Source organism: Bradyrhizobium sp. MV1.5 (assembly GCF_055807615.1).
Genome location: NZ_JBVVPL010000017.1, coordinates 1 through 55,849, shown reverse-complemented (window position 1 = coordinate 55,849; position 55,849 = coordinate 1). Strand labels below are relative to the sequence as shown.

Here is a 55,849-nt window from a genome sequence, read left to right as displayed (position 1 = left end):
TGCCGGTGGGACAGCGCACGACGCGGATGGCTGCGCCCATAGGCAGCTTCTCGACCTCTAGCCAAACCGACGCGGCCGTAGTCCGGCATGAAACCACGTAATCATGGAATAGATATCGTAGACGGGCAATCCGACCTCGGCCTGAAGCGCCGCTGCATAAGGCGGCATGTTGGTGCATTCTAGCACGATCGCGCCGACATCCGGGTTCCTGGCGACCAACTCCTTGCCGGCCTCGACCACGTCACGTTCGGCCTGCGCGATGTCCATGTCCTCCTTCTCGGCCTTGATCAGGACGCGGAAGAATTCCTTGCCGTGCTCGGTGCCGACCAGCGGCGTATCGAGCGGCACGCCGGCACCTTCGAGATGGGCCGGCGTCAAGGTCGAACCGGACACCGTGACGAGGCCGACGCGCTTGCCGGGCGGCAAGGTCGCCTGCACCCACGGCACCTGCATCAGTGACGAGGTCGCGACGGGAACGCCGATGGCGGCTGCGATCTCTTTCTGGAACAGCGAGAGGAAGCCACAATTGGTGGTGATGGCTTCGGCCCCGAGCCGCACCAGATCCTTCGCCGCATCGATGAAATCAGGCAGCAGACCGGCCGCCCCCTTCAGCACCACCTTCTCCGGCGAAGCCCCGCTCACAACGCGATAGAGCACGGGGAAAGGCCAGGTGGTGCCGTTGCCCATGTCGCCGGGAATGCGGGGGAAGCGTGCCTCCAGCATCAGGATGCCGAGCGGCGCTCCATAGATGGCCTTGCCGCCGCGGGCGATTCGGGATGACGATTTGGCTGGAGCGGTCATGATGCGATCTCAGAGAAAACGATCGGGCGAAAACGGTGCGAGCGGAATTTCCGGCGGCTTGCCGCTCAGCAGCTGGGCGACAAGACGACCGGTGCGGGCCGAGCCGACCAGGCCGACATGGCCGTGGCCGAACGCATAGACGATGTCGCGCGAGGCCCGCGCGTAACCGATGCAGGGACGTCCATCCGGCATGCTCGGCCGATGGCCGAACCAGGTCTTGATACGCGACGCCGGAATGTCCGTCGGCAGTTTTGGGAACATGCTGAAGAGGTTGTTGCGCAAAATCTCGGCGCGCTTCCAGTTCGGCTCGGCCTCGAGGCCTGCGATCTCGACCGTGCCGGCGGCGCGCAAACCCTTATCGGTCCAGTTCACCACCATCTTCGCATCCGAGGCCATCATCGAGCTGCGCGGGCCCGTTTCCGGATTCTCGATCATGACGTGATAGCCGCGCTCGGTCTCCAGCGGCAGCGGATCGCCGATGGACGCCGTGAGCCGCTTTGAATGCGCACCGGCGGCAATCACGGCGGCATCGCACGCAATCTCGCCGGTCTCGGTGAGGACAGCCACGAGCTTGTTGCCGGATAGATTCAGCCCAATCGCCTTGGCGCGCACAAGCGTGGCGCCGCTTGCCAGCGCATGTTGCGCGAGCGCGGCGACATAGGCTCCGGGGTCGCGGCAGCGCCCGGCTTCCTCCACCACCACGCCGAACGTGTAGCGTGGATGCAAATCGGGCTCGCGCTGACGCATCTCGTCGGCCGAAAGCTCCAACCAGTCGACGCCGACGCGCTTGCGCACGCGCCAGCCGAGATCATTGTCGAAATTGCCGCGTGACGGGAAGACATGCATCACGCCGTTACGCTCGATCAATTCAGGGACGCCCGCCTCTTCCGCAAGCTTCCTGTGCAGCAGCGGCGCGTCCTTCAGGAGATCGCGCAGCGCAACGGCCGTCGTCTCGACCCGCGCCTCGGTCCAGCCCGAGAGCAGATATTTGATCAACCAGGGCAGCGCCTTCGGCAGATAAGACCAGCGGATCGCGAGCGGTCCGAGCGGATCCATGAGATAACCGGGCACCTTCTTCCAGACGCCGGGCTCGGCCGGCGGGATCACCGAATGCGAGGAGAGCCAGCCGGCATTGCCGTAGCTCGCCGCCTGTTCGCCACCGGGCTCGCCCGGATCGATCAGCGTGACGCGATGGCCCTCGCGTAGCGCCTCGATCGCGCTGATCACGCCGACCGCGCCGGCTCCGATGATGGCGACGTGGCGGCTTTGCGGCATCGGCTATGCTTTCACCGCAGGGGCAAAGTCCTTGCCGACCGACATCGCCCGCGGATCGATGATGCAGTGGAGGATCGACGGCTTGCCCGAGGCGAGCGCACGCTCGAAGGCCGGCGCGAACTCTTCGGTGCGCTCGACGCGCTCGCCATGGCCCCCGAACGCTTTTGCGTACATCGCGAAATCCGGGTTCTTGAGCTGGGTGCCGACCACGCGACCGGGATAGTCGCGCTCCTGGTGCATGCGGATGGTACCGTATTGCGCATTGTCGACGACGACGACGACGAGGGCTGCGTCGTACTGCACGGCAGTCGCGAATTCCTGCCCGTTCATCAGGAAGCAGCCGTCGCCGGCGAAGGCTATGACGGTACGGTCCGGATACTGTCGCTTCGCAAGCACCGCGGCCGGCACGCCGTAGCCCATCGAGCCCGACGTCGGTGCAAGCTGTGAAGCAAAGCTGTGGAAGCGGTGATGACGATGGATCCAGCCGGCATAGTTGCCGGCGCCGTTGCAGACGATCGCGTCCTTGGGCAGGCGATCGCGCAGCCAGGTCATGACCTGGCCGTACTGGAACGTGCCCGGCAGCTCGCGCGCTTTGTCGGTCCAGGCGAGATAGTCGGCATGCGCCTTGGCGGCCTCGCCCTTCCAGGCGACTGCGCCGGCGGGCTTCAGCGTCTCGACCGCGGCCGCGAACGCGGCGGGCGTGGCCTGGATCGCAAGCTCCGGCTGGTAGATGCGGCCGAGCTCTTCGGAGCCGGGATGAACGTGGATCAGCTTCTGCCGCGGCGTCGGAATGTCGAGCAGCGTGTAGGATGAGGACGGCATCTCCGACATGCGGCCGCCGATGAGAAGAATGACATCGGCGCCGTCGATGCGCGCTTTCAGACCCGGGCTCGGGCCGATGCCGAGATCGCCGGCATAATGCGAGTGATCGGCGTCGATCAGCGACGCGCGGCGGAACGAGGTCGCGACCGGCAGGTCGAACCGCTCGGCAAAGCGCGCGATGCTCCGGGTCGCTTCATCGGTCCAGCGCGAGCCGCCGAGAATGATGAGCGGTGCTTTGGCGCTCGCAAGCATGGCGCCAACGCGCTCGATATCTGCGGGCGCCGGCCAGCTCACCGCCGGCTCGATCCGCATGGCGTCCGCAACGGCAGCAGTTTCAGTCAGCATGTTCTCGGGCAGCGAGATCACCACGGGGCCGGGACGGCCCTGCATGGCGACGCGGAAGGCGCGCGCGACCAGCTCCGGAATCCGGTCGGGACGATCGATCTCGACCGCCCATTTCGCCATGGTGCCGAACACCGCCTTGTAGTCGAGCTCCTGAAACGCCTCGCGCTCGCGCATGCCGGTGTCGACCTGACCGACGAACAGGATCATCGGGGTGGAATCCTGCATCGCGATGTGGACGCCGTGGCTGGCATTGGTGGCGCCGGGGCCGCGGGTGACGAAGCAGATGCCGGGACGGCCAGTGAGCTTGCCATAGGCCTCCGCCATCATCGCAGCACCGCCCTCGGCGCGGCAGATCATGACGTCGATCGGGCTGTCGTGCAGCGCATCGAGCGCCGCAAGGTAGCTCTCGCCCGGCACGCAGGTGACGCGCTCGACGCCTTGCGCGACGAGCTGATCGATCAGGATCTGGCCCCCGGTGCGGGTGTTGCGAATGGTCATGACGGCTCCCTCAAGGCTTTGGCGATGCGTTTCGCAGCTTCGCGAAACTATTGCTCGGGGCTGGCGTAGGACAGGCCGAGAGGGCGCGCAAGATCGAAAGGCTTCTCGCACCCTGCGCAGGCGTCATGCCCGCCCCTGCTGGTTGCACTGCAGCCCATTCGCGGTGATGCGAAGCGCCGCGCCGCGATCGACCGGCTCTATCCGAAGCTCGGCGCGATGGCCGCGTGCTATTGATGCTCGATCGCGCGGATCGCGCCACGGAGCTCGGCCAGGCCGCGGAGGCGACCGATCGCGGTGTAACCCGGATTGGTGCGCTTGGTGGCGGCGAGATCGTCCAGCATGCGGTGGCCGTGATCGGGCCGGAACACGATCTGCCGGTCGGGCGAACGCCGCGCGTTCTCTTTCAGCAGCGCCTTCAGCACCGCGACCATGTCGACGTCACCGTCGAGATGATCTGACTCGTAGAAGGACAGGCCATCCGCTTCGCGCTTGGTCGCCCGCAGATGCGCAAAGGCAATGCGCGGACCGAAGCGTTCGGCCATCGCGGGCAGGTTGTTCTCGGCGCGCACGCCCAGCGACCCCGTGCACAGGCAGATACCATTCGCCTTTGACGGCACGGCATCGAACAACGCCTGATAGTCATCGGCGCTGGACGCGACGCGCGGCAGGCCGAACAGCGGGCGCGGCGGGTCGTCCGGATGCAGTGTCAATGAGACCCCAAGCTGCTCGGCGACGGGTGTGACGCGGCCCAAGAACTCGGCGAGATGCTGCCGCAGGATTTTTGGCGTGACGTCGCGATACGTTGCGAGCCGGTCGCGGAATTGCGGGATCGTCATCGGCTCGGTGGTCGAGCCCGGCAGTGCGCTGGCGATCACCATGACGAGGTAATCGATATCGGCTTGGCTCATCCGGTCGAACAGCTTTTTCGCGCGGGCCTGCTGCTCGGGTGAGTATTCCTGGATAGCGGCAGGGCGCTTCAGGATGTGCAGCTCGAAGGCCGCGAAACGGTCTTGGTCGAAGCGCATGGCACGGGCGCCGTTCGGCAGCTCCCATTCGAGATCGGTGCGGCACCAATCCACGACGGGCATGAAGTTGTAGCAGATGATCTTGATGCCGGAAGCGGCAACCGCCTCCAGGCTGGCGATCCACGTCTCGATCGAGCGCGTCGCTTTAGCCCCGAGACGCTTGACATCGTCGGGGATCGGAATCGATTCCACCACCGACCAGGTCAGCTGCGAACGGCCGGGCTGGCCGCGCTCGATGAAGTTCTTGCGCTCCTCGACCGCCTTTCGTGTCCAGGGTTCGCCGATCGGCACCTGATGCAGCGCCGAGACGATATCGCTCGCGCCGGCCTGCCTGACATCATCCAGCGACACAGGGTCATCGGGCCCGTACCAGCGCCATCCCTCGAGCATCATAAGAATTCTCCCGGATCAGTTCGCGGTCAGCACGACCTTGACGCTCTGCGAGCGGTCGAGCGCCAGCCGCAGCGCGTCCGGCGCGGTGGACAGCGGCCGCTCGGCGGTGACCAGTGACAGCACGTCGACGCTGCCGTCCGCAATCAGCTCCACCGCCGTCATGAACTCGAGCCCGAAGCGGAATGAGCCGCGCAGGTCGATCTCCTTGGCCATCACCGCATTGGCCGGTACCGGAATCTGGCCACCCGGCAGATTGCCGATCTGCACCACCACGCCGCCGCGCCTGACGATGCCGATCGCACTGGCAAGTCCTGCAGCCGTGCCCGAGACTTCGAAAGCGACATCGTAGGGGCGCGACGCGGCCTGTGTCTTCAGGCCTTCCTCGCCGGCTGCGACATTTTCGACGTGAGAGGCGCCTAGCCGGGTCGCAAAAGCCAGCGGCGCTGGCGCGATGTCGGCCACCGTGATGTCGGTCATGCCGGCGCGGCGCGCGGCGAGCATGGTCAGAAGCCCGATCGGACCGGCGCCGAAGATGATGCCGCGCTTGCCTTCGATGTTGCCGGCACGCGCCACCGCGTGCAGGCAGACCGCGAGCGGCTCGGCGAGCGCCGCCGCCTGATAGGACACGTGATCGGGAATCTTCACGCACTGCGCGGGAATCGCGTCGAAATAGTTGGCAAAGCCGCCCTGCATGTGCGGCGTCTTCGAGGCCGAGCCCATGAAGTAGATATTTTCGCAGAGGTTTTGCCGGCCTTGGCGGCAAGCGCCGCAATGGCCGCACCACCGCGACGGGTTGACGGCGACACGGTCGCCGAGCTTCAGGTTCGCCGCGGAGCCCGCGATCTCCACGACCTCGCCTGAAATTTCGTGACCGAGCACCAGCGGCGATTTCACCACGAAATCGCCGGTCCGGGCATGACGGAAATAATGCATGTCCGAGCCGCAGATGCCGCCGGCGCCGAAGCGGATGCGCACCATGCCTTCAGCGAGCTTGTCGAGTGGATGCTCGACCATGCGCAGATCTTCGGGGCCAAACAGGGTTGCGGCGAGAGCTGTGGTTGTCATTTGGAAAGTCCCATGTATTTCGGCAGCCAGAGGGTCAATTCGGGGATGTAGGTGATCGCGATCAGTGCGAGCATCAGTGGCACCAGCCAGGGTAGGATCGCCACCGTCGTGCGCTCGACCGACAGCTTTGCGACGCGCGCGAGCACGAACAAGACCATGCCGAGCGGCGGATGCAACAGGCCGATCATCAAGTTCAGCGTCATGATCAGACCGAAATGGATCGGGTCGATGCCGAGCTTGAGCACGATCGGCAACAGGATCGGCACCAGGATGGTGATCGCCGCCGTGGTGTCGATGAAGCAGCCGACGAACAGGATCAGGACGTTGGCGAGCGCCAGGAACACCCATTTGTTGTGGGTGATGCTTAGCATCCAGTCCGACAGCAGTTGGGCTGCCTGCGACACCGTCAGCAGCCAGGCGAAGATCGAGGCTGCCGTGACGATGAACAGCACCGAAGCCGTGGTCTCGATGGTGTCGAAAGTCGCCTTCGCGACCGTTTTCATCGTCATGGTGCGGTAGCGCACCAGGCCGAGGAACAGCGACCAGATCACGGCGGCGACGGCGGCTTCCGTCGGGGTGAACCAGCCGAGCGTCATGCCTCCGATCAGGATCACCGGCGCCATCAGCGCCATCACCGCAGAGAAGTCGAAGTACCAGTCCATCGCGAGCAGCACGACCAGGCCAAGCCCAACTGCCCAATTGGTTGAGAGACCGGCGACCGTCAGAAGCCAGACAGCCATCGGGAAGCTCAGTACGACGAGGATCTCGAGCCCCGCCGATCCCAATTGCGGCCAGGAGAACGGCGTATCGCTGCCCCATTTGTTCTTGTGCGCGAAGTAGGTGACGGTGGCCATCATCAGCAGCGTCAGCACGACGCCTGGAATGACGCCCCCCAGAAACAGCGCGCCGATCGAGACGTTGGCCATCATGCCGTAGATCACGAAAGGCAGCGAGGGCGGGATGATCGGCCCGAGCGTGGCGGACGCCGCGGTGACGCCCACGGAGAATTCCGTGGAGTAGCCGTGGTCCTTCATCGCCTTGATCTCGATGGTGCCGAGACCGGCGGCATCCGCGATCGCGGTGCCCGACATGCCGGAGAAGATCACCGAGCCGATGATGTTGACGTGGCCGAGGCCGCCGCGCATCCAGCCGACCAGCGCGACGGCGAATTTGTAGATGCGCCCGGTGACGCCCGCGATGTTCATGAGATTGCCGGCCAGGATGAAGAACGGCACGGCGAGCAGCGGAAAGCTCTCCACCCCGGCGATCATGCGCTGCGCCAGCGTGACGTCGGGAGTTACCCCGCTGACCAGGATGTAGAGCAGCGACGACGCGGCCATCGCGATCGCCACGGGAACGCCGAGCAGCATCAGGACGAGAAAGCCTCCAAGCAACAGCAGCATGAAATTACCCTTCAAAACCGTCGTAGGCGCCGGGACGTTCGAGGATCGAATAGCCCTGTCGCAAATGTTGCACCGCCACCTGCAGAGAGCGCACGAACATCAGCACGAAGCCGAGCAGCACCGAATAGTAGACGTAGTCCTTGGGAAGATTGATCGTGGTCATGGATTCGTCGCCGATGATCTGGATGTAGACCCAGACCAGCTTGATGGCGTAGCCGAAGAAGACGATCCGGATCAGGTCGATCACCGTCGACAACGCGCGGGCCACGAGGTGCGGCAGATAGCGATAGAGCAGGTCGACCTGGATGTGCCGGGACAGCCGCACGCACATCGAGGAGCCGATGAAGACCACGCCGATCAGGCAGTAGGTCGCGATCTCCTCGGTCCAGGCGTAGCTGTCGTTGAGCACGTAGCGGGTGAAGAACTGGAGGAAGACGGCGAGCGCCATCACCCAGAAGATCGCCAGCGCCACCCAGTCCTCGAAAGCGTAGATGCCGAGATCGACCTTGGGTGTCGCCTCCTCCTCAAAGGTGTGGGCGATCTCGTCCGCTGTGATCTGCCGGTGCGTTTCGGCGGTGGACATGGGTGTGCTCCCTCAAACTGATCACGTCGTTCCGGGATGGTGCGCTAGCACCAGACCCGAAACCTCGAGATTCTCAGGTGCGCAATGCACCGTAGTTCGGTCCTGCGGACCGCCCCGGGATGACGACTACGTCGTCACTTCACCGCCTGAATGCGTTCCCAATCGGCCTTGCGATAGCCAAACGTCTCGAACGCGACGTTCTTCAGCACGGTGTCGCGGAACTCGTTCTTGTCGACCTCGGTCACGGTCAGGCCCTTCTCCTTGAAGAAGGCGACCAGCTTGGATTCGTTCTGCTTGATCTCCGCAGTCGCCTTGGCAGCGGCTTCCTGCGCTACGTCGGTGAAGATCTTCTTGTCCTCGTCGCTGAGCTTCTTCCAGAGCGCACCCGCCACTACCGTGTTGAGGTGGTCGACGATATGGCCGGTCAGCACGATGTGCTTCTGCACCTCGTAGAACTTCTTGGCCTCGATCGTGGTCAGCGGGTTCTCCTGCGCCTCGACGGTGCCGTTCTGGAGCGCCAGATAGACTTCGGCGAACGCGATCGGCGCGGTATTGGCGCCGCAGGCGCGCGGCATCGCCAGATAGGCGGGAACGTCGGGCACGCGCATCTTCAGGCCCTTGAGGTCGGCACAGGTCTTGATCGGCTTGTTCGACGAAGTCTGGCGCACCCCGTAATAGGTCACCGCGACGATGTGGTGGCCGCTCTTGTCCTCATAACCCTTGGTGAGCTCCTTGAAGATGTCGCTCTTGGTGTAGGCGAGCAGATGATCGGCGTCGCGGAAGGTGTAGGGATAATAGGTCACGCCGATCGGCGGAAAGCTCTTGGCCGCGAAGCTCGAGCCGGAGATGATGATGTCGACCGAGCCGAGCGAAAGGCCCTGGTTGATGTCGGCCTCCTTGCCGAGCTGCGACGCCGGATAGACGTCGATCGCATAGCGCCCGTTGGTGCGCTTGCCGATCTCCTGCGCGGCCCAGACCGACGCGGTGTGGAAGGGCTCCGAGGTCTCGTAAACATGGGCCCATTTCAGCTTGGTCTGTGCCATGCCGGCGCCAGTCGTAGCAATCATCGCCGCGGCCGAGACCGCCAGCACCATTGTCATCTTTTTCAACACTGACTTTTCCTCCATTTTTCAAGTCTACTTCTTGTTCGCCCGCCTGAAGTGGACGCGGGCCGCCCAATCTCATCGCCGCCGCGCGCTGCCGCTTTTGGCGCGCTTCTTCAGCGCTCGCTCCGGTTTTGCCGGCGTTACCGGCGAGCCTGCCGATCGGCCGCGCGCCGAAGACGATCCTGCCGCGGTCTCGGCGCCAAAATTCTGCGCAAAGCGCTCCTGGGATCGTGCGAGATGATCGCGCATCGCATCGCGCGCGGCCTCGGGATCATGCGCCGCGATCGCGTCGCGCACCGCGCGATGCTCGTCGAGAGCAGTGCGCCACGTGCCCGGGCTCTCGAAATAATGCGCAAGCTGCGCGAAATAGGGGTTGAGGCGCTGGTCGAACAACTCGCCGACCACGCGCACCAGAACGGCATTGCCGAGGCTTCCGGCGATCGCGACGTGGAAGGCGCGGTCGTGGACCATCGAGGCTTCGCCGGGGTGTTCTACATTCTCCATCGCGACAAGGGACGCATCGATGCGGGCAACGTCGTCCTTCGTCGCCACGCGCGCGGCTTCTTCGGCGATGGCACTTTCCAGGAACTCGCGGGCGCGCAGCAGCTCGAACGGGCCCTCGATGACGGAAGCAGGCGCGGTCGCCGCAACCGCCGCGGGCTCGATCACATAGATGCCGGAACCGACGCGGATGCGAAGGCGGCCCTCGACTTCGAGCGCGATCAGGGCTTCGCGCACCGTCGGCCTGGAAATCTTGAGCTGCTCGGCGAGTTCGCGTTCGGTCGGCAAGCGGCTGCCGACCGCGTACTCGCCGCTGTCGATTAGGTTTCGTAATTGATCGGCGACCTGGCGATAAAGCCGTCTCGCCTCCACAGCTTCCAGCGGCACGCTGGTCCTCCCGAAAGGGTCATGCCGGAAGCTCTCGCTGCCCGCGGCCCGCCAATTTTAGAAAATTGGTCTTACCAATTGACCGTAGCATTGACCGAGGACAGGCGCCATGTCAAGCAGCGGCCAAACAAGGGGAGAGACGACCATGCGCCCTGGTTCGAAGCGTCTTGGCCGCGCCAATCTCGACCGGCTGCCACCCGGCATCCGCCGCCCGGCCTACGACCGTTCGCGCGTCACGTCCGGCATCGTGCATCTGGGCCTTGGCGCGTTTCATCGCGCCCACCAGGCCGTCGTCATCGACGATTGCCTTGCCGCCGGCGCCACGTCGTGGGGCATCGTCGGCGCCAGCTTGCGCAGCCCTGACACACGCGACGCCCTCGCCCCGCAGGATCATCTCTATACGGTTGCCGTCCGTGCGGCCGAAGGCACCGAGCACCGCATCATCGGTGCGCTGCTCGACAGCGTGGTCGCGCGCGAAAGCCCGGCACGATTGGTCGAGCGAATGGCCGATCCCGCCATTCGCATCGTCTCCCTCACCGTCACCGAGAAAGGCTATTGCCACACGCCGCAGACCGGCGATCTCGACGAACGGCATCCTGATGTCGTGCACGACCTCAACAATTTCGACGCGCCGCGCTCGGCTCCCGGCTTCATCGTTGCCGCGCTGGCGCGCCGACGGGCCCTGGGCGTCCCGCCCTTCACCGTGCTGAGCTGCGACAACCTCGCCGCCAACGGCCATACCGTGCAGAGGATCGTGACGCAATTCGCGGCGCTGCGCTCGAAGGATCTCGGCAAGTGGATCGCGGATACGGCGGCCTTCCCCTCGACCATGGTCGACCGCATCGTGCCGGAGACGACGGATGGAGACCGCGATGCGGTTTCATCGGCGCTCGGTTTGCGCGACGCATGGCCCGTCATGACCGAGCCGTTCACGCAATGGGTGGTCGAGGACCGTTTTTCAGCGGGCCGGCCCGATCTTGCCGCAGCGGGTGTCGAGATCGTCAGTGACGTCAAGCCGTTCGAGCTGATGAAGCTGCGGCTGCTCAACGCCAGCCATTCGGCGCTGGCCTATCTCGGCTATCTCGCCGGCTACGAGACCATCGCCGACACCATGCAGGATCCGCATTTCGCGCGCCTCGCCGCGCAAGTGATGGAAGAGGCGGCGGTGACGCTGACAATGCCCGCGGGCACCGATCTCGCCGGCTATCGCGCTTCGCTGCTCAAGCGCTTCGCCAATCCGGCACTGCATCACCGCACCTGGCAGATCGCGATGGACGGCTCACAAAAGCTGCCGCAGCGCCTGCTCGGCGCGATCCATGATCGTCTCGCCAGCAACCTTCCGATCGCGACGCATGCGCTCGCGGTGGCCGGCTGGATGCGCTACGTCACCGGCCTCGACGAGAAGGGCCGCACCATCGACGTGCGCGATCCGCTCGCCGCCGAGTTCGCTGGCTTGGCCCGCGAGGCAGGTCCCGTCGCCGAACGATTGGCGCCCGCACTGCTCGGCGTCGGAAAAGTGTTCGGGCCGCTAGGCGCGGAACCGCGCCTGCGCGAGGCCGTGACCGCGGCGCTCGGCCGACTCTACAAGGATGGCGCGCGGCGTTCGGTGGAGACTCTGGTCTCGGCGTGACCACAAAACGGGCAGCAATGCTGCATTGCGGTCCAGATCGAATAGAAAGTCGACGGAAGTCTTGCTTGATTTTTGCCTGTCATTGCCCCACCCGAGAGGCATGGCAAAGGACAGCAAGGTGATCGCCGCGAACGCAGCGTTCTACGCCGCCTTTTCGACTGGCGATTTCGACGAAATGGAGCGGATGTGGGCGGACGATGACGCCATTTCCTGCATTCATCCCGGCTGGCCGGCCATCGTCGGCCGCGCCACAGTGATCGGAAGCTGGCGCGACATCCTGCAGAGTCCGGAACGGCCGCAGATCGTCTGCGCGGAACCGCAGGCCATCGTCGATGGCGACAGCGCGCGCGTGCTCTGCATCGAGATCGTCGACGGCACGGCATTGGCCGCTGCCAACCATTTTCGGCGCGTCGGCGACGACTGGCGCCTGGTGCACCACCAGTCCAGCCCGATCGCGCAGATTGTCGAGCAAGCTGAGGACGATAGAGCGAGCCACCGCGTCCATTGAGGGCGCCCGGCCCGCAGGCACATTCTACTGTGCATGGGGTTGTTTTTCAGTTTTTTGTTTTGGCGCCTCACCCAAGCCCGGACAGATCATCCAGCACGACCCGCGCCTGGCTAAAATCATCGTCCCGGAAGAACATGCTTCTGGTGATGAGCACGGGAATGTTCGCCCGCGACGCTGCGATCAGGCCGTTGGCGGAATCCTCGATCGCGACGCAGTCGGACGCGTTGAGCTTCAGCCGCGCCAGGATCTCGACATAGACATCCGGCGCGGGCTTTTTATGCCGCACGTCATCCCCGGCGACGATCGCATCAAAATTCGCGGCCCAGCGCTTTCCCAGTGCCCGCGACAGCAGCGCATCGATGTTGCCGTGCGACGTGGTCGTCGCGATCGCGAGCCGCTGGCCGCGCGCCTTGGCAGCAGCGAGCAGATCCCTCACCCCGGGCCGTAAGGGGCAACAGCCGGTCTCGACCAGTTCGGCATAATGCGTAGTCTTGATGCGATGGAGCGCGGCAATGTCCTCGTCCGGCAGTGGCGCCGCGATCAGCAACCTTTTATGGTGGGCGCGGATCCGTTCCTTGCCGCCCGTGACCCGCAGCAGCTCCTTGTAGACCGCCCGGTCCCACTGCCAGTCGAGACCGTGGCGGGCGAAGGCATGGTTGAAGGCCTGCCGATGCAGCTCTTCGGTCTCGGCCAAGGTGCCGTCGACGTCGAAGATCAGCGCGGCGGCGCGGCAGACCAGCTCAGCGGCGTCAGATAGCATTATGGCTGGCGCTTCTGCCTGCATGATCGTTGCGTCCCTCCTGACGAGCGACCATCGCCTGCACCGCCGGGCGGGACAAATCGCAATATCTTTTGCTGGACCCAAAAATCTCTTATGAGCGGAGAACGCGCTGCGGCGCGAACGGGAACTCCGACCTGCAAGGAAGACGTATGCGGCTCTTTATCCTTGGTCTCGGCTACAGTGCCCGGCACTTCGTCCGCCTGTTCGGTGGCCGCTTCTCGCATATCGCCGGCACGGTGCGCGATCCCGCGCAGCGGGGCGACCTCGCCGGCATCGAGGTGCACGCCTTCTCCGACAGCAGTCCGGCACGCGAGACAGTCGAACGCATGAGAGATTCGGATGTCCTTCTCATATCGATCCCGCCCGGCGGCAGCGGCGATCCCGCAATCACGGCCTTCTCCGGCCTGCTGGCGGCGGGCGGAAACCGCAAGATCGTCTATTTGTCCACGATCGGCGTGTATGGTGACCACGCCGGTGGATGGGTCGACGAGAGCACGCCGCCGAAGGCGGACCTCGACCGCACGCGCATGCGGGTCGCGGCGGAACAGGCCTGGACCGACACGCCCGGTGGCAACGCCGCGATCCTGCGGCTTGCGGGTATCTATGGCCCCGGCCGTAACGCGCTGGTGACGCTCCGCGCTGGAACGGCCCGGCGCATCATCAAGCCGGGACAGGTGTTCAACCGCATCCACGTCGGCGACATCGCAAGCGCGATCATGGCCGCGGTGAATCAGCCGAGCGGCGGCATCTGGAACGTCTGCGACGACGAGCCGGCGCCGCCGCAGGACGTGATCGCTTACGCGGCAAAGCTGATGAATGTTGCGCCGCCGCCGGAAGAGCCGTTCGAGACCGCCGAGATGTCGGCGATGGCCCGCAGCTTCTATGCCAGCAGCGCTCGTGTTTCCAACGCGAAACTGAGGCGCGAGCTCGGCGTCACGCTTGCTTATCCGACCTACCGTCACGCCCTCGATGCGTTGTGGCAAGCGGGGGAAGGAGGATCATGATCAAGCGTCAGCTCAGCACGCCATACTTCTTGAACCAGGCCTGGGCCTGCTTCCAGGCATCTTCTGCGGCGTCCTTGCGGTAGCTGCCGCGGTAGTCGGCATGGAAGCCGTGCGGCGCTTCCGGATAGATCTTGAACTCGGCCGTCTTCTTGTTCTTCTCGAGCGCGGCTTTCATCTGCTCGACCTGAGTGACGGGAATGCCGGTATCGGCGCCGCCATAGACACCGAGCACCGGTGCCTTCATCTCGGGCGCGAGCTGCATCGGGCTCTTCGGCCACAGCGGATTGGCGGGATCGACCACTGTGCCGTAGAACGCAACACCAGCCTTGAGGCTGCCGCTATGAGCGGCATATTCCCAGACGGTGCGCCCGCCACGGCAGAAGCCGATGATGCCGAGCTTGCCGGTGTCGCCGCCTTGCGATCCCGCCCACGCCACGGTTGCGTCGAGGTCGGACAACAGTTCGGCGTCGGGTTTGGCATTGACGATCGGCAGCAGGTCCTTGATCTCGCTGACCTTGGTCAAATCGACGCCCTTGCGGAAATAATAGTCCGGCGCGACTGCGAAGGCGCCGAGCTTGGCGAGGCGCCGCGTTACGTCCTTGATGTATTCGTGCAGGCCGAAGATCTCCATCGCCACGATGATCACCGGCGCCTTGGTGTTGCCGGCAGGGCGGGCGAAATACGCTGGCATCTCCTCGGAACCGACCTTGATCTTGACGTCACCGGTCTGGAGACCATTGATGTCAGTCGTGATCGCCTCGGCGCGCACAGGCCCGGCCGCAAGCGTGTAGCCGGCAGCCACCGCCGCGGTGGCGCTCATGAATCCGCGGCGCGAGACCGGGGCGACCTTGGTCAGCCCGACTACGTCGGATGTCATGGTGGTTTCGATACTCATCGGTCGATCCTTCCTGATGCGTGCCCCTGATCCTTCGGGCGACGCATTCGCCGATAGTTGGCGGCCAAACGCAAATCACCAGCTTGCGAGCCGCCGCTTTCAGGCCTTGTTTTCAGATCTTGTTCCGACGCTGTTTCACCGGCGCGGTCTCGGGCATCAGGCTCATCGCGACAAGTCCGACGATCGCCGCAAGCAGCAGGTACCAGGCCGGCGCCAGCGGATTGCCGGTGACGTGGAGGAGCCAGGTGACCACGAGCTGCGCCGTCCCGCCGAAGCTGGCGATCGCGACCGCATAGACGGTCGCGAACACACCGCCGCGGATGTTCTGCGGCAGCGCCTCGGTGAAGGTCGCGTAGAACGCAGTGAACGGCAGCGAGCCGATGACGGACAGGACACCGAAACCAACCAGGAGCGACAACGCGCCGGGCGCATGGACGATCCACAGGAAGGTCGGGTAGGTCAGCAGCAGCGTGGCGAGCTGCGGCCAGATCATCACCGGCTTGCGACCGAGACGATCTGCCAGCCAGCCCCCGACCAGCGCGCCGACAAACTGAATGCCGTTGCTGACCAGCGACACGGTGAAAGCCAGTGTCGAGGACACATGCAGCGTGTTCTGCGCATAGGTCGTCATGTATTGGGTGACGTAAGTCGAGATCGTGCCGCTTGCCAGGATCATCAGCGCAAGTCCGATGATGCCAAGGTGTCGTCTCGCCTGCGAAAGATGACCGGTGTGCTCGACGGTGCGGGCACCGGCTTCGGCCTGCGGGATCGTCTCGGGCAGCGTCCGGCGCATCCAGAACCCGAACGGCAGGCAGACCGCTCCGATCAGAAACGCCACGCGCCAGCCATAGGCGTCGAGCATCTCCGGCGCCATCGTCTTGCTCAGGATGACGCCGACGAGAGCGCCCGCGGTCGCGGCGATCTCCTGGCTCGCCGGCTGCCAGGCCACCACCAGCGCGCGATGCTCGGGCGGGGCGATCTCAATCAGATAGGCGGTGGTCGGCCCAACCTCGCCGCCAAGGGCAAAGCCTTGCGCCATACGCGCCGCGATCACGATGACGGGCGCGGCAAGGCCGATCGATTGATAGGACGGCGTGAGCGCGATGGTCAGGATCGATAGCCCCATGAGCGCGAAGCTCAGCAGCATGGCAGGCCGCCGGCCGATCCGGTCGGAATAGATCCCGAGCACGATTCCGCCGATCGGCCGCGTCACGAAGCCGGCGCCGAAGGTCGCCAGCGACAGCATCAGGCTGCCGTACTCGCTTCCCATCGGGAAGAAGGTATGGCCGATCTGGATGGCGAAGAAGCTGTAAGTGATGAAGTCGTAGAACTCAAGCATGTTGCCGACGGTGGCGGCCAATGCTGCGCGCTTGACGCTGAACGGCCTCACTTGCTCGATCACGGACGACACTCTGGCATTCCCGGGCTCGATCCTATTTCGATTTAACCGTCTGGCCGCATTGCAACGCAACATCCATTAACTGAAAACGGCGGTTCCCTCGTCCCCAATTCCGCTGCCACGAGTTGCTGCCCATCCGCCTGCTCGCGCAATCCAAAGCGGATCGCGCAACAAATGGGCTCTGCGGTGGTCGCGATGACACATCATGTTGCACGCACATCCCGCGCTATCGGAATTTGCGCGTACACCGCGGTCATTTGACTGAAATTTTCAGAAGAGTTGAGCCGGGCGATTTACTCGAACTTTCTTCGTGACGCTCTAGTTCCACGACCGAGGGTTCCGCCTCGGGATCTCCATTATCAGCCGCCGGATTGCGCTACCAAAAGCTCAATTGAATCAAGATCTATCCGACGTGGAATTAAAATGAACTTGGCTCGCGAATCGATCGAACTGCTGGAACAGGTCGCCCGGATCCTGTGGTTCGAAGGCACCAAGCACGGCTTGCGTGACCGCGAGTGGATGGCGCTGCGTTTCCTTTCCCGCGCCAACCGGTTTTCCAGGACCCCGTCGGCGCTCGCAAGTTACGTCGGCACCACGCGTGGCACCGCCTCGTTCATCATCGGCGAGCTGGAGCGGCTCGGATATCTCGAGCGAAAGCGCTCGGTCCAGGACAAGCGGTCGGTGATGCTGAGCGTGACACAACAGGGCAAGAAGTTTCTGGTGCGCGACCCCGTCAACGTCCTCGTCGAGGCCATCGGCGTGCTCGAGGACGAGGCGAAGGTCAGCTTCCGCGACGCGCTCCGCCACGTGCTGGATCAGTCGGACGCAGCCGAACAGCGGCACCATACCGACGTCTGCAAGCGATGCATCTTCCTCCGCGAAGATCGCAGCACCACGGACAGCAGGACGACGGCCGAGTTCAGCTGCCGCCTGTTTCGCGCGCCGATCGCGGAGGCGGAGGTCGATCTGCTATGCACCAGCTTCGAGCATCACCGCAAATAGAAGGCGGCCCTCGATCAGGGCGTAGCCTTGCGTGACGAATAGATGACGCCCCCGCTGGACTCGACGACCAGGCGTCCGTTCTCGTTTTTGATCTCCTCGATGCGGCCAAGGCCCGGCACGTGCTGTCCCAGCACCGCCTCCACGACGCCGTGCGGGCCTTGCAGGATCGCAATCCCTTCATAGGCCTGGCGGACCGACCAGCCCTTGACCGTCTTGCGCGGCGCCGAGATGCGCTCGGACGGAGTTACCGATCCCGTGACCTCGGGCGTAGCGGCCGAGGCCATCATTGGCATTGGCTGTGAGGCGACGGGCGCCGGAGCCTGGGCCTGCACTTGAGCCTGCACTTGAGCCTGCACCTGGGCAAGCTTGTCGAGCTTCACCGTAGAGGACGAGCTCACCCGTTCGATGCGGTCCAGATTCTCGCCAAAACGGCCAAAACGGTCATTGGTCGCCTTGCTCGATTGGTCGACCGCGGTGCGCAGGCCGTCGAGATTGTCGGACACGCCCGACACCTGCCTGCGCAGTTGCGCCACCGTCTCGCGCAGATTCCTGATCTCAGTATTGGCCGCGACGTTGGTCTGGGCGGGCTGCATGGCGAAATAGGCGATCACGCCGGTACAGGCACAGACGACCAGGATCGCAGCGACGGCCAATGTCGCGAGCGGCGCGACCCATGTCGGACGCGGCGGCGGCGGTTTGGCCACGATCACGGCCGGCTTGATCACGATGGGCGTAGGCTTGGAGATTGCCATCTTGTCGAGGCGCGCCTTGGCGCGAATACGCTTCAGACCCTCGAGCGCCTCTTTCGCCAGAGTTTCATCACTCGCTGCTGCCGACGCAGGTTTGGTGTTCGTAGCGGGCTTGGTATTTGCAAAAGGCTTGGTATTTGTAGAAGGCTTGGCCGTCGGCGCCGCATTGTCTCTGGCATCGCGCGTCTCCGCAGCCGGTTTCGCCGCCGCGGAAACATCGGCGGTCGCGTTGGGACGAGCTTGTCCATCGGACAACATGCGAGAATGCTCCGTTCGGTTCGATCTGTCGAACGGTGACATTATTCGCCGAAGCTTGCCTGAAACGTGCGCATCGAAAACTTTTCATCACGCGCGAAGCGACGTCGCATGAGTCAAACGCGTCACGCACGTGGCGAGAGTGCGACTCGAAAGACACACCCTCGCCAAGATTTCGCCAAGCTGGAGTCGCCTCGCCATACATGAGTCGAATTGTCGCAGGTGGAAAGACGATGATGGGAGTCAATCCCGGGTTGAAGATCCCTCAATGTGCATGAAGCGCAGCACTACCCAAAATAGCAGTAATCATACGGGGATGCGGAACTTTAGAACCGCCACGGTGCAAAACTAGTTCGAATTCCAAATCAACTGATGCGATTGAATATACAAAGAAACAACTCGAAACAAACCAACAGCATCAAACCCGTGTAGCAAACGCTTAGTTGCGCACGCTTGATCGGAAATCGGCAATTGTTACGGTCCTACTCAAGTGATTCTCGCCAGTTGGCGAGGAGATCGACACAGTACGGTAGCGTTCGGACGCAATGAGCAACTTGGCGCAACTGTTCTAGGTCGCTTTCTCAATCCGCTCCGCGAGGTGATCCGTAAGACACCCGCCGAGCCTCACGCAGTAAGCGTTCAGTATCGAGTCGAAGTAGCAGGCCTGCGAGACGCAGGCACTGAATGCGTAGGGCTGCCCGCGAATATCGAAACCATAATAACGGTTCGCGGGAAGGAATATCGTCAAACAGCACAGTTGCCGAGCCGGGCATCACAACAACGAACCGGCCGTAACAAGTGCGAAACAGGGGCGAAAGACTGATGTATATTATCGTTGATGATCGCGAGAGCGTCACGAACAGCTATGTCGGAGGGCTCGTTCGCGAAGGTGTATCGTCGATCGGCTTCTCCTCCGGAGAATTCTGGGACTGGCTGCAATCTGCGAGTGAATCGGATCTGGCCGCGGTGGACGCCTTCCTCCTCGGGGATTGCGACACCCGCGGAAGCCTGCCGCGGGCGATGCGCAAGCGCTCCTCGGCGCCCATCATCGCCATGAGCGGCCAGAAGATGCTCAAGAACACGCTGGAGCTGTTCGAATCGGGCGTCGATGACGTCGTCCACGTGCCGATTCATCTCCGCGAGATCCTCGCCCGAACGGCCGCGATTGCGCGCCGCCGGGTCGGGGAACTGCCGAGGCCCTGTGAGACCAGGATCCAGGTCTTCTTCAACGGACGTGACCCCGAGATCGCTGGCCACGCTCTCACCCTGCCCCGCCGCGAACTGCGCATTCTCGAATATATGGTCAGCAACCACGGCAAGTGGGTCACCAAGACGCAGATCTTCAACGCGGTCTACGGCATCTTCGAAGCGACATTCGACGAGAGCGTGATCGAGAGCCACGTCAGCAAGCTGCGCAAGAAACTCCGCGACCGCCTCGGCTTCGATGCGATCGTGGCCCGGCGCTACGTCGGATACCGCCTCGACATCCCGGCCGGCGAAACCATCGACGTGCCAATGCAGGAGCTCGACGAGGTCGGCATCCTGCTGAACAGGGCGCATGCCGCTCCGGCAGCGTATCCGGCCGGAAACTGACCGGCAGGGCGCTGCCACGCAACGGACAACGGCCTCTGCGAACCACCTTCGCAGGGGCCGTTGTAGTTTCAGCGACATCAACGGCGAACAGAGGCGCGGCAGTACCGGCGCCGCGGCTGGCGTCCGATTCTAGAGGCTCGCTTCTGATTCAATCAGAACCGGTAATGCCCTAGGGCTTCTGCTGGAATTCTTCCTTCGACACGTAATTGAAGTCCTCGACAAGGACGTCCTGGACGACTTCGGCCTGCATTCGTTCGTTGACACGCTGCTTGATGGCCGTCGTGAGGATGGAGAGGTCGTAACGGGCGAGTTTTCTGAAATCGAGGCGGTCGTCGGCATAGATCCTGCGGAAGGCTTCATCGACGACGAACGGCTCGGGCGGAACGTTGAGCTGGTGCATGGTCCGCGCCTCCACGGTATAGACGAAGCGCGCGACGATGTAGCCCTGCACATTGCCACTCTCGACCATGGGCACGCTCAGCGCCCGCGTCTTCTGGTACTGCAGCCCCTCGAGATATTCGTCCTTTGCCGGCAGCAGGCTGCCATTTTCCTTCCAATAGGCTACGGCATAGCTCGTTCCCGCGGTGAGGATGCATACCCAGAGCCCGGCTAGCACGAGTCTGATCATTTTCCGTCCTGTGCGGCGCGACCGGTATAGGTGCCGTCCGACTCGGCGTCCTTGATGGCCTTGACGATAATGGCCGCGACCTCGCGCACCGCGTCGTAATGCATTTCGAGGATGGAACGGTTGCGCTCGAGCTTCTCGCGCAGCCGCTGGATCTCCTCGGTGATCTCGACCTCGCCGCCGAGATGCATTCGTGCCCGCATCAGGCGGACGAATTCCAGCATGCTCCGGCTCTTCCGGGCGCTGAACTCATCGAAGTCGATCTTCTTGCCCGTCGCGAGCGCGGCCGTCTCCTCCTCGACGATGCTTGCGAGCCGGCGGATCGCAGCCAACAGGCCGCGCACCTCGTCCGATCTCGCCGCGTCCGCGCCGTCGTTCGCCACCTCGCCGCCGACATTCGGCAGCAGCACGGGCAGCAGGGCATCCCCCGACACGGCCGCCGTCGTCATCGCCTCGGTGTCCACGGCTGGCTGTTCCATCACCAGGGCCGCCGCGCCTTCTTGTGCCTGCATAGGAAATTCACCCTTCAACTTCTGTCATCCATTGCCGGATCGTCATCCGACCTTGCCCGTAGCGTCCGGTCCCGCCGGATGCGCGGCAGCGAGCTGCTTGGCAATGCCAATGCCCTTGCCCTTTGCCAGCTGGGCACCAAGCTGCTCCGCCAGCATCGACTTCCAGACCCCGCCGGCCGTGCCTTTTCCAAAGACCTCCTCCGACTCCTTCGGCAGCATCGTCTCGACGAAGGTCTGGAGGATGAAGGCTTCGAACTTCCGGTACACCTCGCCGGAGGCCGACGCCTTGATCACCTGCACCGGCGCCCCGTTCACCGCACCCGACTGCGGTTCCGAAACCTTCGTCACGGATTGTTCGGCGGCGGCCGCAGCCTTGGCCTTGCCGACCTCCGCGTCCATCGTGGCGGCGAAATCCGCGTCCGATGATTTGAGCGCGTCGAGCTTCGCCGTGGCCGCGCGCTGCGTCACGGGATCGGCGGCGTCGAGTACGTCGAGAACGAGGTCGGGTGTCGCTGTCACGATCATGTCTTGTTCCGGTTAGCTGGCCGTGGCGTCCACTCGCGCACGGTGAGGCTTGTTCCTGTCATCTCCTCGAGCGATCGCTTCTCGGCGTCGCGAAGCTTGTCCGCGAGCGCCGCCTTCGCGACCTGCTCGAACTGCTTCACGCGGCGGCTCTCCGCGCGAACCTGGTCGAGCTGCTGCGAGGCCTGGACCTGAATCGCGCGAGCGCCGGCGCTGGTTCTGGTCAGGCGCCGCGCGATCGACTCGCTCGATGATCCCGCCGGCGGCTTGCCCTCGTTGAGAGTTCCGACCAGCCATTCCTGTTCGTCCTGCAAGCTGCGCTCCTGCTGCTGCAGATGCGCGAGTTGCCACTTTGACAGCCGGAGCTGGAGCTTCACGAGCGAGACCATCCGGCCGAGCTTGTCCGCGCGTGACGTCATGACCGATCACTCCGCCAGCCAGGACGAGACGCCGAGCATGAATTGCGTCAGGAGCTCGTCGCTCGTGAGGTAGAGCAGCAGGAAGCCGCCGAACAGCACGAAGGGCACCGAGATGAAATAGACCGGAATCGCCGGCGTCAGCTTGTTGATCAGGCCGACCGCCAGGTTGACGACGACCGAATAGACGATGAAAGGGCTAGCGATCCGCAGCGTCAGCACGAATGCCTCCGATAGCCTGCCGACGAGCTGGTCGAGCGGCATGCTGCCGCCGAGCCGGTCGCCCGGATGCCAGACATCGTAGGAGTTCATCAGCCCGCGCAGGACCTGCCAGTGCTGGTCGGTTATGAAGAACAGCGTGGTGACGGATGTCATGATCAGCGGCACCAGGGCCGGCGCCGGATCGGTGTCGCCGACCGGCGTCCCCGGAATGTTGCTCAGCCCGATCGCACTCGCCATCACGGTGGCCATGGTCTGGAGTGCGAGAAAGAACACGCGACCGCCGAGCCCAATGACGCTGCCGACCACGAGCTCGGAACAGATCAGCAGCACGAGCGTCAGCGGCGCCGCGTTGTCCGTGAGAGGTTTCAGGACGGCGATCAGGATCGGCGTCAGCGCAAACGTCGTGACGAGCGCGACGAACAATCGGACCTGGGCCGGAACGTTGACGCTGGAATAGCCGGGCACCAGCATCAGGCAGGCACCGATGCGGCAGAACACGATGAACGTCACCAGCACGCTGTCGGTGAGGCCGTTGATCACGATATGGCTCCGAGTGCCCTGATCTCGGTGCTGCGCGCGACTTCGACATGCGACAGGATCGGCAGTGTCGGAAAGACCCGCTCCAGGATCATCCGGACGTAGGGACGCGCTTCCGGGGTCACCGCCAGCACCACGCTGGTGCCGTTCTCGGTGAACTTGCGGATCGCGGCGCTGGCTTCGGTCGCAAACTGCTCGATCAGGCGCGGATCGGCGTCGAATTCGACGACGTCGCCCTTAGCGTCGCGCTTCAGGCTCTGGTGGAACGCCAAGTCCCAACGGTTGCCGAGACGGACGACGTTGAGCACGCCGTTGTCGGAGAGATCGCCGCATATCTGCTGGGCAAGACGCGTACGCACATGCTCGGCCACCTGCTCGGAGCGCCGCACATGGGGCGCGATCTCGGCGATGGCTTCGAGGATCAGATGCAGGTTGCGGATCGACACGCGCTCGGCCAGCAGGATCTTCAGGATCGCCAGCAGCCCCGAATACGATATCTGCGACGGGCAGAGATCCTCGACCAGGCGCTTGTATTCGGGATCGAGCCGGTCGAGCAGGCCGCGCATGTCCTTGTAGGACAGCAGCTGGGCGAGGTTGGCCCTGATCACTTCGCTCAGATGCGTGAGCAGCACCGACAGATTATCGACCGGCTTGCAGCCCTGACGCTTGACCTCGTCGGTGAACGCGTCCGTCACCCACAGCGCCTTCATGCCGAAGGCCGGCTCGATCACCTCTTCGCCAGGAACGTCGGGCTTGCCGTCCTTGTCGACGAGCACCAGCACTTCGCCGAGCCTGAGCTCGCCTTGGGCGACGCGGGTGTCGTGGATCCGGATCTGGTATCCCTTCGGATCGATCGACAGATTGTCGGTGAGCTTGATCTCGGGAACCACGAAGCCGTACTGCTTGGCGAACTTCTTGCGGATCTTGGCCACGCGGTGCGCCAGCTCGTTGCGCGAGCCCAGCAGATGGACCGAGAGGTGGCCGCCGAGCGCCAGCTCGATCTCCGCGGTCTTGAGCGATTCCTTGACGGATTCCTTGGCATCGACCTGGGCGCGTTCGTCGGCCTTGCGCGCATCTTCCTTCTGCTTCAGGGCTGCCTGCCGCCTCGGCAGCGAGTACCCGACGAACGCCATGACGCCGCCGAGCAGCAGGAAGGGCGCCGTCGGCAACCCCGGCATCAAGGCGAGCACGAACATCATCAGCGCGGCGGCCGACACCGCGCGCGGATAGCCGCCGAGCTGTCGCAACACCGCCTGCTCGGCCGAACCTCTGGTGCCGCCCTTCGAGACGAGCAGGCCCGCCGACAGCGACACGATCAGCGCGGGCATCTGCGTTACCAGGCCGTCGCCCACGGAGAGCTTGGTGTAGACGTCGGCGGCGCGTGCCAGCGTCAACCCGTGATGCGTCACGCCGATGATGATACCGCCGAAAATGTTGATCGCGGTGATGATCAGGCCGGCGACGGCGTCGCCGCGGACGAATTTCGAGGCACCGTCCATGGCGCCGAAGAACGCGCTCTCCTCTTCCAGCTCGCGGCGCCGGCGCTGGGCTTCCTTGTCGTCGATCAGGCCGGCGGACAGATCCGCGTCGATCGCCATCTGCTTGCCCGGGATCGCATCCAGGGTAAAGCGGGCGCCGACTTCGGCGATACGCGTTGCGCCCTTGGTGATCACGACGAAATTCACCGTGACCAGAATCGCGAAAATGATCAGGCCGATGACGAAGTCGCCGCCCATGACAAACTTCGAGAAGCCGGCAACGACATGGCCGGCGGCGTTTTCCCCCTCCCCGCCGCGCGACAGGATGAGACGGGTCGTTGCGACGTTGAGCGCAAGCCGCAGGATCGTCGCGATCAGCAGCACGGTCGGGAAGGCCGAAAAATCGAGCGGCCGCTGGATCCACAGCGCGACCATCAGGATCAGTGCCGACAGCGCGATCGAGAATGCGAGGCCGAGATCGATCAGGATCGGCGGTATGGGCAGGAACAGGATCGTGAGCATGGCCACGATGCCGCCTGCGAAAAAGGCGTCGGCGCCCAATCGTCGCGGGGTCGGCAGGCTAGCAGCTAACGTATCCGTCATGGGTCACCGGCAGAGGATCCGGCCCGTAATCTGCCGTGCAAAGCTTACGCGGGGGTGGTGGCAGGGGTGGCCGGGATCAGAAGCCGTGCTCGATGTGCGAATAGACCATCTCGGTGAAGGTGGAGAGATGGGCTCCGATGAAGGAGCCGGAGATGGCGACGACCACGAGAATGACGATGATCTTCGGAACGAAGGTCAGCGTCACCTCCTGGATCTGGGTCAGCGCCTGGATCAGCGCGATGATGGTGCCGACCAGCATCGCGGCACCGACGGCAGGCCCGGAAGCGACGATGATGGTCCAGATCGCCGCCTGGACGATGTCGAGGGCATCCCGTTCGTTCATGACTGGCTGATCGTGAGACCGGGGCCGATCGCGACTTTCGTACCGTTCTCGAGTGTCGCGATGGAGCCGTCGCTGTTGATGGAGACCGAAGCGACCTTGCCGCTGAAGCTCGCTCCGGTCGAGTCCGTGAAGCTGACGGTCTTTCCGATCAGCCCATTGGCCTGCGACAACGACTGCGAAGACAGCAGAGCGTCGAGCTTGTTATTGGTCTGCATCGCCTGCTCGACCGACGAGAGCTGCGCAAACTGGCTCATATATTGCGAGGTATCCATCGGATTGGTCGGATCCTGATTCTTCATCTCCGCGATGAGGAGCTGAAGAAATGTGTTGTAATCGACGCCGGTGCTCGAGGTCGTCGTCGTGCTGGTCGACTTGCTGGTGCTATCGGTCGCGCTGGTGACGTTCATGTCGCTCTCCGCTGTCAGGCAGCCTCGAATGGGGAATCGATCTTGGCGCCGGCCAGGATGGCCTGCTCCACTGGAAACAATGCCCGGATCCGCTTGAGCGCCTCGAAGTAACGGGTCGCTCCGACCAGGTCGTCGACCGCACCAAGTCCGACCAGCATCTCCTGGCTCTCGCACACCGCGAGCAGAGCGGCGTGATGCTGCCCGTAGAGAGCCGAAGCATCCCGGACATCGGTCGGGTTCATCAGCATGAGCTGGACGATGAAGTAGAGCTGCCGCAGCGCCGTGGTGGCGTCGGAGGCCTGCATGATCTGCCCTTCGAGCAGGAACATCACGTCATTGACGAGCTCGACGGAGACCTTGCGGTCCACGCGCAGCACTGCGCCGTTGATGTAGACCCGTTCGCCCGCACGCAAGGATATCTTCATCAAAGTGCGTCTCGGATCAGGCGGTTGATTTCGATGAGCTGGATCACGTCGTTCGACTTTTCTTCGCGAAGGCGGTCGGCTTCCTTGACCACCCACAGCCCGATCGAGATGATGTCGGCGCGCAGCTTTTCCGGAAGCCCATTTTCCGGATGCGCGAGATCCTCGATGAAGATCGTCCACAGCCGCCGCACATAGAGCAGGCTCTCGACCAGATCCTCGAGGCTGAAGCGGTCCTTCTGGATCCGCTCGAGCCGGTCGATGCCGAGGCTGAGCGCCTGCCGCTCGCGGCCCCGCGCCTCATAGCCGCTCTCGTCGACGACCGATTCATAGGCTTCAAACGTCATCAGGACAACTCTGCGCAGGAGACCGAACAACAAGACAAGGTTTACGCGCCTTACGAAGGAGCTGGACTCAGAGATAGTTGATGAGGCTGATCTTCTGGAGCTGCGAGGTGAGCGCAAGTGCCGTCTGGATCTGCGTCTGCAAGGTGTTGACCCTGACCGAGGCTTCCGTCGGGTCAACCTTCTCTATACCGACGATCTGATTGTTCAGAATATCCTGCTGCGTCTTGAGCTTGTCGGTTGCGGAGGTGATCCGCTGCTGGACCGTGCCGATGTCGCCGCCGAGGGTCGCAAGGTCAGTAATGGCGTTGCCGACAAGGCCGATGGCCTTGTCCACGACGACCTGGAACGTCGCTTGATCCAAATTGGCGTTCCCGAGATCTGCCATCATGGTGTAGGCCTCGGCGAGCTTGCGGAAGCCTGTCTGATTGGCGCTGACGGAGGTATCGGCGATCTCGGTCGTGGAGATCCGGCTTTGCATGACCTGGTCGGTCGCCGATGACCAATTGGTGTTCCAGGCCGGGCTCGCGAACTCCGCATCGAAGGTGGTGTCGAGGAAGGTCTGCATCTGGGCCGGGGTGATGGTGTTCACGCTGGGCGATGATTGCGAGAAGCCGAAGGTCGCAAGAAAGTCGGCGTCGACCTGGTTCTTGCTGGCCGAGCCCGCGGTGTAGGCCGTGATCGGCGTGTTCTGCGTGTTGATGCCCGAGAAGAGAGACGAGCCGTTATAGGAGACGTTCAGCGCGCCAATCAGATCCTGGAGGTTGGAGGACGCAGGCGGCAGGATGATCCGCCCGCCGCCGTCGGTGCTGCGCGCCGCGATCAGGTCCTTGAGGAAGTCCGTTGCGGTCGAACCAAGCTGGGTGATGCGGCTCTGCGTGATGTCCAGGCGTCCCGAGACCAGCCCGTTGGTATCGACGAGCTGATCGGCGAAGCTCAGGTCCGCCCGCAGGGTGACGTCGCCTCCCGTCGTGGCACCAAGCTCGAGGCCGACATCGGCGAAGCGGCCGGTGGTGGCTTCCTTCGAGGCCCTGGCCAGCGCGGCCTGATTGTTGGTGATCGAAGACCTCAACGACGAAGACAGCATCAAGGTCGAGATGTAGTTTGCGCTCATCATGACTTAATTTCCCACGGCAGCCAGCAGGCTCTGCAACATCTCATCGACGGTCGAGATGATCTTCGACGAGGCCGAATAGGTCCGTTCGACCTGAAGCATCAACGACATCTCGTCGTCCATGTTGACGCCGCTGACGTTCGACAGCGCCGCCGTGCTGCGGTCGAGCAGCGTTTTTTGATAGGTGACGTTGGAGTCGGCGGTCTTGCGCTGGTTTTCGATCCAGCTCGTCGACGACGACGCGAAGTCGATCAAGCTGCCGTTCGGCTTGCCTTGCGTGGTCGCATCGAACGGTTGCGACGCATCCATGGCGCCGATGAGCTGCTGCAGCCGGGCCGAATAACCGCCGTTGCCGGCCGTATTGTATTGGTATGCGACGTTGCCGCTGATCGCACCGTCGCGCAGCAGATTAGGATTGCCGCCTTGGGCGGGATCGACCGATGCAGCAACGGAAATCGTACCAGCGAGACCCACCAAGACGGTGGCGCTCGCCGGCATCGCCGGCGCGCCGGGATAGGTGAAGAGACCGGGGACGTCGGGCAGTGTCGGAACAGGCGACTGGTCACTTTCCTTGAAGGCATCGACCAGGCCGCGCGCGATTTCGTCGAGCTGGCTCTGGTAAGTAACCGTATCATTGTCGCGCAGCTGGGCCAGGCCAGCAAGCTTGCCGGACTTGAGCGGCATCGCGGAATTGGCGCCGGTCACCGGAACGCCGTCGATATAGACCGCATTGCCGGTGGTGCCGGCCGTATAGGCGTTCGTCGGCGCAAAGCTCACCGTTCGCGCCGTCTTGTCGAACAGCACGACGCCGCTGTCGGTATAGAGCGCCGCATCGCCGTTGGGACGGAGCGACATCGACACCCCGACCTCCTGCGACAGCTGCGAGACGATGCTGTCGCGCTGGTCGAGGTAGTCGGTGATGTCGTCGCCGGAGATCGTCCCCTTCACGATCGCGGTGTTCACGGTCTGGAACTGGGAGAGCAGCCGATTGATGTTTTGAACCGACGTATTCATGTCGGCATCCGCGCCCTCACGGACCGACTGCACGGACTGGGTCGCCTGATTGAGCGCGGTCGCCATGTCCTTGGCGGACGTCACCGCCGCCTGCGCCAGCGTGGTGTTGTCCGGGGCGTTGGCATATTGCTGGAGCGCCTTCTTCAGCGCATTGAGCTGCGCCGTCGGCGACTGGTCGAGTTCCGGATCGTCCACCGTGGCAGAGGCGATCTTCTGGAGACCGTCAAGGATCGCGCTCTGCTTGGCCGACGTCGAGGTTGCGGTCAGCACGTTGGTGTAGAGACCCGAGCTCGCGGCGCGCTGGATCGCCGCCACGTAGACGCCGGTTCCCGGGAGGTTGTCCAGCACGGCAATCTTGCGCGAATAGCCGGCGGAGCTGGCACCGGCGATGTTGCGCGAGATGACCGACGACTGGATGCCCGACGCCATCAACGAAGAGCGGGCGGATTCGAGAGCGGCGGTAAGGTTCATGATCTGCTCTTGCCGGGGACGAGCGCTGAAGAAATCAACGCTTCAGGTTAACGACCACGTCCAGCAGATCGGCGCCGGTCTGGAACGATTTCGAGTTCGCGGTGAAGCCGCGCTGCGCCTCGATCATTGAGGTCAACTCGTCCGCGAGATCGACGTTGGAATCTTCCAGAGCACCCGACTGGATGGTGCCGAGCCCGCTCTTGCCAGACACATCGACCTGCACGTTTCCAGAATCCAGGTTCGGCGAGTAGACATTGCCGACTTCGGGCGTCAGACGGTCGGGGCTCGGAACGGTGGCGAGCGCGATCTGGAAGCTCGGCAGCGTGGTGCCGTTCTTCAGGACGGCGGTGACCACACCCTTGTCGTCGATGTTGACCTTCTCGACAGCGGAGGGCGCGTTGCCGTCGACGTTCGCCTTGAAGTCGAAACTGGAGGCGACCTGGGTCATGGCCGAGAGGTCAATGTTGAAGGCAGCCGAACCACCGGGGATGGCCACCGTAAGCGATGTCGCACTCGGCGGCGGGCCCACCAGGTCCAGCTTGCCTTTTCCGGTCGAGCTCACGTCGAACGTGAACGTCGTGGCAGCGCCGTGCACTGTAAGCACGTTGCCCGCGGGATCGTAGACCTCAACGTCCCACGTATTCGCGCCGGTCTTGGCCGCATAGACGTCGAGCGTCACGGCGTTGCCGATGTTGTCGTAGGTCACCATCGACGTCTTCGACGTGTAGTTACCCGGGCCAGCCGCAGCGGCCGGTGCAGCAACGATTGCCGCACTCGGATCCAGGTTGGCGGCCACGGTGGCCTTGGTCGAGGGTGACGCCTGCAGCGCCATCTGATTGACGTTGATGACCTGGAGGTTGCCGAAACCGTTGGCGGAAGTGTTGGGCACGGCGCCGTTCTGGATGTTGTAGCCCATCAGCTGGAAGCCGGCGGCGTTGACGAGGTTGCCCGTGCTGTCTGGCACGAACGCACCGGCGCGCGTCAGGAAGTTGTTGCCGTTCGGATCCTGCACGACGAAAAAGCCGTTGCCCTGGACCGCGAGATCCGTCGCCGAGGTCGTAAATTGGTAATTGCCGGCATCGCTGATCGCGTAGCGCACCGTGGTCTCGACCGCGCCGGAATCGTAATTGCCCGAGCCGCTCTTCAGGATCAGCGAGGAAAACTCGGTCGAAGCCCGCTTGTAGCCGGTGGTGTTGACGTTCGCGATGTTGTCCGAAACCGTCGACAGCTTGTTGGACTGCGCGCTCATCCCGGAAACGCCGGTGCGCATAACACCATACAGGCTCATGAATTGGGCTCCTTTGGTAGGTTGCAGTTACAATGGAGGCTATTGCTTGCGCGGGGCTGATGATGGGGAACGATGCACAACTTGATGTCGTCTCCTTAGGTCGTCTTGGGTTGACAGAACGAGCGCGCCTTGTCGGTCCACGCGCCGAAGCCGCTGGAGACGAGATGCGCGACGATGTGGCAGACGTAGCGCTTCTGCGCCGGCTGGTTGTTGGGGCCTGCATTGTAGCGGGCGACTGCCATGGTCCAGCTGCCCTCGCGCTGCTTCAGCTCCTTCAGGAAGCGCGCGGCGTAGTCGACATTCCCTGCGGGATCGAACATCGCCCGGACCGAGGCGAACTTATCGCCGTGATAGTAATGGTTTATCTGCATGCAGCCGAGGTCGATCAGCTTGATCCCCTTGGCTCGCATGGCCTCGAAGTTGGCGATCGCGTCGTTCACGTCCTTGGCGAACACGGTCTGTCCTTCGGCGCCGAGCGCGTAAGGATAAAGTGCGCCGCGCCGCCCTGTCTCGGTCAGGCCGACCGCGTAGAGAATGCCGAGCGGAATTCCGTGCTGCCGGGACGCACGCGCCATCTCGCGCTCGCACGGGCGCGCGTTGTCGGTCGCAGCGGTCGCGACGCCGGCGTTACAGATAAACAGGGCCGCGACGAAGCTGCGGCGCCACGTCCTGGTCATGACGCGTCTCCTGGTTGGACCGGCGCTCCTGTCGGGCCTGCTTCGCGCCGCCGTCCGCTTGTCCCGACGAATTGCTCGTACCGTCGAACGTGCCTTGCGACTGCGGCGATGGCTGTTGCTGGCCCGAGAGCTGCGGCTGCGACTGGCCGGAGCCGCTCTGGAATCCATCCAGCGAGCCGTGCTGGACGGGCGCGACGTCGGCGACGTAGCCCGCCGACTGCATCAGATCGCGGATCGAATCGCGCTGCTGATCCAGCATCTGGCTCGTGTCCTTGCGCTCGGCGGCGAGGTAGACGGACACCTCGTTGCCGACGAGACGAAGGCGCACGGTGACATTGCCGAGCGCGGGCGGCTCGAGATTGATGGTCAGGATCTTGAGCGGCTGATCCGGCGCATTGACTTGGGACGCTGCAAGATCCGGGGCCGCGGACGCCGCCGGTGCCGGAGATTCCTTCAGCTCGGCGACGACAGCGTTGGCAACCTGTTGCGGCGCGTTGAATTGCGCCGGCGGCAGATGGGTCTCTTGCTGGACCACCGTGACCTTGGTCGTCTCGGGCAATGGGTCCCGCGCCGAAGCCTTGGCGGCACGCTCGACATTGGCCGCGACGGTCTCAAAGCCGGGTGCCGTTGCTTTCGGCGATGGCTCACTGCCGTCCGTCGATGTCGCCTGGGCGCTGGTCGTCGCGTGCGAATCCGCGGCCTGCGAGTGCGCGGCGGTCGGAGCCACGAGAGGTGAGGTGTCGGCTGTCGTCGCCTTCGCCGTGCCCAGGGCCTGAACGTCGCGCTCCGTCATGGAAGACCGCTCGTCACGCCCGGGCGCATCCTTCTTGTCGCCGGCCGGGGCTTGCATCTGCGGCTGCACGACCGGTGGCCCGGCGACGATCTCCTGTCCGATGATCCCGGCAATGCTCGATCGGCTCAGGACGTCGGCCTGCTCGGTATGATCGAGGGGTCCATGTTTTCCGGACGACTTGTCGGTCTTTTTGTCGGAAGATTTCTCGGCGGGCTTCTCGCTGGATCTGGGCTCTTTGACCGCCGCGGTACGTTCGTGCACCGTCTCGTCGCTCGCGTTATCCTTCCCGCTCTGATGCGCCAGGCGTGTCCGCAGCGTTCCGGCCTTCACGGCCGTGTCGCTGCCCTCATCGTTAAGCGCGCGCTTCGCGAGGTTCGAGACGGTGTGCAGCAGATCGTTGAAGGACGAGTCCGCCTGCGCTTTCGCCCCGGCGCTCTTGCCGGAGCGCGATGTGCCCCGCATGTTGAGGCTTTCGGCGAGACTCGAAAAGACCTGTCCGGAGGTTCCACTGAGCTTCGTCATGGACGGCGATCCCTGGTGAGAAGTTCGAGCTCGCCGAGCTGCCTCTGCGCGCGCGCAAGCGTTGCAGTCGACGACGCGAGATCGAGACGCGCCGGCGTGACCGGAGGCTTGTCGGCTGCGGCGGCGGATCCGCCGGCGAACGGCTTGCGAACGTCGAGTGCGAGCTGCACCGTTGCATTGACAAAGGGAATGTCGCGCTCGGGCAGCTTCGACCGGTCAAGCGCCTTCAACTCGGCGAGACCGCCGTCATATTCGTCGGCGAGCGCCCGCGACACGCCGCGGAACAAATGCGCCCGCTCGCGTTCCGCCGAGGCATCGGCGCTGAGAGTCAGGGCACGCTCGCCGGCAAGCCGGGTCACGGCCAGCCCTCCCCGCACCATCGCGGTCCGCGCAATCACGAGATAGAGCTTGAGGCGGCTCGCGCGGTCGATCTGCTCCAGCAGGGTGGTGATCCGCGCAAACCGACGCTCGTCGAGCGCGAGGCTCGACTGCGTCAGGCCGGTCGCAAAGCGCTGCCAGAAGTCCCCGGCATAGACCGATTTGTGGTAGTGCCTGATATAGGCCAGCGTCAGGAACTCGAACTTGTCGAAATCCTCGGCTTGCCCGACCAACAGGATCTCGCGCCGCAGCGCGGCCTCCTCCACCAATGTGCCCGGCAGGAGCAGGCGCGCGTCGTCCAGACGCTCGATTGCGAGCGATGCCTCGGCGCGTGCGAACAGCGCGCCCTGGACCAGCGCGAGCTGTCCGCCCAGGCCGGACGGAACCGTCCGCGGCTTGACGTCTTTGAGCAGTTCGCGCGCTTCGTCCTGACGACCCTCGACATAGGCAAGCGCGCCATCGAACAGCCGTCCATCGACGTTCAGCTTGTCGCGCGGCAGCTTGCGGATGATTTGCGGCGCGCCGCCGCTGAGCAGGTAGATGACAGCGGCCTGGCCGTTCTGCGGGTTACTCCACACGCCCGGATCGGCGGCGAGAAATTTTTCGCCGATCTGCCGGATCAATGCGCCGTGGTTGCCGTGTGCCGCATTATCGCCATTGGCGATGCCGTCCTGCACGACTTGCAACGCTCGAACGAGCTCATATGGCTCGCCCGATGCCGATGCCGACGGGGCCGGCATCGATGCCGGCTCGGCGAAAGCGCCTGCCGCCGTGAACGGCAGCAGCATCAGCAGCGCGGCGCGGAGAAGAGGCCTGGTCAAGGACGTTTCTCCCGGACCATGATCTCGATCCGACGATTCTGCGCGGCCGCGGGATCGTTTTGAAGTTTCGGCCGCCGGTCGGCGTAACCCTCGACATGCTCGATCCGCTGCGCATCGACGCCGGAGCGGACCAGCATGTAATAGGCCATCTGCGCACGGGCCGTCGACAGCCGCCAATTATCGTAGGTCTCCGAACGGTACGGCCGATTGTCGGTGTGGCCGCGGACGATGATCAGGCCGGGACGCTTTGTCAGCAGCGGGCCGATCTTGTCGATCACACGGATGAGCTCGGGCCGCGGCTCAGCCGAGCCGACCGCGAACATGCCGAAATTCGCATCGTCGGTCAGGCTGATCAGCAGGCCTTCCTCGACCTGACGCACCTCGGCCACCGGTCCCGCGCCGGCCTTGACGTCCGACAGCGCATCCGCGATCGCCGATTGAAGCTGCTTGACCGCTAGTTGCTGGGCCTGAGCCGCGTCGCGCGACTCGGATTCCTTCGTCGTGTCGTTGGAACGCGATTGGGTGGCCGCATTGGCTTGATTACCAGCCTGGGCACCCGGCTGCGCGTTCCCTTCGCGTGAGGCCTGCGATGGCGCGGGCCCCGGCGGCAGCAGAGGCGACAGGCTTGCGGAGGACGCATCGGGGTTCGGAGCCACGCTTCCGCCGGCATCATCCTGCCTGGCTCGGCGCGCCTGCGGCTCGCCCTGGCCTGTGCCGGACGCAGTGTCGCGCGCGGACGCATTCGGCTTGGACTCGGGCTTGGACTGAAGCTTGGGCTCGCCCTCGATGATGCGATCGGCATCCTTGGCTGCCTGCGGCGCAAGCTTCCAATAGCCGGGATCGAACGGATCGCGGTAGGCGTCGCCTCCCTTGAGGCCATCCTCTTCGGCGGAGGTCAGAGCGCCGGCGCGCCGCTGGCCTGAGGCCTGGTTCGCGCTGCTGGCGATCTCGGCAAGCGTCGTATAGGGATCGCGGAACAGGACCTTCTCCTCGTAGAAGGGCGGCTTCTCGGCCGTTGGAGAGTCACCGCGACGTTCCTCGCTCGGTCCTCCCGGCTGGCGCCTGCCGTCCTGGCCGTCGAACGACGACGGCTCCTTCTTGGAGAGATCCTTCAGGCCCTTCGGGGCAGGTGCGTTCTCCGCGAGCTTGATCGGATTGAAATAGCTCGCGACCACCTGCTTTTGATCCTGGTTGAGCGCATTGATCAGCCACATCACCAGGAAGAAGGCCATCATCGCGGTCATGAAGTCCGCATAAGCGATCTTCCAGACGCCGCCGTGCGGCTTCTCGTCGTCGAAGGCGCCCCGCCGGCGGATGATGACGAGTTCTGATTTGACCTCATTCATGACGGACTACCGGCGCGCCTCTTTCAGGCGCTCGCTCCAGGCCGTGATCTGCGTCTCGATCACGGTCTGGTCGGCCACGACGCGAACCTCAAAAGTATCGGCGGCCTCATACTCGAAGCCGGTTCGCCGGGCCGTCCCGAGCTGCGTCTTCACCAGGTCGAGCAGTTCGCTCGGGCCGGTGACCTTGAACACCGGCACCGGCGAATTGCCGGTCAGCGCCGCAATCTGCTCGACCAGCGACCCGATCGCCTTGTCGCGGACCGCATCGGCGAGGAACGGCAGCAATATCCGCGCAACGGAGCTCGCGATGTTGGTCTCGATTTCGCGGCAAGCCGTCTCGAAGCCGCTGACGACCGCCACTGCCTGCTGGTCGGACCACTTGGCCCGCTCTTCGCCGAGCCGGATCGCGCTGCGAACTCTTTCCTCGGCGATCCTGGACTCGCCCTCCGCGACGCCGGCCGCATGGCCGCGCCGAAAGGCATCGTCCAGGAGATTGACCGCCGGTGCCTCCGTCTTCGGCGCCGGAGGCGGCGACTGAAGCTGCGGCTGCGACTGCGGTTGCGAATGGGTCTGAGGCTGCGGCTGCGGCTGAGGCTCGCGCCGGGCTTCCTTCGGCCTCGTCAGCACATCCTGGATTTTGGGCGGCGGCGGAGGCGGAGGCGATTTGACCCGCCCGTTCGCGTCGAACTGCGTCAGGAGCTTTCCGATTGCCGCGTTCATGCCGCCTCCTCGCGTCGCATCCAGTCCTTAAGAATCGCTGCCGCCTGCATCTGATCGAGACGGACGATCTGCTCCAACCGCTTCTGCGGCGTTCGTTGCATCTTGCCTTCGAGGTCTTCGACCAGGTTGAGCTCGGCCTCTTCGCTGTCCGCCAATGCAAGGGCGCCGGCGGCCGACTCGAGCTGGGCAGCTTCCGCCGCCTCGGTCTGCTCCTGCGCCGCGCGATGGGTCAAAATGCCGTTGACCGCAGGACGAAGTCCGAACCACACCAGCATCGAAGCTACGGCCAGGATCGTGACTGCGTTGATGACGCTGCCGAGCTGCTTGTTGATCATCTCGACGAAGCTGATCGGCGGCACCGGCGCCAGTTCGCGCGAGCCTTCGATGAAATCGACGGCTGTCACCTGGATCTGGTCGCCGCGCGCCTTGTCCAGCCCGCCGGCCGTGGCCGCGAGTTGGCTGATCTCGGCGAGCTTGCTGTCGACGATGGCCTGGTTGCTCTTGTCGCCCAGGTCGGCAATGAGCCGCCCGCGGTTCACCAGCACGGCAATGAACAGCTTCTTCACCGAATAGCCGTCGCTCACCGTCGTCGTGGTCTTGGACGAGACCTCGAAATTGGTGACATCCTCGCGGCGGGTCTTGTCCTCGCTGGAATTTTTGGTGCCGCCGGCGTTCACCTGTTGGTCGGGAAGATTCTGCTGCACCGTGGTCGGCTGCGAACGATCTGCGTTCTGCGACTTCTCGTTCTCGCGGACGTTCCGGACCGAGCGTTCGGCGCGGCTCTCAGGATCGTAGACGGTCTCGTTGGTCTGCCGCTTGTCGGTGGAGAGCTGCGATGCAACGCTCACTTCGAAATTGTCGAGGCCCAGATACGGCGTCAGCGCCTTGCGGATGTTCTCCTGCACCATGCCGCCGACCGTCTTCTGCAGGCTCGCCATCTTGGTCGGAGCAGCAGTAGCCTCGTCCTCTTCGGCAAGCAGCATCGAACCGTCGGCGTCCAGCACCGTGACCTTGTCGCGGCTCATGCCCGGAATGGCCGCCGCGACGAGATGACGGATCGACTGCGCCGTGCGCGCCTCGATTGCGCCGTCGGTCCGCAGCACGACCGACGCGGAAGGTGGCTGCTGCGTCGCGCGGAACGACCCCCGCACCGGCATCACGATATGCACCCGCGCCGCCTTCACGCCCTTCATCAATTGCACCGTGCGCGCGATTTCGCCTTCCAGCGCCCGGAGCTTGGTGACCTCCTGCATGAACGAGGTCAAACCGAGCGAGCCGATCTTGTCGAACAGCTCGTAGCCGGAATTGGCGCTGGTCGGCAGTCCCTTCTCGGCGAGCAGCATCCGCGCTTGCATGGTCTGGCTCGGACGCACCGAGACCGCGTCACCGGCGGTGTTGACGTCGAAGGTGATGTTTTGCTCGCGGAGCGCGGCACCCATGCGCGTCACGTCTTCGCGGGAAAGGCCCGTATAGAGCGTTTCGAATTCAGGCCGGCTCAGATAATAGGCGCCGCCCACGACGGTGACGAGAACGGCGAAACCGATCAATCCCAAAGCCATCAGGCGTCGCGGCCCAAGCTCCAGCAGATTATTGAGCAGTTGCTGTACCTGCGCACGACTGAGCAGCATGTGACCTCGTACCAATGCGAACGTAGAGGACACTCTGCTGCCAACCTTGCCTGAAGGTTGCGCGAGACCACGAATGTATCGGTTCGCCGGCGAGGCGTTGCAATTTTACAAGAGAGCGAGTGACGCAATCGCGCGCGTCTGCAACAGGCGGACGGCCGGTTGCATCGCCGTGCGATCGACGACGGCATGTTGCCTGGGATGCGGCGTCAGAAGATCGATGTGGGCACGTCGTGTGCCGTCAGATCCGCCGTTCATGGCGGAGACCGTGCTCCCTGGGGAGCACGGTCGTTTTCGAAGCCGCGGCTTAGCGGAACAGCGACAGGATGCTCTGGCTGTTCTGGTTGGCGATCGAGAGCGCCTGAACGCCGAGCTGCTGCTGGGTCTGGAGCGCCTGAAGGCGGGTCGATTCCGCGTTCATGTCGGCGTCGACGAGCTGGCCGACACCGCGGTCCACGGAGTCCATCAGGGTCTTGACGAACTCCGTGTTGGTCGCGAGGCGGTTCTTGACAGCACCGAGATTGGCGGCGGCCGAGGCCACCGAGTTGATGCCAGCGGTGACCTGCGCGATGTAGCCGTCGAGCGTGGTCTGGTCAGCTGCCGAGTCGGTCAGCGCGGAGATGCTCATCGTGTCGATCGACGGAGAGGTCGAACCGGCCGTGTCCAGAATGCCGCCCTGCGCCGAGGTGTAGAGCGAGTAGTTGGCGGTGGTCACCGTGATGGAGCCGATGGTGGGCGTGCCGCCGACACGCGAGTACGACGACACGAGGTTGAAGGTCGTCGGCGTGGTGGCGGTCGTGCTCAGCCAGTTGATGCCGTTGAAGGTCGCCGAGTTGGCCTTGAGCTTCATGTCCTGCTGGATCTGGGTGATGTCAGCCTGGATCTTGGTCCGGTCGATACCGGCGGTCTTGGCTTCGACCAGCAGCGCCTGGAGCTTGGTCAGGCCGGAGTCCTTGTCGCCGATGACCGAGGTCAGAGCAGTATATTCGGTGTCGACGGTCGCAGCCGACAGACCGAGCGAGTCGGAGACCGCGGAGAGCGCGGCGTTGTCGGAGCGCATCGACGTCGCGATCGACCAGTAGGCAGCGTTGTCCGAGGCGGTCGAGACGCGCATACCGGTCGAGATCCGGTTCTGCGTCGTCGCGAGCTGCGAGCTGACGTTGCGAAGGGTCTGCAGCGCGGTCATTGCAGACGAGTTGGTGAGGAGGCTAGAACCCATTTTGATGTCCCTTTGGAGATTGGATTGAGTTTGGGGACATACCGGACTTGCACCGGTACGGCAGGGCGGCGTCATGCCTTTGGGCTGCGCAAAAGCGTCAAGGCCCAACCTGTCGTAACGGGGACGATAGCCCGCGAAGCTTGTGCGAGGCTTGTGGCTCTGTGTCTTTGCCGCAACAAGGCGCGGCCGAAATGACGGCGCGCGACGTCACGCCAAAAAAAGGGCCGCGCTTCGCGAGAAGCGCGGCCCTCCGAAGATCGTTTGAGGCTTAGCGGAACAGCGAGAGAATGCTCTGGCTGCTGCTATTGGCGATCGAGAGCGCCTGGACGCCGAGCTGCTGCTGGACCTGGAGGGCCGACAGGCGGGTGGACTCCTGGTTCATGTCGGCGTCGACGAGCTGGCCGATACCGCGATCCACGGAGTCCATCAGCGACTTCACGAAGTCCGTGTTGGTCGAGAGGCGGTTCTTGACGGCACCGAGGTTGGCGGCGGCCGAGGCCACCGAGTTGATGCCAGCGGTGACCTGCGCGATGTAACCATCGAGCGTGGTCTGGTCAGCTGCCGAGTCGGTCAGCGCGGAGATGCTCATCGTGTCGATCGACGGAGAGGTCGAACCGGCCGTGTCCAGAATGCCGCCCTGCGCCGAGGTGTAGAGCGAGTAGTTGGCGGTGGTCACCGTGATGGAACCGATGGTGGGCGTGCCGCCGACACGCGAGTACGACGAGACGAGGCTGAAGGTTGTCGGCGTGGTGGCGGTCGTGCTCAGCCAGTTGATCCCGTTGAAGGTCGCCGCATTGGCTGTCGCCTTCATCTGCTGCTGGATCTGGGTGACGTCGGCCTGGATCTTGCTGCGGTCGATACCGGCGGTCTTGGCTTCGACCAGCAGGGACTGGAGCTTGGTCAGGCCGGAGTCCTTGTCGCCGATGACCGTGGTCAGAGCGGTATATTCGGTGTCGACGGTTGCGGCCGACAGACCGAGCGAGTCGGAGACCGCCGAGAGCGCGGCGTTGTCGGCGCGCATCGAGGTCGCGATCGACCAGTAGGCGGCGTTGTCCGAAGCGGTCGAGACGCGCTGGCCGGTGGAGATGCGGGTCTGCGTGGTGGAGAGCTGCGAGCTCACAGACCGCAAGGTCTGGAGTGCGGTCATGGCGGTCGAGTTCGTAAGCAGGCTTGACATTGCGAATGTCCCTTTATGTACGCGTTACATTTTCACGAGGGGACATACCGGGCTTTCACCGGTACGGAGGGGCGGCATCATGCCTTTGGACTGATGTGGGTGGGGTCCAACCCGCCGTGCCGCATTGCTAACACGCAGAAGCTTGCGCGCAGATTAAGATCGGCTTGAATTACGCAGTAAAATCAGATGGTTAACATTACCTACTGCTAACCATAGGCCGGTACTTCTCGCTAACCATAGCCATCCGGCTCGCGCTCGTTGCCGTCACGAGAACGACCGCACCAGCCCTGAGGCGAGCAGGTTCCAGCCGTCGATCAGCACGAAGAACAGCATCTTGAACGGCAGTGCGAGGATCGTTGGCGGCATCATCATCATGCCCATCGACATTGTCAGCGTCGCCACGATCATGTCGATGACGAGGAACGGCAGGATGATGAGAAATCCGATCTCGAACGAACGTCTGAGCTCGGAAATCATGAAGGCCGGAATGATGACGCGCATGTCGACGCGCTTGTCGTCGAACTTCCTGCGGAAGCTCTCCGCGGCGAGCGATTCGAAGGTCTGCAGATCCTTGTCGCGAACATGGGCCAGCATGAATTCGCGGAACGGATCGGTGATCTTCAGATAGGCCTCTTCCTCCGAGATCTCGTTCTTCATCAGCGGCTGGATGCCGGTTTCCCAGGCGCGGTCGAAGGTCGGCGCCATCACGTAGAAGGTCATGAACAGCGCAAGGCTGATCAGCACCAGATTGGCCGGCGTGGTCTGGAGGCCGAGACCGGCCCGCAGGAACGACAGCGCCACCGCAAATCGCGTGAAGCTCGTTACCATGATGAGCAGTCCCGGCGCCACCGACAGCACCGTGATCACCGCCATCAACTGGATGATCCGGCCACTGGTCGAGCCGTTGCCCGGCGGCAGCAGCGAATTGAGGTCCGGAATCTGGGCCAGTGCCACTTCGGGCAGCACGACCAGGAGCAACGCAAGCAGCAGGACTCTCAGTTTCACTGAATCACCAACGTCTCAATGATCAATTCGCGGATCTTGCCCGAGGAGCGGATATTGGCGCGTTCGGTCAGGTCGTCGCGCAGGTGCTGAAGCCCGCGCGATCCCTCGAACTGCGCCACCGTCGCCGACCGCAGATAGGTGACGATGTCCTCGCTGATATGGGCCGCCAGGATGCCGGCATCCTCGTCGCTCATGCTGTCGGTCACCATGGAGGCTTCGATGCGGGCCCAGTTGTTGGCCGGCGCGCCAAGATTGGTCACGATCGGGGACAGCTTCCTGAGCCGCGCGCTGCCGGCGTAGCTGGAGGCAAGAGGCGGCGGCGTGGCGGTTTTCTTCGCATCGGCAACGCGCTCGGCGGCCGCAAACAGATGCAGGCCGGCAAGCGCGCCCGCGCCGATCGCGACCAGGGTCAGCACCACGATGGCCGCAATCAGGCGCATGACGTCCCCTGCCCTCGTGACACGGCCCGACGGTCGCGCATCTCAGAACGGTGCCACGGCGTCATAGATCCGATGTCCCCATCCGGGCTGCTGCACGTCAGACAGATTTCCGCGACCGCCATAGGCCACGCGCGCCTCGGCGATCTTCTCGTAGGAGATCGTGTTGGTTCGCGAGATATCGCGTGGACGCACGATGCCGCCGACGTTGAGCACGCGCATTTCCGTGTTGACCTTGAATTCCTGCGAGCCGCTGATCATCATATTGCCGTTCGGCAACACGTCGGTGACGACGGCCGCGATCGACAGCTTGATATCCTCTGTGCGGTCGATCTGGCCGTTGCCCTTGATCTGGGTGTTGGTGTTGAGGTTGGCGCTCGTCGAGCCCTTGTCCTGCCATCCCGCGACGTCCATCAGCCAGTCGAGTCCGAACTTGATCTGCGAATCGCGCGAGCGGTCGGTCTTATTGTCGAGCTTGGCCTTGTCCTGCATCGAGATGATCACCGTCACGACGTCACCGGTGCGGCGGGCACGCGGATCGCGGTAGAGATCGGTGCCGTCGTCCCAGGTCGAGCGATAGCTGACGGGTGAGCGCATGCGGGGCGTCACGGGAATCGGATCGGCCTGCGTCCTCAGGCCGCTCCCGACCGGCGACAATCGCGGGCCGGTCAGGACCTCGGCCGGATCAGTGACGCATCCGGCAAGCGATAACAGCGAGAGGATGAGGATCAGATTCTTCATCTATTTGGTCTTTCCGTCATCCACGCGACGCATCCCGCCGAGCAGATCGGCGAGGTGCGCCGCGCGCCCCGTCTCCATCTCGTTGAAGATTGCGCTCGAGCTCCTCGGGCTGAGCTTTGCGAGCACGGCCGCGGCCGTCTCGTCCGCCATCCCGGCGATCTGGGTTGCGGCGGCGTCCGGCTTCATGCGCGAGTAGATCTCAACGACGCTCGCTTCGGCCTTCTTTAGGAAGTCGTCGCGCAACGCCATCCACTTCTCATATTCCGCGCGCTTGGCCTCGACCTCGGCGATCCGCTCGCGAAGCTGGATCTCGGCCTTCTCCAGCTCCTTGAGCTGCCAGGCCAACCTTGCATCGACGGCGGGGTCGGCGACATTGCTGCAGAACAGGGCGACTTCGTTGTCCGCGGTTGCAGCGGCCTGGGGCGGTACCGGCTTCGGCGGCGCCGTGACGCTGCCGGGCTTGGCCGGTCGCGGCGCGGCTGTGGGTGCCGGCGCGGGCTTCTCGGAGGCCGGCACGGCACCCGTGGTCACTGGTCCCGAATCTTCGGCTGCCCACGCCGTCGCCCGCATCGACGCATTGTCGCTCGGGATCGATGAGATCGGCTTCTGCGGGGCAGGCGTGCGGGCGCGCGCGAAGGACAGCAGGTTGAGCGGCTTCGACGGCTTGGCCTCATCCAGCGCCAGAACGGGCGAAGCGCTCGCGAGCGCGGAGGCCGCGACCAGGAGGAGGAGTTTGGCTTTATGATCCAGCTTCAACATCGGCCCGCGTGCGATTCTCGGTCGAGAGAGCATTGAGCGACCAAGCTTGCACGGCGCTTACGCGTCATTGCACGATGACATCCGCCTGGAGGGCGCCGGCCGTCTTGATCGCCTGGAGGATCGCGATGATGCCGGATGGTTTCAGGCCGATCTGGTTCAGGCCGCGCACCAAGCGCTGGAGATCGACGCCGCTCAGGATCGCCACCTGCGATCCGGCCTCGTTGGCCTCGACCACGGTCTGGGGCACGACCACCGTCTGCCCTTTCGAGAACGGCGCCGGTTGCGATACCACGGGAAGCTCGGTGACGCGGACCGTCAGATTGCCGTGCGTCACGGCAACGGTCGATATCCGTACGTCGCGTCCGATCACCACCGTACCGGTACGTTCGTTGATCACGACCCGCGCCGGCGTGTCCGGCTCGACCGTCAGCTCGCCGATTTCGGCGAGGAAGCGGACCGGGCCGATGTGGCGCGGCTTCGACAGCACGATGGTGCGGTAGTCGCGCTCGAAGGCGATCTGCGCGCGGTAGCGTCCGCCCGCGTAGCGGTTGATGGCGTCGAGAATTCGCGTAGCAGTGACGAAGTCAGGGTTCTTGAGCTCCAGCACGAGATACTCCATTTCATGGAGACTACCCTGCACCTCGCGCTCGACCAGCGCGCCATTCGGGATGCGGCCCGCGGTCGGCGTGCCCTGGCTGACGTTCTGGGCCTGGCCCCCGACGCTATAGCCGGCGACCGTGACCGCGCCTTGCGCCACCGCGTAGACCGCACCGTCCGCCGCGCGCAGCGACGTCATCACCAGGGTGCCGCCGAGCAGCGAGGTCGCATCGCCGAGCGAGGACACGGTCACGTCCATGCGCTCGCCCGCACCGATCGAAGGCTGCAGGTCCGCGGTCACCATGACGGCCGCGACGTTGCGCGTGCGCAGCGTCGTCGGACGCGGCGGATTGTTGGTGCTGGTGGTCTCGTTCCTGACATTGATGCCCATGTTCTCGAGCATCGATTGCAGGGACTGCTCCGTGAACGGCGCATTGCGGAGCGTGTCGCCGGTGCCGTTCAGGCCGATGACGAGGCCGTAGCCGACGATCTGGTTCTCGCGCAATCCCTTGATGTCCGCGATGTCCTTGATGCGGACGGCGGCCTGGGCGCTGGCGGCGGAAACGAGCAGGACGAGCGCAAGCAGGACTCTGGTCATGACCCGTCCAAGACCTTGACGGTGCCGTCCGGCTGGACGACGCCCCTGATGATCACGCCCGTATCGGTATTTCGTATCGGGATCAGCGCGCCGGGCGCACCCGACTGCATCGCTGCGCCATAGGTCACGATCGACAGGCCGCTGTCTTCGACCACGACCTTGACCATCGCGCCGCGGGCGACCGTCCAGGGATCCTCCACCGAGTTGGTCGGGATCGGCTGGCCGGGCAGCAGCGCGCGGCGCGCCATGCGGCCGACCAGGACCTGGCGTCCTTCGATGAACATGGCGACGCCGAGCACGTTCGGCGCGAAGGCGCGCTCGGTGATCATGTCGTCCCGGATCAGCTCACCGGCGCGGATCGAAACGGCCGGCACGGGAAGCCGCTTCTCCTCGGCCGCGGCGAGACGCGCCGAGACGAGAACCAGCAGCACGGCGGCCAACCCGCGCATGATCGAGCCCTTCCTGTTCAACATGGATACACCGGAACTAGCGCATGCCCTTCGAGACCGTCTGGGCCATTTCATCCGAGGCCTGGATGACCTTGGCATTCATTTCGTAGGCGCGCTGGGCAGAGATCAACTCGGTGATTTCCTTGACCGGGTCGACGTTCGAGGCTTCGAGATATTGCTGGTTGATCTTGCCGTAGCCGGAATCGCCGGGCAGCCCGACGACCGGCGTGCCCGACGCCGTGGTCTCGCGATAGAGATTGCTGCCCAGCGGTTCGAGGCCGGCCTCGTTGGCGAAATTGGCGAGGTTGAGCTGACCGATCTGCCGCGGGTTCACTTCGGTGTCCAGCTTGGCGAACATCTGTCCAGTCTGGTTGACCGTGACCTGAACTGTCCCCTGCGGCACCGTGATGGCCGGATCCAGCAAGTAGCCATCGATCGTGACGAGCTGGCCGTTGGCATTGGTATTGAACGAACCTGCGCGGGTGTATTGCACCTCGTTGTTCGGGCCTAGCACCTGAAACCAGCCGCGTCCGTTGATCGCCATGTCGTAGGGATTGCCGGTCTGGGTGAGCGCGCCCTGGATGTGCAGCTTGCGGATCGCCGCCGACTTGACGCCGAGGCCAAGATTGGCGCCTTCCGGGATCGGCGAGGAGCCGCTGGTGTTCGCAACGCCCTGCATGCGGTCCATTTGATAGAACAGATCGGTGAATTCGGCCCGCGCCCGCTTGTACGAGGTCGAGTTGATGTTGGCGATATTGTTCGCGATGACTTCGATGTTGGTCTGCTGGGCGTTCATGCCCGTGGCCGCGATGGCAAGCGATTTCACAGCGTCACTCCTTGATCAGATCGACATCCGAACGACTTCCTGGTAGGCCTGCACGACCTTGTCGCGAACTGCGACCGCCGTCTGCAAGGCCTGCTCGGCCGACATCAGAGCCTCCACAACACGCCGCGTCGATTCCTTGCCCTGCATCGCCGAGATCGAGGCCGCCTCGCCCGCCTTCAGTGTCCCGATCGCGTCCGTCGTCACTTGCTTCATGACCGATTCGAATCCGACGTCGCCGCCGGACTGGATCGCGGGTGTGGCCGCCGACGAGATGGCCTGCGTCTCGGTCGCGCGGCTTGCCGCCTGCCCGGCCGAGATCGCCGTGGATGAAATCGCTTCAAGCATTATCAGCTCCTCAGCAGGTCGATGGTCATGCCCAGCATCGACCTCACCTGTTTCACGACCTGCAGATTGGCTTCATAGGACCGGTTGACTTCCCGCATGTCCGCCATCTCGATCATCATGTTGACGTTCGGCAGCTTGACGTAGCCGGCCTTGTCGGCGGCGGGATGCCCCGGCTCGTACTCCACGCGGTATGGGGTAGTGTCGACCCCGATTTCCTTGACCTTCGCCAGCTGTGCGCCCGAGGCGCGGTCCATCGCGGCATCGAAGGTGATCGTCTTGCGTTGATAGGGATCGGCGCCGGCGACGCGCCCCGTCGACGTCGCGTTGGCGAGGTTCTCCGAGACGATGCGCATGCGCATCGACTGCGCTTCGAGCCCGGAGCTCGCGACCGTCAACGAGGATTGCAATGAGTCCAGCATGTCAGTTCACCTCAGGTCTTCGCGCTCGACAGCAGCATGCGGTGAAAAGACCGCACGATAGCCGAGTTCATCGAGTAATCGCGACTGACGTCGCTGCCCTTGATCATTTCCTGCTCGAGACTGACGGAGTTGCCGGAGTGAACCACGTCCCAGCTGTCCTTCTTCGCGGTCGCCCGCGTGTCGCTCTCGGTCGGGGAGAGCTGCAGGTGCGACGGCGACGTGGTCGCCAGTCTCACCGGCGTGTTGTCGAGCACCTTGTTGAAGGGCTCGACGTCGCGCGCCTTGAAGCCCGGCGTGTTGGCGTTGGCCACGTTGGTGGCGATCGTCGATTGGCGGAGCTCGAGGTATCGCGCCTGCGACGATGCGAGTTCGAAGAGATAGAGCGGTCCCACGGCAGCACCATTCTGGTTCAGACGGTGTAACCTTAGGGTCGCAAGCTTTCGTCAGGCTGATGGAAGGGACGCCGTCCTCGGAATTCTACTGGACCTTCTCGGACCGCGGCGTCTGCTTGGACTGCAGGAAGTAGATGATCTCGGCGACCGGCCGGAAGAACTCCGCCGGAATCACCTGGTCGACCTGAACCGCCTCGTAGAGCGCGCGCGCCAGCGCCTTGTTCTCGATCACCGGAATCCGGTTCTGCTCGGCGACTTCGCGGATCTTCAGCGCAATCACGTCCATGCCCTTCGCCACGACGATCGGCGCCGGATTTTCTTCGCGATTGTAGCGCAGCGCGATCGCGAAGTGCGTCGGGTTCGCGATCACCAGCGTCGCGCGCGATGCGGAGGCGATCATGCGCTGGCGCGAGCGGTCGCGCGCCAGCGAGCGCAGGCGCGCCTTGATCAGCGGATCGCCTTCGGCCTGCTTGTGCTCGTCCTTGATCTCCTGCCGCGTCATACGCAGCTCGCGCCGCCAGTGGAAGCGCGCCCAGGCCAGATCGACCGCGACCAGAACGATGGTCGCGATGCAGATCGCCGAGACGATTCGCATGGCGATGCTGAGAATCATCTCCGGCAGGGCGACCGGATCGGTGTACATCGCCTCGAACGCCTTCGCTTCCGACGAGCGCAGCACGAACGCGACGACGATAGTCACCGCGGCGAGCTTGAACAGCGACTTGGCGAACTCGACGAGGCCCTGCGATCCAAACAGCCGGCTCCAGCCACTGAGCGGAGAGATTCTCGAAAGGTCCGGCGTGATGCGCTGGAGCACCAGGCTGGGAGCATTTTGCAACAGCGAGGCTGCGAGCCCGAACGCCGCCAACGTGACGACCAGCGGCGTCAGGAACCGCAATCCCTGAAGACCGACCACGATGAGGAGATTCTGGGCGTCGGCCCCGGTGCTGAGAGGGAAGCCGTCGGGATCATCGAGAAAGCCCGTCAGCATCGGCGTCAATTGCTGCACGCCCTGACCGATCAGGAACGCCTGGATCACCATCAGCGCGGCCATCGAGGCGAAGATGGAAGCCTCCCGAGAGACCGGGATTTTGCCCTGTTCGAGCGCATCGCGGACTTTCTTCTCGGTCGGCTCTTCTGTCTTGCTCTCCTGATCGGTTGTTTCTGCCATGCCCGTTCAGCGGTCAGCGAAAGACCAGCTCATCCTCCTGCTCGGGGTTGAGCTCGATTTCGCCCTTTTCCGCAAGGTCGAGCGCGAGGTCCGTGATCACGCGCCGCGCCTCCAGCACGTCGCGCTGGTTCGACGGTTCGCCGATGGCGAGTTCGTGCTCGACGACCCGGCGGACGCGCGAGGCGACCGAGGACAGGATCATCTCGCGGAAGTGCTTGTCGGTGCCCTTCAGCGCGATGACGATGCGATCGGTCGGCACCTGGTCGAAGATCATGGTGCGCGCCTTCGGCGTCAGGTTGGTCACGTCGTCGAAGGTGAAGAGCAGCTCCTTCAGCACTTCGGCCGACTTCGGCCGCTTCTCCGACAGGCTCTTCAGCATGTCCTCGATATGTCCGCGCTCCATCTTGTTGATGATGTCGGCGACGCGGGCATAGGTGTCCGCGCCGAGGTTGCGGGCGAAGTTCAGCGTCAAATCCTCATGCAGCGTCTTCTCGAGGACCCTCATGGCGTCGTCGACGATCGGCTTGAGGCTGAGCACGCGCCGCATCAGCTCGTTGCGCAGGCTCGACGGCAGCTGGCTCATGACCTTGGCGGCGCAGGACGGCTTGACCTTGGACAGGATCAGCGCCGCGGTCTGAGGATGCTCCTTGGAGAGGTAGCTTGCCAGCGAGTTTTCCGACACCGACGAGACGCGGTCCCACACGGACCGGCTCGAATTGCCGAGCAGGTCCGACATGATGGCCGAGACCTGGTCGGCCGGAAGCACGTCGCCGAGCACCGCTTCCAGGCCACCGAGGGTGCCGAGAATGTTGGCGCCCATCGAGAATTGCTGGGCGAACTCCTCGACGATCGCTTCGAGTTCCTGCGCCGTGATCGGCCGCAGCTCGGCCGCGGCCTTTGTAACGGTGCGGATATCCTGCGGCTCGAACTGTGCGAGCACGCTCGCGGCCGCCTGCCGGCCCATGGCGAGCAGGAGTGCCGCGACCTTCTCCGTTCCGCCCAGCGTGGCGACGCCTCGCTGCTTGATAGGAGCCATGCCGACCTGTGCCGCCATGGTCAGGTATCACCCTGTCCCAACGGCCCGACAATTTCGGTGAGTGAGACGCCGAAGCGGGAATTGTCTTCTTCGACCACGACCACCTCGCCGCGGGCGACGACGCGCCCGTTGACGACGACGTCGACGGGTTCGCCGACCCGGTGGTCGAGCGGAACCACCGCGCCGCGGCCGAGCTTCATCAGGTTTGCCACCGGAATGGTCGCCGATCCCAGCACCACCTGCATGGTCACGGGAATGCGCAGGATGGCATCGACATTGGCGAACTTGCCGGTCTCCTCCGCGGTGCGCGCGGCGATCTCCGCCAGCCGCTCCAGCGGAGATGTCTCGGTATGCCCGTCGTCGGACGCCGATGCTGACTCATAGTCGAAGGATTGCGCCATCTGGTATCGCCTCTTGGTATTTCCGCTCACGGAGCGCCGCGACGTTCCGATCGTATTTATTCCGCCGGCTTCGACTTCAATGCTTGTTCACGTCGGCGCCGCCCGCGGTCGCCGCGGATGCGAGCCCGCTCCTCGCATCGAGCGCCGCGATCGCCTCGTGGGCCTGATCGATCTTCGTGCTCAGCACGTTGGCGAGCCGCCCGAGATTTGCGGTGGAATCATGCGCCGCGGTGATGACCGTGTCGAACGCGCCCGCCGTCTCCTGGACGATGGTCGAGAACTCGCCCTGGTAGCTGCGCAACCGCGCCAGCTCGCGATGCATCCGGGTCACCCGCATGCTGGTGAAGGCGAGCGCTATCAGCAGCACGGCATCAACGAGATAGGATATCATCGACGAACTCCCGTTTCTGATCGACGGGATCTGCCACCTGCATGGCGTAATAGCCATCAAGCTGGCCGATCTGACACCAGAACAGCACCTGGTTGTTGCTCTCGAGTCGAGCCAGCGTGCGCGGCGTGGCTTCGAGCTCGAGCACCTGTCCGACCTGGAACTTCACGACGTCGCCGAGCGAAATCATCTTCTCGTCCAGCACGGCGCTCAGCGTCACCTCGGTGCGGTGAACCTCGGTCTCCATCTGCTCGCGCCAGCGCGGATCGGCGGCGCGGCCGTCGCTGACGACGACGGTCGCGAGCTTCTGCCTGAGCGGGTTGAGCGCGGAGTGCGGAATGATGAGGAACATCTGACCGCCGCGGTAGAGCGCCTGCAGCATGATGTTCGCGCAGATCGACATGTTGCCGCTCCGCCCGATCGCCAGCGAGGCCATGGCGGTCTCGACCCGCTCCACGCGGAAGGTGACGTTGGAGGTGCCCGCGAAAGCGGATTGCAACGCCTTGGCGAACCGCTCGAATAGCGCCTGGACCAGGCGGATCTCGATGTTCGAGAAGCTGCGCTCGACGTCGAGCGGCGGTTCGGCGCCGTCGGAGCCGAACATCGCCTCGACCATCGTGAACACGAAGTCGCGGTCGAGCATGATGATGATGCGGGAGTCCCACTGCTCGGCATAGAGCACGGCCGCAACCGCGTTGGCCTCGTAGTCCTTGATGATGTCACCGACACGGTCGTTGGTAATGCCGTTGACCGAGAAGTAGCATGGCGTTCCAGCCATCGGCTGCAGGCTGTCCGTGCACGATGCCGCCATGCGATCGAAGATCACATTGAGCATCGGCATGCGCTCGATCGAGATGCCGGCGGCGTCCAGCAGATAGTTCGGCAGCGGCTTGCGCTGATCGACGTCGAGGGCTTCCATCATGATGCGCGCGCAGCCTTCGGTTCAACCTCGGTCACGACCGCCTTGGGGCCCGCGATCGTCTCGTTCTCGACGACGTCGATCGAGGGCCGCTCGGGGCTCGCGATCATCTTGCGGCCGTGCTCGACGGCGATCTGCGGCATGGCGCCGTTCATGAACGCCAGCAGCGTCTGCTTGACGATGATGTAGGGCCGGCAACGCTTCTCGCGCGTCATCTTCACCTTCATCGCGAAGGGCGAAATGATGCCGTAGGACAGGAAAATGCCGGCGAAAGTGCCGACGAGGGCGGCGCCGATGAAGCCGCCCAGCAGCTTCGGCGACTGGTCAAGCGCGCCCATGGCCTTGATGACGCCGAGCACCGCGGCGACGATGCCGAGCGCAGGCAGAGCTTCCGAGACCACCACCAGCGCGTGGTAGGGCGCCAGCTTGCTCTTCACGATGGTGTGGATCTCCTCGTCCATCAGCGCTTCGATCTCGTGCGTTCGTGCGTTACCCATGATGATGAGGCGGACGTAGTCGCAGATGAACTGCAGCAGCGACGGATCTCCGAGCACGCTCGGGAACGCCTTGAAGATCTCGGAGGACGCGGGATCGTCGATATGCGCCTCGACCTCGTTGCGGCCCTTGCCCCGCAGCTCCCGCATCAGCGCGTGCAGCGCGCCGAGCAGATCGAGATAGTAGCGCTGACCGGGCACCGCTCCCGTCACTGCCTGCACGCAGGCAAGCCCGGTATCCGCGACCGTCTTCCAGGGATTGGCCATGATGAAGGTGCCGGCCGCGGTGCCCATGATGATCACGAACTCCCATGGCTGCATGAGCACGCCCAGATGCCCGCCCATGGCGGCGAATCCGCCCAGCAGTGCCGCTACCGTGATGACGATCCCCACGAAACTGCCCAACGCGCCGCTCCATCACCGATCCCATCGGGAATATCTAGTCGGCGAGCCTTGCGCGAGGCTGGCTTCCCCCTCGCCAGCCTCGCGCAAGCAATTCACGGCAGCTTGGGACGACGTCGCGAGAGCGGCCAGAGGGGCGCGGGTCATGCTATCCACCATCGCGGACTACACCAGACTGACCAAGGACATGGGCAAGTCGCTGACACAGGTCGCGACGCAGCCGGACGTCAGCCGCGACACCGATTATTTCCTCAGCCACATCGGCAACGTGAAGACCATCGACGACTTCCTGAAGGACTATCGCCTCTATTCCTACGCGATGAAGGCATATGGCCTCAGCGACATGGCCTATGCCAAGGCGTTCATGCGCAAGGTGCTGACCGAGGGTATCGCCGACAACAAGACCTTCGCCAACAAGCTGACCGACACCCGCTACCGGCAATTCGCCGCCGCGTTCAATTTCGCCGCTCTCGGCGACAAGGCGACCCAAACCGCCGCGGCCACGACCGGCACGGCGACCCAATACGTCACGCAGACGATGGAGGAGAAGGCCGGCGACCAGAACGAGGGCCTGCGGCTGGCGCTCTATTTCACGCGCAAGGCCTCCACGATCACCAATTCCTACCAGATCCTCGCGGACAAGGCGATGACGCAAGTGGTCCAGACGGCGCTCGGCCTGCCGTCGACGATCAGTTCGGCTGATATCGATGCCCAAGCCAAGATGATCACGAGCAAGATCAAGCTCACCGATTTCCAGGATCCGGCCAAGGTCACCAAATTCGTGCAGCGCTTCGCGGCGATGTGGGATGCGACCCAGGCCCAGAGCGACGCCTCGACCAACCCGGCGCTGGTCCTGATCGGCGGCGCCGCACCGTCGATCGGCATGGACACCAACGTGCTCACGACACTTCAGAACATCAAGTTTAACAGGTAAGTCATGCAATCGGCCCTCTATGTAGGATTGTCGGCGCAGGTCGCCCTCGAAAAACGCCTCCAGACGATCGCCAACAACGTCGCCAACGTCAACACGGCGGCGTTCCGCACCGACGTGGTGAAGTTCGAGACGGTGCTGTCCAAGGCGGGCGCGAACCCGGTCGCTTTCTCCTCGCCCGGCGACAACATCATCTCGCGCGAGATGGGCAGCATCACCGAGAGCGGCAACCCACTCGACGTCGCCGTGGTCGGACAGGGCTGGATCGCATTCGCCGGTCCGAACGGAACGGTCTATACGCGCGACGGCCGTCTCCAGATCGCCGCCAACGGCGACCTCCAGACCGTGTCCGGCTTCCCCGTCATCGATTCCGGCGGCGCGCAGATCACGCTCGATCCGAACGGCGGACCGGTCTCGATCGCGCGCAGCGGCGCGATCACCCAGGACAACAACGAGATCGGCACCATCGGCCTGTTCAACATTCCCGCCGACGCCAGTCTCGACCGCTACGGCAATTCGGGCGTCACGCCCAACCGGCCTGCGACCGCCATCGCCGACTTCTCCCGCGACGGCTTCAAGCAGGGCTATGTCGAGGGCTCGGGCGCCAATCCGATGATGGAATTGACGAAGCTGATCGCGGCCTCGCGCGCCTTCGACGGCACCAATTCGATGATCGAGGGCACCGAGAGCTCGCTCCAGAACGCAATCCGGACGCTGGGCGAACCCGGCAAATAGACTGCGCCCCGCGCGCAATGAGGTTGGACGGTTTCCTTGAACGCTCTTCGGCAACTTGAGTGGGCGCTGCTGGAGCTTCAGCAGAGCACTCCCCTGGCAAGCGTCAGCGGCGCGATCTCCGAGATCGCGTCGACGCATTTCCGCGTCTCCGGCCTGTCGCGCTTCGTCAGGCTCGGCGAACTGATCGGCGTCAACTCCGGCGGCAGGCCCCAGATCGGCGAGGTGGTGCGGATCGACAGCGAGGGCATCATCGCCAAGCCGTTCGACCGGCAGTTCGCTGGCGGCCTCGGCTCGGTCGCCTACCGGATGCCCCCCCTGTCCTTCGCGCCCGATCCAAGCTGGAAGGGTCGCGTCATCAACGCGCTCGGGGCGCCGCTGGACGGACAGGGCCCTCTCACCCCCGGATCGCGTCCGGTCTCGGCCGAGGCGGAGGCGCCTTCGGCCATGAAACGCGCGCGGGTCCACAAGCCGCTGCGCACCGGCGTACGCGTCATCGACCTGTTCGCCCCGATCTGTGCCGGCCAGCGCGTCGGCATCTTTGCCGGCTCCGGTGTCGGTAAATCGACACTGCTTGCGATGCTCGCCCGCAGTCAGGGTTTTGACACGGTCGTGCTGGCCCTGGTGGGCGAGCGCGGCCGCGAGGTGCGCGAGTTCATCGAGGACGTGCTGGGCGCCGATCGTCACCGCGCTGTCACGATCGTGTCGACGGGAGACGAGAGCCCGATGATGCGGCGACTGGCGCCGAAGACGGCCATGGCGGTCGCCGAATATTTCCGAGACCGGGGCGAATCGGTCCTGCTCATGGTCGATTCGATCACCCGCTTCGCCCACGCCGCCCGTGAAGTGGCGCTCGCCGCCGGTGAGCCCGCGGTCGCGCGCGGCTACGCACCCACCGTCTTCACCGATCTGCCGCGCCTTCTGGAGCGCGCCGGACCCGGCGAGGAGGGGTCCGGGACGATCACCGGGATTTTCTCCGTGCTGGTGGACGGCGACGATCACAACGAGCCGATCGCCGATACCATCCGCAGCACACTCGATGGACACATCGTGCTCTCCAGGCACATCGCCGACCAGGCGCGTTACCCGGCGGTGGACGTTCTGGGTTCGGTCTCGCGCCTCGCCCATAATGTCTGGGACCCCGAAGAGCGCGAATTGGTGAGCAAGCTGCGCGCCATGATCGCCAAATACGAGGACACGCGCGACCTTCGCCTGATGGGTGGATACCAGGCGGGACGTGATTCGGGTCTGGACCAGGCGGTCGACATGGTCCCGAGGATCTACGGCGCGATGCGGCAGGACGCCTCGGCTCCGCCAAGCGCCGATCCGTTCCGCGAGTTGCGGGACATGCTCAAGGGCGACTAGCAAGTCTCAGCATGAGTCGGGGCGCGAGGCGCCCCGCGATCACTCGCTCCTTGTTTTCGACAGGCGATTGCGCATGCCGCCACGCTTCCAGCGCATGCGCATACGCGCCCTTCTCCGGTTTCCACCGTGATCGCCTCCACCGTTCGGGTGAGGAAAATTGCGCAGCCGCGCCGAATGCGACTGAACCGGCGATCCCCCGATAGGGGCTGGACAACCGCCGCGTGCAATTCCTGTGAGTTCCCTCGGACAATCCTTGGCAGAACGCACAAGTTGTGGATGACATGCCGACGCACATCGTCGTCATGCACAAGCTTCGATCAACTTGCATCAACGACGGCCAACAACGTGCCGTGCAATGAAACTGTCGCATAGTCGCGTGCATGTTGCTGGTGGGACAGCGTATTGCGTTCACCATCATGTGTCCCCGAAGCGCGAGATTGTCTTGAACGTTACATTCGCCTGCGACGACATCCAGTCTCCGAGAGGGTCTCTACTTGATTTTGTTGAGAAGCTCATTCATCGTTTCGTCGAAGATAAGAAACGTCTGCGTATGACTTGAACCCTTGGGGGCTTCGGTTGAACTACTCCGATCCATCGTCTGCTGGCGACGGCTATTCGGGCTCCCGTACGACGACGCCGCGAATGGCATATCAACAGCAACATCACCTCCCGCGCCATAGCTTGCAGTGCTCATCAGTCCAGGTCGGGCGCCGGGCAGGCCGTGCCTTCACGCCAGAGAAGAGCACGGTGCATATGTCGGGCGTTGCGGTCAGTACGGCTTCTCGCAAACGGCTGGTACGCAACGACGGAAGGCGGCTCCGGGGCGCCGCAAACGTGATTCCCGGGGCAAGGTAGGAATTCATGCCATTGGCAAGAGAAGCCGTCGAGCTGCTGGTTCAGGCGGCGAGGGCTTGGTATTTCGAAGGCAATCAGCATGGGTTGCGCGACCGGGAATGGATGGCGCTGCGCTTTCTCGGCCGTGCCAACAGGTTTTCACGCACGCCGTCCGCGCTCGCCGGCTTCATCGGCGCCACCAGGGCGACCGCATCGCAGATCGTGAAGACGCTGGAGAGCAAGTCTTTCCTGGTGCGAAAGCCGTCGCACGAGGACAAGCGTTCTGTCGTGCTGCACGTCACGGCGCAGGGCGAAAAGTGCCTGAACCAGCACGATCCGATCAATCACGTGCTGAACGCGGTCACGGCGCTCGGACCAGACGAGTGCGTCAGGCTGCGCGATTCGCTGCGCGAGATCCTCAATCACCTCGACGCGGCACATCAGCGGCTCGATGCCAGCATCTGCCGAGACTGCATGTTTCTCGCCGAACGCGGGCCGGGTACCGGCAAGGGACGCGCAACGGCCGAATTCATGTGCCGGCTGTATCGCGCCCCGGTTTCGCTCGAGGAGACCGAACTGCTCTGCACCAGTTTCGAGCGCACCCGCGACCGTCCCAAGATCGAGGAGCATCTCGACCGCGCGCGCGTGGCGAACCAGAGGTGAGGCACGCGTAGATTCCGCAGGTTGCGCTGAACTTGCGGACAATTTCGTCTCTCGTGTCCCGGACAAGCTGCAGCGCGAAGCGTTGCAGCGCAGAGCCGGGATCCAGATGACGACACGGTCCAATGTCGCGACATGGGCCCCGGCTCTGCAGCGCACCGCAAGGGCGCTGCGCTGCGTCCGGGGCACGAGAGTGAAATCCATCGTCGCATTCGTATCTAACTTGCACATACAGCTTCTCATCCTCGCGGCGCGTTTCGCCCGAGCTTTGCCTGGTCATTCCACCCTCTTGTCCAAGAGGGCGCAGGGAAGGCCGGGTGCTGACCTCGCAC

The 55,849-nt window shown here is 64.0% G+C and carries 59 protein-coding genes; 9 read left to right on the top strand and 50 right to left on the bottom strand.

Going from position 1 to position 55,849, the window contains the following annotated elements:
• Positions 1–57 precede the first annotated feature (57 nt).
• The 9 genes from AC0L2J_RS17935 to AC0L2J_RS17895 form a co-directional block, all read right to left on the bottom strand.
• Entirely contained in the window at positions 58–801 is a 744-nt protein-coding gene (locus tag AC0L2J_RS17935; RefSeq protein ID WP_007613890.1) for an aspartate/glutamate racemase family protein, read from the bottom strand.
• Positions 802–810: 9 nt separating this feature from the next.
• Positions 811–2,076, bottom strand: coding sequence for an NAD(P)/FAD-dependent oxidoreductase (locus AC0L2J_RS17930; RefSeq protein WP_007613891.1), 1,266 nt, complete (start codon positions 2,074–2,076; stop codon positions 811–813).
• 3 nt (positions 2,077–2,079) lie between these two features.
• Positions 2,080–3,741 carry a thiamine pyrophosphate-binding protein gene (locus AC0L2J_RS17925; RefSeq protein ID WP_007613893.1) on the bottom strand — a complete coding sequence of 554 codons (1,662 nt, stop codon included), beginning with the start codon at positions 3,739–3,741 and terminating at the stop codon, positions 2,080–2,082.
• 227 nt (positions 3,742–3,968) lie between these two features.
• Positions 3,969–5,159 carry a mannonate dehydratase gene (gene uxuA / locus AC0L2J_RS17920; protein WP_007613894.1) on the bottom strand — a complete coding sequence of 397 codons (1,191 nt, stop codon included), beginning with the start codon at positions 5,157–5,159 and terminating at the stop codon, positions 3,969–3,971.
• 15 nt (positions 5,160–5,174) lie between these two features.
• Positions 5,175–6,224 (bottom strand): L-idonate 5-dehydrogenase, encoded by a 1,050-nt coding sequence (locus tag AC0L2J_RS17915; RefSeq protein WP_007613895.1) that lies wholly within the window; start codon positions 6,222–6,224, stop codon positions 5,175–5,177.
• Entirely contained in the window at positions 6,221–7,627 is a 1,407-nt protein-coding gene (locus AC0L2J_RS17910; RefSeq protein WP_007613897.1) for a TRAP transporter large permease, read from the bottom strand. The genes AC0L2J_RS17915 and AC0L2J_RS17910 overlap by 4 nt, the downstream gene beginning before the upstream one ends.
• A 4-nt stretch (positions 7,628–7,631) precedes the next feature.
• The gene (locus AC0L2J_RS17905; RefSeq protein ID WP_473392579.1) at positions 7,632–8,210 is read right to left on the bottom strand and encodes a TRAP transporter small permease; all 579 of its coding nucleotides are present in this window, start codon (positions 8,208–8,210) and stop codon (positions 7,632–7,634) included.
• A gap of 134 nt (positions 8,211–8,344) precedes the next feature.
• Positions 8,345–9,304, bottom strand: a complete 960-nt coding sequence (locus tag AC0L2J_RS17900) for a sialic acid TRAP transporter substrate-binding protein SiaP (RefSeq protein WP_035975212.1) — start codon at positions 9,302–9,304, stop codon at positions 8,345–8,347.
• 87 nt (positions 9,305–9,391) lie between these two features.
• On the bottom strand, positions 9,392–10,204 hold the full coding sequence (locus tag AC0L2J_RS17895) for a FadR/GntR family transcriptional regulator (protein ID WP_473392575.1): 813 nt from the start codon (positions 10,202–10,204) through the stop codon (positions 9,392–9,394).
• 145 nt (positions 10,205–10,349) lie between these two features.
• On the opposite strand from AC0L2J_RS17895, the gene AC0L2J_RS17890 reads away from it, so the two are divergent.
• Positions 10,350–11,834 carry a mannitol dehydrogenase family protein gene (locus tag AC0L2J_RS17890; protein WP_473392572.1) on the top strand — a complete coding sequence of 495 codons (1,485 nt, stop codon included), beginning with the start codon at positions 10,350–10,352 and terminating at the stop codon, positions 11,832–11,834.
• A gap of 100 nt (positions 11,835–11,934) precedes the next feature.
• Positions 11,935–12,342 (top strand): nuclear transport factor 2 family protein, encoded by a 408-nt coding sequence (locus AC0L2J_RS17885; protein WP_063995078.1) that lies wholly within the window; start codon positions 11,935–11,937, stop codon positions 12,340–12,342.
• A gap of 67 nt (positions 12,343–12,409) precedes the next feature.
• Here AC0L2J_RS17885 and AC0L2J_RS17880 read toward each other — a convergent pair whose 3' ends face one another.
• A complete protein-coding gene (locus tag AC0L2J_RS17880) occupies positions 12,410–13,126 on the bottom strand; it encodes an HAD family hydrolase (RefSeq protein WP_473392568.1) in 717 nt (238 codons plus the stop codon).
• Positions 13,127–13,272: 146 nt separating this feature from the next.
• Here AC0L2J_RS17880 and AC0L2J_RS17875 point away from each other — a divergent pair, with 146 nt between their 5' ends.
• Complete coding sequence (locus AC0L2J_RS17875) at positions 13,273–14,127, top strand: SDR family oxidoreductase (protein ID WP_473392564.1); 855 nt, start codon at positions 13,273–13,275, stop codon at positions 14,125–14,127.
• A 7-nt stretch (positions 14,128–14,134) separates the two neighbouring features.
• Here the strand turns inward: AC0L2J_RS17875 and AC0L2J_RS17870 are convergent, their stop codons facing one another.
• Both AC0L2J_RS17870 and AC0L2J_RS17865 read right to left on the bottom strand, forming a co-directional pair.
• Positions 14,135–15,022, bottom strand: coding sequence for a dienelactone hydrolase family protein (locus AC0L2J_RS17870; protein ID WP_473392561.1), 888 nt, complete (start codon positions 15,020–15,022; stop codon positions 14,135–14,137).
• A 112-nt stretch (positions 15,023–15,134) separates the two neighbouring features.
• A complete protein-coding gene (locus AC0L2J_RS17865) occupies positions 15,135–16,424 on the bottom strand; it encodes an MFS transporter (RefSeq protein WP_007613907.1) in 1,290 nt (429 codons plus the stop codon).
• A gap of 420 nt (positions 16,425–16,844) precedes the next feature.
• Between AC0L2J_RS17865 and AC0L2J_RS17860 the strand changes: the two genes are divergently transcribed.
• On the top strand, positions 16,845–17,423 hold the full coding sequence (locus AC0L2J_RS17860) for a MarR family winged helix-turn-helix transcriptional regulator (protein WP_007613911.1): 579 nt from the start codon (positions 16,845–16,847) through the stop codon (positions 17,421–17,423).
• Between the two features lie 14 nt (positions 17,424–17,437).
• Here the strand turns inward: AC0L2J_RS17860 and AC0L2J_RS17855 are convergent, their stop codons facing one another.
• Positions 17,438–18,430 (bottom strand): hypothetical protein, encoded by a 993-nt coding sequence (locus AC0L2J_RS17855; RefSeq protein ID WP_473392558.1) that lies wholly within the window; start codon positions 18,428–18,430, stop codon positions 17,438–17,440.
• 819 nt (positions 18,431–19,249) lie between these two features.
• Between AC0L2J_RS17855 and AC0L2J_RS17850 the strand changes: the two genes are divergently transcribed.
• Positions 19,250–20,020, top strand: a complete 771-nt coding sequence (locus tag AC0L2J_RS17850; RefSeq protein ID WP_063995073.1) for a response regulator transcription factor — start codon at positions 19,250–19,252, stop codon at positions 20,018–20,020.
• Between the two features lie 169 nt (positions 20,021–20,189).
• Here AC0L2J_RS17850 and AC0L2J_RS17845 read toward each other — a convergent pair whose 3' ends face one another.
• The 37 genes from AC0L2J_RS17845 to motA form a co-directional block, all read right to left on the bottom strand.
• Positions 20,190–20,648: a hypothetical protein gene (locus AC0L2J_RS17845; RefSeq protein WP_007613914.1), complete on the bottom strand. Its 459-nt coding sequence runs from the start codon at positions 20,646–20,648 to the stop codon at positions 20,190–20,192.
• The gene (locus tag AC0L2J_RS17840; protein WP_473392554.1) at positions 20,645–21,157 is read right to left on the bottom strand and encodes a flagellar biosynthesis protein FlgN; all 513 of its coding nucleotides are present in this window, start codon (positions 21,155–21,157) and stop codon (positions 20,645–20,647) included. Before AC0L2J_RS17840 ends, AC0L2J_RS17845 begins: the two co-directional genes overlap by 4 nt.
• A 42-nt stretch (positions 21,158–21,199) precedes the next feature.
• The gene (locus AC0L2J_RS17835) at positions 21,200–21,682 is read right to left on the bottom strand and encodes a rod-binding protein (protein WP_007613918.1); all 483 of its coding nucleotides are present in this window, start codon (positions 21,680–21,682) and stop codon (positions 21,200–21,202) included.
• Complete coding sequence (locus AC0L2J_RS17830) at positions 21,679–22,098, bottom strand: hypothetical protein (RefSeq protein ID WP_035974374.1); 420 nt, start codon at positions 22,096–22,098, stop codon at positions 21,679–21,681. Before AC0L2J_RS17830 ends, AC0L2J_RS17835 begins: the two co-directional genes overlap by 4 nt.
• Before the next feature lie 6 nt (positions 22,099–22,104).
• A complete protein-coding gene (gene fliR / locus AC0L2J_RS17825) occupies positions 22,105–22,857 on the bottom strand; it encodes a flagellar biosynthesis protein FliR (protein ID WP_007613920.1) in 753 nt (250 codons plus the stop codon).
• Positions 22,854–24,935 carry a flagellar biosynthesis protein FlhA gene (flhA, locus tag AC0L2J_RS17820; protein WP_007613922.1) on the bottom strand — a complete coding sequence of 694 codons (2,082 nt, stop codon included), beginning with the start codon at positions 24,933–24,935 and terminating at the stop codon, positions 22,854–22,856. Before flhA ends, fliR begins: the two co-directional genes overlap by 4 nt.
• Positions 24,936–25,011: 76 nt before the next feature.
• Positions 25,012–25,278, bottom strand: coding sequence for a flagellar biosynthesis protein FliQ (gene fliQ / locus AC0L2J_RS17815; RefSeq protein ID WP_007613924.1), 267 nt, complete (start codon positions 25,276–25,278; stop codon positions 25,012–25,014).
• Positions 25,275–25,685, bottom strand: coding sequence for a flagellar hook assembly protein FlgD (gene flgD, locus AC0L2J_RS17810; protein ID WP_007613933.1), 411 nt, complete (start codon positions 25,683–25,685; stop codon positions 25,275–25,277). Before flgD ends, fliQ begins: the two co-directional genes overlap by 4 nt.
• A gap of 14 nt (positions 25,686–25,699) precedes the next feature.
• Positions 25,700–26,110, bottom strand: coding sequence for a flagellar biosynthesis repressor FlbT (flbT, locus tag AC0L2J_RS17805; RefSeq protein ID WP_007613934.1), 411 nt, complete (start codon positions 26,108–26,110; stop codon positions 25,700–25,702).
• Positions 26,110–26,454: a flagellar biosynthesis regulator FlaF gene (gene flaF / locus AC0L2J_RS17800; protein ID WP_007613936.1), complete on the bottom strand. Its 345-nt coding sequence runs from the start codon at positions 26,452–26,454 to the stop codon at positions 26,110–26,112. The genes flbT and flaF overlap by 1 nt, the downstream gene beginning before the upstream one ends.
• A 67-nt stretch (positions 26,455–26,521) precedes the next feature.
• Positions 26,522–27,568 carry a flagellar hook-associated family protein gene (locus AC0L2J_RS17795; protein WP_007613937.1) on the bottom strand — a complete coding sequence of 349 codons (1,047 nt, stop codon included), beginning with the start codon at positions 27,566–27,568 and terminating at the stop codon, positions 26,522–26,524.
• A 3-nt stretch (positions 27,569–27,571) separates the two neighbouring features.
• Positions 27,572–29,050 carry a flagellar hook-associated protein FlgK gene (flgK, locus tag AC0L2J_RS17790; RefSeq protein WP_473392546.1) on the bottom strand — a complete coding sequence of 493 codons (1,479 nt, stop codon included), beginning with the start codon at positions 29,048–29,050 and terminating at the stop codon, positions 27,572–27,574.
• 34 nt (positions 29,051–29,084) lie between these two features.
• Positions 29,085–30,338 (bottom strand): flagellar hook protein FlgE, encoded by a 1,254-nt coding sequence (locus AC0L2J_RS17785; RefSeq protein WP_007613940.1) that lies wholly within the window; start codon positions 30,336–30,338, stop codon positions 29,085–29,087.
• Positions 30,339–30,433: 95 nt separating this feature from the next.
• Positions 30,434–31,015: a transglycosylase SLT domain-containing protein gene (locus AC0L2J_RS17780; protein ID WP_473247865.1), complete on the bottom strand. Its 582-nt coding sequence runs from the start codon at positions 31,013–31,015 to the stop codon at positions 30,434–30,436.
• Positions 30,966–32,330 carry a flagellar hook-length control protein FliK gene (gene fliK, locus AC0L2J_RS17775; protein WP_473392542.1) on the bottom strand — a complete coding sequence of 455 codons (1,365 nt, stop codon included), beginning with the start codon at positions 32,328–32,330 and terminating at the stop codon, positions 30,966–30,968. The genes AC0L2J_RS17780 and fliK overlap by 50 nt, the downstream gene beginning before the upstream one ends.
• On the bottom strand, positions 32,327–33,529 hold the full coding sequence (locus tag AC0L2J_RS17770; RefSeq protein WP_473392538.1) for a chemotaxis protein: 1,203 nt from the start codon (positions 33,527–33,529) through the stop codon (positions 32,327–32,329). The genes fliK and AC0L2J_RS17770 overlap by 4 nt, the downstream gene beginning before the upstream one ends.
• A complete protein-coding gene (locus AC0L2J_RS17765; protein WP_473392533.1) occupies positions 33,526–34,875 on the bottom strand; it encodes a MotB family protein in 1,350 nt (449 codons plus the stop codon). Before AC0L2J_RS17765 ends, AC0L2J_RS17770 begins: the two co-directional genes overlap by 4 nt.
• Positions 34,876–34,881: 6 nt before the next feature.
• Positions 34,882–35,595: a hypothetical protein gene (locus tag AC0L2J_RS17760; protein ID WP_063995062.1), complete on the bottom strand. Its 714-nt coding sequence runs from the start codon at positions 35,593–35,595 to the stop codon at positions 34,882–34,884.
• On the bottom strand, positions 35,592–37,223 hold the full coding sequence (gene fliF / locus AC0L2J_RS17755) for a flagellar basal-body MS-ring/collar protein FliF (RefSeq protein WP_063995061.1): 1,632 nt from the start codon (positions 37,221–37,223) through the stop codon (positions 35,592–35,594). The genes AC0L2J_RS17760 and fliF overlap by 4 nt, the downstream gene beginning before the upstream one ends.
• Positions 37,224–37,527: 304 nt before the next feature.
• On the bottom strand, positions 37,528–38,439 hold the full coding sequence (locus tag AC0L2J_RS17750; protein WP_007613947.1) for a flagellin N-terminal helical domain-containing protein: 912 nt from the start codon (positions 38,437–38,439) through the stop codon (positions 37,528–37,530).
• Positions 38,440–38,707: 268 nt separating this feature from the next.
• The gene (locus tag AC0L2J_RS17745; protein ID WP_007613948.1) at positions 38,708–39,616 is read right to left on the bottom strand and encodes a flagellin N-terminal helical domain-containing protein; all 909 of its coding nucleotides are present in this window, start codon (positions 39,614–39,616) and stop codon (positions 38,708–38,710) included.
• 264 nt (positions 39,617–39,880) lie between these two features.
• Positions 39,881–40,621 (bottom strand): flagellar type III secretion system pore protein FliP, encoded by a 741-nt coding sequence (fliP, locus tag AC0L2J_RS17740; protein WP_007595877.1) that lies wholly within the window; start codon positions 40,619–40,621, stop codon positions 39,881–39,883.
• Positions 40,618–41,061 carry a flagellar basal body-associated FliL family protein gene (locus tag AC0L2J_RS17735; protein ID WP_007613949.1) on the bottom strand — a complete coding sequence of 148 codons (444 nt, stop codon included), beginning with the start codon at positions 41,059–41,061 and terminating at the stop codon, positions 40,618–40,620. The genes fliP and AC0L2J_RS17735 overlap by 4 nt, the downstream gene beginning before the upstream one ends.
• 42 nt (positions 41,062–41,103) lie before the next feature.
• Positions 41,104–41,799 carry a flagellar basal body L-ring protein FlgH gene (gene flgH / locus AC0L2J_RS17730; RefSeq protein WP_007613950.1) on the bottom strand — a complete coding sequence of 232 codons (696 nt, stop codon included), beginning with the start codon at positions 41,797–41,799 and terminating at the stop codon, positions 41,104–41,106.
• Complete coding sequence (locus AC0L2J_RS17725) at positions 41,800–42,558, bottom strand: MotE family protein (protein WP_007613951.1); 759 nt, start codon at positions 42,556–42,558, stop codon at positions 41,800–41,802.
• A gap of 64 nt (positions 42,559–42,622) precedes the next feature.
• The gene (gene flgI, locus AC0L2J_RS17720; protein WP_007595884.1) at positions 42,623–43,753 is read right to left on the bottom strand and encodes a flagellar basal body P-ring protein FlgI; all 1,131 of its coding nucleotides are present in this window, start codon (positions 43,751–43,753) and stop codon (positions 42,623–42,625) included.
• Complete coding sequence (flgA, locus tag AC0L2J_RS17715) at positions 43,750–44,226, bottom strand: flagellar basal body P-ring formation chaperone FlgA (RefSeq protein WP_473392529.1); 477 nt, start codon at positions 44,224–44,226, stop codon at positions 43,750–43,752. The genes flgI and flgA overlap by 4 nt, the downstream gene beginning before the upstream one ends.
• A gap of 13 nt (positions 44,227–44,239) precedes the next feature.
• Entirely contained in the window at positions 44,240–45,028 is a 789-nt protein-coding gene (gene flgG, locus AC0L2J_RS17710; RefSeq protein ID WP_007613959.1) for a flagellar basal-body rod protein FlgG, read from the bottom strand.
• A gap of 15 nt (positions 45,029–45,043) precedes the next feature.
• Positions 45,044–45,373, bottom strand: a complete 330-nt coding sequence (gene fliE / locus AC0L2J_RS17705; RefSeq protein ID WP_007613960.1) for a flagellar hook-basal body complex protein FliE — start codon at positions 45,371–45,373, stop codon at positions 45,044–45,046.
• A 2-nt stretch (positions 45,374–45,375) separates the two neighbouring features.
• Positions 45,376–45,792 (bottom strand): flagellar basal body rod protein FlgC, encoded by a 417-nt coding sequence (flgC, locus tag AC0L2J_RS17700; protein WP_473392524.1) that lies wholly within the window; start codon positions 45,790–45,792, stop codon positions 45,376–45,378.
• Positions 45,793–45,803: 11 nt separating this feature from the next.
• Positions 45,804–46,184, bottom strand: a complete 381-nt coding sequence (gene flgB / locus AC0L2J_RS17695) for a flagellar basal body rod protein FlgB (protein WP_007613964.1) — start codon at positions 46,182–46,184, stop codon at positions 45,804–45,806.
• 85 nt (positions 46,185–46,269) lie between these two features.
• Positions 46,270–47,355: a flagellar biosynthesis protein FlhB gene (gene flhB, locus AC0L2J_RS17690; protein ID WP_007613967.1), complete on the bottom strand. Its 1,086-nt coding sequence runs from the start codon at positions 47,353–47,355 to the stop codon at positions 46,270–46,272.
• Between the two features lie 13 nt (positions 47,356–47,368).
• Positions 47,369–48,409, bottom strand: coding sequence for a flagellar motor switch protein FliG (locus AC0L2J_RS17685; RefSeq protein ID WP_027570476.1), 1,041 nt, complete (start codon positions 48,407–48,409; stop codon positions 47,369–47,371).
• A gap of 2 nt (positions 48,410–48,411) precedes the next feature.
• Positions 48,412–48,792 carry a flagellar motor switch protein FliN gene (gene fliN, locus AC0L2J_RS17680; protein WP_007613969.1) on the bottom strand — a complete coding sequence of 127 codons (381 nt, stop codon included), beginning with the start codon at positions 48,790–48,792 and terminating at the stop codon, positions 48,412–48,414.
• 76 nt (positions 48,793–48,868) lie between these two features.
• The gene (locus tag AC0L2J_RS17675; protein ID WP_018453958.1) at positions 48,869–49,183 is read right to left on the bottom strand and encodes a hypothetical protein; all 315 of its coding nucleotides are present in this window, start codon (positions 49,181–49,183) and stop codon (positions 48,869–48,871) included.
• Positions 49,164–50,102, bottom strand: coding sequence for a flagellar motor switch protein FliM (locus tag AC0L2J_RS17670; RefSeq protein ID WP_007613971.1), 939 nt, complete (start codon positions 50,100–50,102; stop codon positions 49,164–49,166). Before AC0L2J_RS17670 ends, AC0L2J_RS17675 begins: the two co-directional genes overlap by 20 nt.
• Positions 50,099–50,998 (bottom strand): flagellar motor stator protein MotA, encoded by a 900-nt coding sequence (motA, locus tag AC0L2J_RS17665; RefSeq protein WP_007613972.1) that lies wholly within the window; start codon positions 50,996–50,998, stop codon positions 50,099–50,101. The genes AC0L2J_RS17670 and motA overlap by 4 nt, the downstream gene beginning before the upstream one ends.
• 142 nt (positions 50,999–51,140) lie before the next feature.
• Between motA and AC0L2J_RS17660 the strand changes: the two genes are divergently transcribed.
• The 4 genes from AC0L2J_RS17660 (at position 51,141) to AC0L2J_RS17645 (ending at position 55,520) form a co-directional block, all read left to right on the top strand.
• On the top strand, positions 51,141–51,929 hold the full coding sequence (locus tag AC0L2J_RS17660; protein ID WP_473392522.1) for a DUF1217 domain-containing protein: 789 nt from the start codon (positions 51,141–51,143) through the stop codon (positions 51,927–51,929).
• Between the two features lie 3 nt (positions 51,930–51,932).
• Positions 51,933–52,661: a flagellar basal-body rod protein FlgF gene (flgF, locus tag AC0L2J_RS17655; protein ID WP_106945759.1), complete on the top strand. Its 729-nt coding sequence runs from the start codon at positions 51,933–51,935 to the stop codon at positions 52,659–52,661.
• 36 nt (positions 52,662–52,697) lie between these two features.
• Positions 52,698–54,023 (top strand): flagellar protein export ATPase FliI, encoded by a 1,326-nt coding sequence (fliI, locus tag AC0L2J_RS17650; RefSeq protein ID WP_063995053.1) that lies wholly within the window; start codon positions 52,698–52,700, stop codon positions 54,021–54,023.
• Between the two features lie 861 nt (positions 54,024–54,884).
• Positions 54,885–55,520 carry a MarR family winged helix-turn-helix transcriptional regulator gene (locus tag AC0L2J_RS17645; protein WP_007613976.1) on the top strand — a complete coding sequence of 212 codons (636 nt, stop codon included), beginning with the start codon at positions 54,885–54,887 and terminating at the stop codon, positions 55,518–55,520.
• Positions 55,521–55,849: the final 329 nt, after the last annotated feature.

Coding starts and splice junctions, on each gene's coding strand:
- AC0L2J_RS17935 (WP_007613890.1), bottom strand. CDS start 801: ATGACCGCTCCAGCCAAATCGTCATCCCGAATCGCCCGCGGCGGCAAG.
- AC0L2J_RS17930 (WP_007613891.1), bottom strand. CDS start 2,076: ATGCCGCAAAGCCGCCACGTCGCCATCATCGGAGCCGGCGCGGTCGGC.
- AC0L2J_RS17925 (WP_007613893.1), bottom strand. CDS start 3,741: ATGACCATTCGCAACACCCGCACCGGGGGCCAGATCCTGATCGATCAG.
- uxuA (WP_007613894.1), bottom strand. CDS start 5,159: ATGATGCTCGAGGGATGGCGCTGGTACGGGCCCGATGACCCTGTGTCG.
- AC0L2J_RS17915 (WP_007613895.1), bottom strand. CDS start 6,224: ATGACAACCACAGCTCTCGCCGCAACCCTGTTTGGCCCCGAAGATCTG.
- AC0L2J_RS17910 (WP_007613897.1), bottom strand. CDS start 7,627: ATGCTGCTGTTGCTTGGAGGCTTTCTCGTCCTGATGCTGCTCGGCGTT.
- AC0L2J_RS17905 (WP_473392579.1), bottom strand. CDS start 8,210: ATGTCCACCGCCGAAACGCACCGGCAGATCACAGCGGACGAGATCGCC.
- AC0L2J_RS17900 (WP_035975212.1), bottom strand. CDS start 9,304: ATGGTGCTGGCGGTCTCGGCCGCGGCGATGATTGCTACGACTGGCGCC.
- AC0L2J_RS17890 (WP_473392572.1), top strand. CDS start 10,350: ATGCGCCCTGGTTCGAAGCGTCTTGGCCGCGCCAATCTCGACCGGCTG.
- AC0L2J_RS17885 (WP_063995078.1), top strand. CDS start 11,935: ATGGCAAAGGACAGCAAGGTGATCGCCGCGAACGCAGCGTTCTACGCC.
- AC0L2J_RS17880 (WP_473392568.1), bottom strand. CDS start 13,126: ATGCAGGCAGAAGCGCCAGCCATAATGCTATCTGACGCCGCTGAGCTG.
- AC0L2J_RS17875 (WP_473392564.1), top strand. CDS start 13,273: ATGCGGCTCTTTATCCTTGGTCTCGGCTACAGTGCCCGGCACTTCGTC.
- AC0L2J_RS17870 (WP_473392561.1), bottom strand. CDS start 15,022: ATGAGTATCGAAACCACCATGACATCCGACGTAGTCGGGCTGACCAAG.
- AC0L2J_RS17860 (WP_007613911.1), top strand. CDS start 16,845: ATGAACTTGGCTCGCGAATCGATCGAACTGCTGGAACAGGTCGCCCGG.
- AC0L2J_RS17855 (WP_473392558.1), bottom strand. CDS start 18,430: ATGTTGTCCGATGGACAAGCTCGTCCCAACGCGACCGCCGATGTTTCC.
- AC0L2J_RS17850 (WP_063995073.1), top strand. CDS start 19,250: ATGTATATTATCGTTGATGATCGCGAGAGCGTCACGAACAGCTATGTC.
- AC0L2J_RS17845 (WP_007613914.1), bottom strand. CDS start 20,648: ATGATCAGACTCGTGCTAGCCGGGCTCTGGGTATGCATCCTCACCGCG.
- AC0L2J_RS17840 (WP_473392554.1), bottom strand. CDS start 21,157: ATGCAGGCACAAGAAGGCGCGGCGGCCCTGGTGATGGAACAGCCAGCC.
- AC0L2J_RS17835 (WP_007613918.1), bottom strand. CDS start 21,682: ATGATCGTGACAGCGACACCCGACCTCGTTCTCGACGTACTCGACGCC.
- AC0L2J_RS17830 (WP_035974374.1), bottom strand. CDS start 22,098: ATGACGTCACGCGCGGACAAGCTCGGCCGGATGGTCTCGCTCGTGAAG.
- flhA (WP_007613922.1), bottom strand. CDS start 24,935: ATGACGGATACGTTAGCTGCTAGCCTGCCGACCCCGCGACGATTGGGC.
- fliQ (WP_007613924.1), bottom strand. CDS start 25,278: ATGAACGAACGGGATGCCCTCGACATCGTCCAGGCGGCGATCTGGACC.
- flgD (WP_007613933.1), bottom strand. CDS start 25,685: ATGAACGTCACCAGCGCGACCGATAGCACCAGCAAGTCGACCAGCACG.
- flbT (WP_007613934.1), bottom strand. CDS start 26,110: ATGAAGATATCCTTGCGTGCGGGCGAACGGGTCTACATCAACGGCGCA.
- flaF (WP_007613936.1), bottom strand. CDS start 26,454: ATGACGTTTGAAGCCTATGAATCGGTCGTCGACGAGAGCGGCTATGAG.
- AC0L2J_RS17795 (WP_007613937.1), bottom strand. CDS start 27,568: ATGATGAGCGCAAACTACATCTCGACCTTGATGCTGTCTTCGTCGTTG.
- flgK (WP_473392546.1), bottom strand. CDS start 29,050: ATGAACCTTACCGCCGCTCTCGAATCCGCCCGCTCTTCGTTGATGGCG.
- AC0L2J_RS17785 (WP_007613940.1), bottom strand. CDS start 30,338: ATGAGCCTGTATGGTGTTATGCGCACCGGCGTTTCCGGGATGAGCGCG.
- AC0L2J_RS17780 (WP_473247865.1), bottom strand. CDS start 31,015: ATGACCAGGACGTGGCGCCGCAGCTTCGTCGCGGCCCTGTTTATCTGT.
- fliK (WP_473392542.1), bottom strand. CDS start 32,330: ATGACGAAGCTCAGTGGAACCTCCGGACAGGTCTTTTCGAGTCTCGCC.
- AC0L2J_RS17765 (WP_473392533.1), bottom strand. CDS start 34,875: ATGAATGAGGTCAAATCAGAACTCGTCATCATCCGCCGGCGGGGCGCC.
- AC0L2J_RS17760 (WP_063995062.1), bottom strand. CDS start 35,595: ATGAACGCGGCAATCGGAAAGCTCCTGACGCAGTTCGACGCGAACGGG.
- fliF (WP_063995061.1), bottom strand. CDS start 37,223: ATGCTGCTCAGTCGTGCGCAGGTACAGCAACTGCTCAATAATCTGCTG.
- AC0L2J_RS17750 (WP_007613947.1), bottom strand. CDS start 38,439: ATGGGTTCTAGCCTCCTCACCAACTCGTCTGCAATGACCGCGCTGCAG.
- AC0L2J_RS17745 (WP_007613948.1), bottom strand. CDS start 39,616: ATGTCAAGCCTGCTTACGAACTCGACCGCCATGACCGCACTCCAGACC.
- AC0L2J_RS17735 (WP_007613949.1), bottom strand. CDS start 41,061: ATGCGCCTGATTGCGGCCATCGTGGTGCTGACCCTGGTCGCGATCGGC.
- flgH (WP_007613950.1), bottom strand. CDS start 41,799: ATGAAGAATCTGATCCTCATCCTCTCGCTGTTATCGCTTGCCGGATGC.
- AC0L2J_RS17725 (WP_007613951.1), bottom strand. CDS start 42,558: ATGTTGAAGCTGGATCATAAAGCCAAACTCCTCCTCCTGGTCGCGGCC.
- flgI (WP_007595884.1), bottom strand. CDS start 43,753: ATGACCAGAGTCCTGCTTGCGCTCGTCCTGCTCGTTTCCGCCGCCAGC.
- flgA (WP_473392529.1), bottom strand. CDS start 44,226: ATGTTGAACAGGAAGGGCTCGATCATGCGCGGGTTGGCCGCCGTGCTG.
- fliE (WP_007613960.1), bottom strand. CDS start 45,373: ATGCTTGAAGCGATTTCATCCACGGCGATCTCGGCCGGGCAGGCGGCA.
- flgC (WP_473392524.1), bottom strand. CDS start 45,792: ATGCTGGACTCATTGCAATCCTCGTTGACGGTCGCGAGCTCCGGGCTC.
- flhB (WP_007613967.1), bottom strand. CDS start 47,355: ATGGCAGAAACAACCGATCAGGAGAGCAAGACAGAAGAGCCGACCGAG.
- AC0L2J_RS17685 (WP_027570476.1), bottom strand. CDS start 48,409: ATGGCGGCACAGGTCGGCATGGCTCCTATCAAGCAGCGAGGCGTCGCC.
- fliN (WP_007613969.1), bottom strand. CDS start 48,792: ATGGCGCAATCCTTCGACTATGAGTCAGCATCGGCGTCCGACGACGGG.
- AC0L2J_RS17675 (WP_018453958.1), bottom strand. CDS start 49,183: ATGATATCCTATCTCGTTGATGCCGTGCTGCTGATAGCGCTCGCCTTC.
- AC0L2J_RS17670 (WP_007613971.1), bottom strand. CDS start 50,102: ATGATGGAAGCCCTCGACGTCGATCAGCGCAAGCCGCTGCCGAACTAT.
- AC0L2J_RS17660 (WP_473392522.1), top strand. CDS start 51,141: ATGCTATCCACCATCGCGGACTACACCAGACTGACCAAGGACATGGGC.
- flgF (WP_106945759.1), top strand. CDS start 51,933: ATGCAATCGGCCCTCTATGTAGGATTGTCGGCGCAGGTCGCCCTCGAA.
- AC0L2J_RS17645 (WP_007613976.1), top strand. CDS start 54,885: ATGCCATTGGCAAGAGAAGCCGTCGAGCTGCTGGTTCAGGCGGCGAGG.